Genomic DNA, 57,671 nt, shown 5'->3' with positions numbered 1-57,671 from the left:
ATTTCAAACTAGAAACAGAATTTTTAGAAAAAATAAGAGCACAAATGGTTAATGCTGAACACGTAAAGATCACCGTCTATAGCCGAGATAGCGCTAAAAAGAATACGGTAAACCTGATGCGTTTTTTAGCATACCTAAAATTACCATCAAAACTAAAGGTTGAAACTTCAATGCAATCAACAACGGATGTGTTATCAAAGATCAGTTGGGAGATGAACTAAATGTATTTATTTGGCTTACTTCTCTATATCGGAATACCTATTTTTGTCTACGTGTTTGAACCAGCAAACACCTTGGTATCTCAGTGTATGGAACTCTCTCCGGAAATCACGGTTCTAATTACTCTGACCTATTTTTATCCTCTTACCATTTTCATGTATAACTTTGTGAGAAAACAGGGTGATGCCGTTCACCTAGCTCACTTTAGAAGCCAGGTGACATTAGCGTCATCGCTTGCCGTTTCATTTGGTCTTATCGGTACCTTCATTGGTTTATCTGACATGATTGCCGGTATTGCCGCAGGGATGGGGGCAGATGGTGATTTCTCTGAAAAAATGGAGGCACTACTCGGTTCCATAGGATTGGCTCTTGATTCGATGTCTTTTGCCTTTTTGACTTCTATTATGGGTGTGAGCTGTTCGGTCAGTGTGTTATTGGCTTCAAACTACCTAAATAACTTTTTCGAGAAAGAGCTTGTTCATGGTGAGAATAGTGGTGCTACTGGTGGGTCGGGTGGTTCAAGCAGTTCCATTGAAGGTATCACCGATGAACAGCAACAGGTTATCAATGAGAATTTCCAAAAAGTACAAAAATCAATCGACGACACGATCAGCCTGATCAATAGCAAAGACAAAGTATGGACCGACTTATACACGTTGCTAGAGAACAACTCGGGTTCAACTGTCGTTCAAAACTTTAGTACTAACCTTGCTGAAAACAATCGTCTTGCTCAGCAGCAATCCGAACAGGTGCAGCAAATCTATACTGAGCAATCAGGTATGTACCAAAAGTTAGAAACTTCTCTAACCGACTACTCGCAATATATGCAGCAGCAAACGGATGCGATGGTTGGTGCTATCTCCAATATGTCTATCGAAATTGAACGCATGGGTCACCTCATTGATCAAACATCGAATAGCACGAATCTAACGATTAAAGAGAATGGTGAGGTGATTGAGCAGGTGAACGCATCGTTTGGTGAAGCTCTAGGTAATACCAACACTCAACTTAAAGGCGTGGCAGAAATATTGCATGACATTAGATTGGCAACAGCTATTCCTTTAGAGGAGTCTCTCGCAACCGCGCTACGAGATAATGCGTTCCATTTAGTCTTTCAGCCTCAGTTTGATCAAGATAAAACGGTTATTGGTGCCGAATCTTATATTCGCTGGATTGAACCGGTTCGCGGTTTGATTTCAAATGGCAAATTGTTCGAGGTGGCGAAGAAAGAAGGGTTGTCAGTCAAGCTTGAGTTTTGGGTCATGAGAAACACCATCCAGCAGGTTTCTTTGTGGCAACAGAAAGGGATGTGGAAGCAGGATTGGACAGTATCAATCAATGCGACTAGTGAGGTACTGCTTGCGCCTAACTTTATTACAGAAGTTGAAAAAATGGTTAAGCAGTTCAATGTATTGCCTGGAACCGTTGCTTTTGAAATAACTGAAGATGTCATTATGCAGCACGATGCGCAGGCAAAAGACAAGATACGTCAGTTGCATAACATGGGTATGAAGCTGTTTATTGATAACTTTGGTACGGGTTACACCAATATTGGTCACTTAAGTGAATTTAACCCAGATAGATTGAAGATAGCGCGAGATATTATTAATAATGTAGCGGATACCAGTCAATCTGGTGTTGCTATCGTTCGCTCGGTAATGTCTCTGGCACAGCAGTTGGGGATTAATGTCTCTGCGGATGGTGTTGAGACTGCAGAGCAGTTTGAGGTTCTTAAGACCGAAGGCTGTAATCTATTCCAAGGCTGGTATTTTGAGAAGCCACTGGAAGTGGAAGATTTCGAAGCAAAGCTCACTAAAGCAGACTGATATTAGCAAGCGATAGTTTGCATTAGACGAGACAGTGCGACCAGAACCAATTGTACAAAGCCAAGAAAGGCATTTATCCAGACTCCTCTTTGATTGAGTTTTGGGGCAGTTTTTAATTAAGTATGGAGTCTTTCTGTTATGGACAAGATTGTAGTTAACTCGGTTTCTGACATTAATATCAAAGGGTTTGATATTGAAGTCACTCTACCGGACGGTAATGTTCAAGTCATAAGTGATGGCGTGATTTCTGTTGCTGACGGTAGCCTGAATGTGGAAACACGTGAAGGCGAGTTTTCCATGAACGACCTCATCAATCAGACTGGTGTTAACCTAGAAATGGCGTCTAGCGTCTTTTTAGAAAATCAACTTTTTGCCACCGGTGATTCGGTTAAAGGTGATTTAGCGGGTGAAGGCTCTGAGATTGATGCTTTAACAGGTGATGGTGATAAATCAGAGACTGGTGAAGATGCTGAACTTGGTGTATTGAATGATGACGGAACCACAAGTGATCTTGAACAAGGGGCTCTAGAACAAGAATATGCGCAATTGGCTGAGATGCGTGCGGAGCTTGAGGCTAAACAAGCTGCTTTAGACGTGGAAGCGAATGAGGCCGCTCTGCTTCGCCAAGAAGCGCTTGATCAACAAGCCGCTGAGTTGGCTGAAATGCAGGTTGCGCTTGAGAGTCAACTTGCTGCTTTGAATGCAACCGTTGATGATTCTGCGGAAGATAGACAAGAGATATTAGATCAGCAGTTTTCTGATCTTGCAAAACTACAAGCGGAATTGATTGCTCAACAAGCTGAACTGGAAGCCGAAGAAGAAGGCTTGTTGGAACTGGCTGAAGCGATTCTCAGCAATAGTAATATAGATGGAGACTCCGATGTTGAAGATTACATCGTCGAGTTGGCTGGTGATGGTGTAGATGTTGATACCGGAACAGAACTTACTGACACCGGATCCGCGACTTCTAACTCTTCACTTGCTGAAGCTATCGAAGATCTCATTCAGTCCCAAGAAAACGCTATTGAAGCTGCAGTGGCCACTTCCAGTACAGAGAATTCAGAAAGTGTTATAACGGATTCTGCCACCACCACCGCCTCTACACCAACTAGTACCTCTGACTCGACAGTAGCCAGTAGTGCATCTAGTTCAAGCAGCTCGTCTTCAAGTAGTTCTGCAACAGTAGATGACGAGACTACTGCAGTAGATGACGAGACTACTGCAGTAGAAGAAGAGTCGGGAGACAGTGGAGAATCTGATGTCGACTCTTATCTAACGCTACTACTGGATAGCAAAGATGATTCGGGTACTCTTGGCGATTTTGTAACTAACGTCAATACTGACCTATCGTTTTATGGTCAGACGGACCCCGACACAGAGGTGCATTTTGAGTTTATAGATGCAGAGGGTAACACGGCTTTTGAACAGTTCGTTACATCTGACTCGTCAGGTGAGTATCTAGTCGAATTATCAAGTGAATACACCGATGGTTTGTATACGGTAAGCGTTACTACGACATCGGCTTCAGGCGAGGAGCTTTCGGTTACAGAAACACTGATTATCGAGACCCAAGCACCAGACTCGCCAACCGTTATGCTTAGCCTCGAATCAGATACCGCCGCTTCATTTAACCAAGACGACGAAACCAGTGGTTATAACAGTGACACCATCACTAGTGATAGCACTCCAACGTTTGAGGGTACCTCGGAAGCAGGTTCTACGGTAACACTATATATACCAGATCTTTCTATTGATTCTGATGAAGTTATCTACTCTGAATACACCACGACTGCATCTGATGACGGGACTTGGTCTATAAGCCTAACTTCTCCACTCACCATAGATGGTAGCTATAATTATTATGTAACATCGACCGATACAGCCGGCAATATTTCAGCCGAGGCTACAGCAAGTTTTACGCTTGATACCGACGTCTTGCAGGAGTCCGGTCTACTTGCTGAGTCCTCTGATACATCGGGAGATCACAATGAAAGCAGTGGTGGAACTTCCGATGGCATCACGAGCAGTACAACGCCAAGTTTTACCGGAACTGTAGAAGATGAAGCTCAAGTGACGCTTGTTATCAGCGTTGATGGCATCGACTATTTTATTACCCCTACAACCAGTCAATACGCTGATGCAGTTTCGGGTGATGGCAGCTCTATTCAATCGTGGGCAATCAATACGCTATCCGATGGGTATTCAGAGGTATTTACCGACATAGCTGATGGTGATTATAGTTACTATTTTAAGTATGAAGACCAAGCCGGAAATGTTGTTGTTTCGGATGATCAGATCATTACTATTGATACATCCGCACCCAGCGTTACCAGTAGCCTTACTTCCGATACGGACTCATCAGCAGAAGGGTCAAGTTTAACGGGTTTAGATTCAGATAATATTACCAACGACACACAGCCAAGCCTTGGTGGTGAAACAGATGCGAATGCTTGTGTAGAGGTTACGGTTACCTCCAGTGATGGAACTGATTCTTATAGCTATGTGACGTACGCCGATACAGATGGAAATTGGGTGGTTGACCTAAGTGTTGATGAAGATGGAGATAGCGTTAATTTATCGGATGATGATTATACTATACAGGTTGTTGCTACGGACGAAGCTGGCAATTCACAGGACATTAATCACGAAATTATCATCGACACTCAATCTGAATTGAGTGTAACGACAGATATAGCAACAACTACGACAGAGACTACACCAACCCTTGAAGGAACATCAGAAGCCAATTCTATCATTACTATCACGATATATAGTACCAATGACGATGGCTCCGAATTTAGCTATACCCAAAGTACTGAGGCCGATGAGAATGGCGATTGGGAATTGGTGGTTGATGATTCAGCAGAGTTATCGGATGGTACTTATTCGTACTCGTTAACTGCAGTAGATATTGCTGGAAACGAATCTGAAGCAACAGAGGCGATAACCTTTACGATAGATAGTACTGTTGAGCCATTTACGGTCGGGTTAGCCGAAGGTTCTGATACTGGCAGTGATACAACCGACGCTATTACAAAGGATAAAATGCCGACCTTCAGTGGCACAGTAGAGGCAGGCAGCTCTATTGAATTCACTATAGATGGTGTTACTTACGTTCTCGATTCAGACGGTGTTGCATACAAAGATTCAGGTGCCGACGCATCATCGGTGGTGAGTGGTTCTATATCTGGTGAAGACTGGTCTATTACTCTTAATTACAGCCTGTCCGATTCGGATTACTCTTACACTGCTGTTGCGACAGATGAGTTGGGCAATATCTCGTCTACATTGGGTGGCAGTATCACTGTTGACTCAACTATTAGTGCCACGGGTGGATTAGATACCGGTGATATTGAGAACAGCGATAGCGGGTCAGACAACAGTGATGGTATTACACAAGACAGTACTCCAACATTCACAGGAACTGGAACGACTGGAGACACCATCACTGTCACTGTTACCAGTGAAAACAGCAGCATAGAAGACGTAGTAAAAACGGTCACGGTTGATAGTGAAGGTAACTGGACCATCACGTTTGACGAGATGAATGATGGGAATTATGAATATAGCATTGTCGCCAGTGATGTAGCAGGAAATAGTGACACAGTGGTGACTGACGCCACGTTAGTCATCGATAATCAAGGACCATCACCACTAACAGGCGGATTGGATGAATCTAGCGATCACCTGACCACTGATCAACTTACCAATGTACAAAGCATCGATAGCGATTATGTGGATCAATTAGACGACATTACCACGGATGCGAGACCAGTATTAAGCGGTACAGTAGATGCCACTAATATTGATACCCTAGTAATTTATCTTGATGGAGATACCTCCAATCCGATAGTAGCAACACTATCAGCAGATGATGATGGCGATGGTATTGTTGACTGGGACGTTGATCTGGAGGATTACCTTTCCGGTGATCTGAGTGAAGGAGAACACTATTTTACGGTTGAGGCTACGGACTTAGCAGGCAACGTTACTACATCTGATCAGATTGAGTTTTCTGTTGATACCGAGATTAATGGACTGTTTACGGTTAACGGTTCAACAGGGCTTATAACACCAAATATTCTTGATGATAGCTCGGATACAGGCACAGAAGGTGACTTGCTCACATCTGACGCTACACCTACCTTTAGCGGGGACGCAAGTAGCGCGGAAGCTGGGGCAACCATCATTCTTGAGATCGATGGGAATAAATACCAAACGACCGCCAACGAAGATGGATCATGGAGCCTCTCTGTTGACAATGCGTTGCTCACCGATGAAGAGATTGAGAACAATACTGAAGACTCGTTTAGCTTTACACTCACTCAAATAGATAACGCAGGTAATTTTGCGTCGGTAAGCGATATTCTCTATATCGATTCAGGGACTGAGATTACGGTAGGCTCCATCACTGAGGATAATCAGGATTCAGAACAAGATTTTACCACCAATGTCACTTCTCCTACTGTTACTGGAACGGCAGAAGAAGGCGCAACGATTACCTTCACTATAAATGGCACCTCTTATTCCGTTGCAGTCGAAGACGATGATGCTGATGGTAGTGACGACGGGATAGTGAGCTGGTCGGCTGATGACCTCAATTTGTCGGGTTTAACGCCTACCGATGTAGATGAACAGTCGGGTACTGTAACCTACGAATATACCGCTAGCAGTACCGATGAAGCGGGTAATACCGATTCAGAAACCGGTACGATCACGATAGATACAGAAGTGGTGTGGAATGGCAGCATAGACCCGAGTTTATCGCTTGTTGTCGATAACGATGGCACAACATTCTTGGGATCTGAATCAGTGAGCTTTAGTGGAGACATTGAAACAGACGGAAGTATAACGGTCACCGTTACCAAAGATGGTGATTCCACTGGTACCGAAGTTGACATAACCATCAATGAGGACGGTTCATGGTATTCAGATTCGATGACCCTGGAAGAGGATGCGGTATACAGCTATACCATAGTGGCCACCGATTCTGCCGGTAATGAAGAGGTGACGACAGACAGTTTTACTGTTGATACAACGTTACCTAATATCCTAGATTTTGAGATAACACCCGATACTGGATTATCCGATACAAATGCAGGGTATGTCAGTGTTGATACTGATGAGGATATGGTTACCTCAAGTTTGACACCCACGGTTTCTGGTTATACGCAAAGTGGTAACACTGTCGCACTTGTTATCACGGATTCAGAGGGCAATGAATATCGCGTAGATGCGGCTGATATTGATTTCGATACTGGTAATACTCAGTCAGTAGGAGGGGAAACCTTTGTATATTGGAGTTATGACCTAACTCACTTAATCGATTCCGACGGTGATGCTGTAACGTTAACTAACGGGACCTACACAATATCTGCGACAGCAAGCTCATCGACATTTACAACCGAAAGCAGTGTCGAAATAGAGATAGATACAACGGCTCCTGTTATAGATACAAGCGGTGACTTCTCTACCAATGAAATGCCGACGTTTAATGGTTCTGCTGACGATTCTGGGCAGGTAGTAACGGTGATTATCACCAGTACTGACGGTGTGACTGAATATTATAGTGAAACCATTACAGTTGTAGCAGACGAAAGTTGGTCTATTACTTTAGCCGAAGATACGCTTGATGATGGAGCCTACAGCTATACCATTAGCTCAGAAGATTATGCAGGAAATATTAACACTGAAACAGGTACTGTAACCATAGACAGCACCGGACCTGTGTTAACTGCATCGCTTGATAGCGCGACCGATTCAGGTGAATCCTCTGACGATGACATCACTAACTACAATTCAAGTTCAGAAACTAATCAAATGGTCATCAGTGGCATAATTGATGATCCTAATGCAGCGATAAGCCTAGAAATTGACGGCACAATTTATACAGATGCCACCATCTCTGGTAATGAAACAGACGGATATTCATGGTCTGTTGCAGTTACTTCAGTACTTAATGACGATACCTACAGCTATACCGTAACTGCAACCGATGAACTTGGGAATGCGAGCCAAGTAGAGGGCAGTGTTACCGTTGACTCAAGTATCAGTGTGACTACCCAATTTGATTCTCAAACCAATGATGAATCGGATGACGATGTTCAAACGAATGATTCTACACCAGTTTTCAGTGGTACAGGAGATGCTGAGGGTGATGAGATCACGATTAACGTCTATACCGCCGAAGACAGTAGTACACCGGCTTATACGTATTCAACGTCGGTAAATGAAGTTGGTGAATGGTCTTATCTGGTTGACGCTAGTGAAGCGATTACCGATGGAGATTATACCTATTCAGTTACCGCTACGGATACAGCTGGTAATAGTGAAACCATCGATGGTGAAGATTTTACCGTAGATCTATCTGTGAGTACTTTTACCGCCGCTTTGGTATCGGAAGACTCAACACTGACAACCCTCACTGGGGGCGAAGATTCAGATACGTCCGATTCTACACCTAATTTTTCAGGTACTGTGGAGGTGGGCAGTAGTGTCGTGCTGACGATTGGTGGTATCTCTCTGATCGCCAGTGTTGATGCGAGTGGTAACTGGTCGATTACAGATGAAGAGTGGGATGGCATCTCACTTACTGATAATGATTATAGCTATGTAATAGCAGCAATGGATGAGGCTGGAAATAGCGAAACTATATCGGGAAGCCTAAGCATAGACACCGAATTGAACTTCAGCGGAGGGCTATCGGATGATTCTGATACGACTAATGACGCTGATGACGACTATGCTAATGACAACTATACCAGTGTTCAATCCCCAGCGTTTAATGGGATGGGGGATGAGGGCGATACGGTTACCCTAATTATCGCAGTTGTCGATGCGAAAGCTGGAACGGACGATGAAGAGACTACCGAACTTGCTACCTACACAACAACAGTAGGTTCAGATAATTCGTGGAGTATTGATCTCAGTGCTGTGGCGGCTGAAGATGGCATCACGTATACATTAGCAGAAGGTGAATATCGTTATACGCTAACCGCGACAGATGACGCAGAGAATAGTGAAGTTATTTCTGAGTTAATGACCATAGATACGACGACGGTTGTTTCTGGGCAGTTGACTCAAAATGCATTAATAGATACGGGTGAGAGTAGTAGCGATAGTAATACAACCAATACTTCACCAACGTTCACTGGTACCGCAGAAGAAGGTTCAATTGTTGTCGTAACGCTAGTGAATGATAGCGACGCAGCAGATGAACATAGTGAGACAATCACGTTAGGCGATGACGCCACTAGTTGGACGTTAGCTTTTAGTGGGCTAAATTCAGATGCTACTTACTCTTATACCATTACTTCAGAAGATATTGCAGGCAATACGGATACCGAAAACGGTACGCTCATAATCGATAATACTGCCCCAGATATTACTATTAACGCCTATCTAGACACACTAAGTGATACTTCACCTGATGATGAATCATTAGTGAATAACGCAGATAGTGCTGATCTGAGTGCTGATTCTATTACTTCAGATACAACCCCAACCATTACAGGTACAGCTGAAGCTTATATGGCAGTAACTGTACAGGAAGTGGGTTCTGATGAAGTGCTAACCACGACGGCCGATGAGAGTGGTAACTGGTCGGTCACAACATCTGCGTATTCTAGCGATGGTTCTGATGATGGTACGCATACATTCGCCGTGACCTATACAGATACAGCTGGCAATACAATAACAGAAACGATCTCCATAGAGCTGGACACGCAAATTAGCGTTACTGGTGATCTAGAAGATGATAGTGATACTGGACGAGATGTTGGTGGAGCAAGCGATACGTTAGAAACCGCGTCAGATACCATCACAAATGCAAACATCAATGCAACGGAAAATGCTAATACACTCTCATTTGAAGGTACTGGAGAGATTGATCAGAAAGTCACCCTGTACATAGATAATGATGGTGACAATATTGACGAAGAATATACGGCTATTGTGGACGTTGATGGTAATTGGAGTATTGATAATATTGATGTCAGCGCATTGGCTGATGGTACTTACTCCTACTATATTGCTTCAACTGATATTGCAGGTAATCAGGATGCAACCGAAACTCAGTACGTTACCCTTGATCGTTCTGCTCCAACAATAACCGCTGGATTGGACTCAGGTTCCGACTCTGGTGTATCAGATAGCGACGCACTAACTACGGTCGAAATGCCAACCTTTAGCGGAACCACAGATGACGAAAATGCCATTATACAGGTCACTATTGAAGGCGACACAGTAACCGCAACCGTTGACCCAGAGAGCTATGACTCGTCCACTGGGCTTTATTCTTGGAGTGTCACTTGGGAAACTGAGTTAACTGAAGAGAAAGAGTATACCTATACAGTCACAGCGACAGATGTGGCGGGCAACGAGACAAGCTTTGACCAAACGTACGTATATGACAACAGTGTATCTACCGCGACGGTAGAGATTACTAGTACTACGGCTATAGGCTCTGAAAATGGCGATACCCTGGTTAACATCGATGATGACGGATTAATCTTTGGCGGTGAGGTAGAAGCGGACTCCACGGTGACGTTAGTTATCGAAGATAGTGACGGCAATGAAACATCCTATGAAGCGTCCGTTAGTACTGATAGTGATAACGATGGTCTTAGTTCATGGAGTTACACATTAACTGAAGCTGAGGAAAACGCACTAAATGACGGTACATACAGTTACTATATAGAGGTGACGGACTCTGCGGGGAATGAAGATAGCTCAGAGACAGACAACTTTACTGTAGATACACAGGTTGATGATTTTACCGCTCAATTAGATTCAGATTCGGGGCGTACCAGTGAATACGAAAGCGATCTCATCACCAACGAATTTCCGCTGGAATTTAGTGGCACGGCAGAAGCAGGATCGACAGTAATCCTAACCATTGATGGTTACTATTATGAGGCAGTGTTTACTGACTCAACAAGTTGGAGTGTTACCGTTTCAGAAAGCTATCTCTATAGCGGCACTGATAGCGATCTTGGTATCGATGGTTCAGCGAATGTTTGGGCAACAGGATATGATGCTACGACTTCTCTGAGTAGTGGCGATGGTGAGTATGATTATAGCTATATCGTTAAAGATGAAAGTGGCACGATAATCGACAGAACCGACGATGATACCTATACGGATCTTTCTGGAACCATCACTACCGACACTGCCGTTACACAAACGGTTGAAGCTGATCTCAGCAATCTAAGTAGTGTCGATACTGGGACCTATAATTCTGATGGAATTACTCAGATAAGAACTCCCACATTCTCTGGTACAACAGAATTAAACTCAGAAATTACCATTACTATCTATGATGATGACGATAACGAGTTATATTCTTACACGCTTGAAAATAGCGATAGCGAAGATTGGTCGTTTACCATTACAGATGAATTAGCTGACGACGACTATAACTATACAATCGATATTACAGATAAATCAGGGAATGAAACCGCAAGTGCTTCCGAAACAGTGCGCGGATCTTTCACCGTTGATAACCTTTCAGAGTTATCGATTTCAGGTATTGATTCTGATACTGATTCTGCACGTACCATTGGTGACAATACCGACGGATTAGATAGCGATCAGCTTACTAATATTACCCCAACGATTGAAGGTACCTCGGAATCTTATTCTGTCATTACACTTACGCTTACTGAAATTGATGGTTCAGCGATTACTGACTCTAATGGTGATGCCATCACCATTACGGTTACGGCAGAAGAGAATGGCAACTGGTCTATTGATTTAATCAACAACAGCGTACTCTCGGATGCGGGGCTACTAGATACAGATGGAAACCTACTCAACGATGGTACCTATAGCTATACCGTTTCGGCCGTTGATTTGGCAGGAAATACCAGCGCAACCAAAACTAGTAGCTTCCAATATGACACTACTGCCCAAACTGATATTACCTTTAGCGGTGGATTAAGCGATGAAAGTGATACAGGTGCATATAACGACGACGGTTATACCACCGAACAATCGCCAACGTTTAATGGTTTTGGTGAAGTAGGAGCGACGGTTACTTTAGCAATAGATGATGGGACCGTCTCTACGGTCATTACCAGTGAGGATGGTTCTTGGTCTATCGATCTGTCCGATGAGGATATCGATATCTCTTTAGCTGAGGGTGAGTACGAGTACGGATTAACCATTACAGACGATGCTGGAAACTCTAAGGTATTGAATGATCAAACGCTAAACGTTGATCTATCTGACCCTACCGTCTCCTCATTTGAATTAAGTGATGCTTCAGATAGTGGTGATCTTGACTCGGATAATATCACTAATGATACGGTACCAACCTTTGAAGGCTCGATAAGCGAGCAAGGCTTTGTCACGCTGACTGTCTATGGTAGCGATGGCGACGAAGTGGTGGTCATAGAAGATATAGCCACAGATGCAAACGGAAATTGGAGTTATGACCTTTCCGAATATGATGGAAATGATTTTAGCTCTTTGGATTCTGACGACACCTATTCTTATACAATTATCGCGACCGATCTGGCTGGTAATAGTTCAGAAGAGACCACTGCGCTTACATTCGAACTCGACACTACGAATGAAATGACGGCTGAAATGGATTCTGGTTACCAACAGGATGAAAATTCCGTCGCATCTGAGGATCTTGATTCTACCGATACGGACGAGCAGTGGACAAACCCGGCAAGAACAACAAACGATTCTACACCTTCATTCTCAGGAACCATTGAGTCAGATGATGATGAAGTGGTGTTGACGATTTATGACGATGCCGATCCAGCTAATATCGTATTTACAACCACGATAGAAGCCGCGACAGATGGGACTTGGAGCTATGAGCTTGACGCTGCTGATGCTTTGGATGAGGGGGATTACAGCTATAGTATCTCATCAACTGACGTAGCAGGAAATAGCAAAACCGTGTCGAGCGAGTTTACCGTTAATATTGACTCTGATGTCACCATCGTTTCGCAAGGCCTAACGGATGATTCAGATTCCGAGCCGAACAGTGATGCAACGACGTATAGCGATGAAAACGCCGATAATATAACCAACCTAGATCCTGAAATCGAAGGTACTGCGGTTGGAGCGGATTTTATCTCTGTCGTGTTAGAGAGTTATACCGATAATGATGGCACTACGATCGCACTATCAGAAAGTAGTTATACCTATACCACCGAGGTAAATGACGATGGTAGCTGGTCTATAGAACTGGATGGGTTAGTCAATGATGATGGCAGCACCGACGGTTCGTATAGCTATAAAATCATCGCCTATGAGGGCGATACTATTGAAACAGCGGCCGTTACAGAGTTAACAGCCGACAATAGTACCGATGGTTCGAATGTATTTACATTTGGTATTGATACCCAATTTGAAGATGAGAGTGAAAGTGCTTCTATTGATGGTTTGTTAACCGTTACGTCAGGGGAAGGAAGTAGCTATGATGCCACTGCAAACGGTGATATTACCTTTACAGGTACAGCAGAAGAGAACTCAGTAGTAGAGATCAGTATCTATGAGGTATCTGATGATGGCTTGACGCGCACTTTGGTTGAAACCATCACGACCAGAGCCGACATTGAGGGAGTTGATGACAGCTACCATTGGGAAGTGGATTACGAAGGTCTTGCTGACGGCACCTACCAATATGATGTCACGCTTATAGATATTGCCAACAATACAGAGACGGTTGATAGCCAAGAGTTTGTGGTAGACAGCAGTGCTGCCACGCTCAGCGTTACTGGATTAGCACAACAGAGCGACACTGGAGATTATCTAGATGACAGCTATACCAATGATATAACACCGACCATTGAAGGTACGGTCGATGAGGCTGGAACGATTACTCTGACGTTAACCAATGGGTCCGAAACGGTGACGGTGACGGAAGAGGTGAGTGAACCTGGTGACTGGGCTGTTACTGTTCCATCTGGCGACGAACTTTCGGAAGGTGATTGGGATTACTTTGTCGTAATGACGGATGAGGTTGGCAATCAAACGACCTCCGAAACCTACACATTTACTATCGATCTAAACAACGAATTAACAGGCGAGATAGACGCAACACAACTTAATTCTGCTGAGATCTCTTCAACCTCAGAAACGGATGGCGTCGTCACGGTGACTCAGCCTGCAACCACCACCAATAATGGTGAGTTTAGTTTTACTGGTGAAGCGGAAGATGGTGATGTTATTACGCTTACTCTTGTCAGCTCAGACACTGGCTATTCCTATGAGACGACGATATTTGTAACGACGGATTCAGATGCAGACACGCTCGAAGATTGGTCACTAACTCTTAGTGGTGAGAATGTTGTTAGTGTTGAAGGAACTTACACCTATGTTATCTCTTCTACTGATCTGGCGGGCAACGAAAAAATAATCACAGGTGAAGTGACGTATGATGTGACCGAAAGTGTTGTTACAGCAACGGGTGTTAGTGATAATACAGATTCGACGACAGGTTTATCTAGTGAAAGCGACTATTACGAATCGTCAGAAAATGACGATAATATCACCAATGTAGTACCAACCCTTGAAGGGACAGTAAGTGCCGATGCCGTAACGGTTTATGTGCAGCTGGTTAGTGCCGATAGCAACACATTAACTGATACGTCTTTGATTATCGATCAAGATACCAGCTCATCTGAGATTACATCTCTTCTCTCTACAGAAGATTCTTATATCTATATTGCAACGATTTCCGATACAACCAATGATGCGGGCACCTATGATTGGAGTGCCTCAGTTAACGATATTCTCTCCGATGCGGATTTAGGGGAGGGGGCGTACACCTATCAAGTTATCGCTATCGATTCATCAGGAAATATTACTGTCTTAACAACAGATAACGCTGATAGCGAAAGTTTAGAAAACCTTTCGTTTGAGATCGACCTTACTGTTGAAACCTCGACGAGTGAAGGCTACGAACATTCGGATGAAAATGATACCTATGACGATACCGTTGAATCCGAGGTTAATGATTATGATCACCTAAGTAGCAATACTACACCAATATTTAGCGGTTATGGCGAGTCTGATGCCATTGTTACCGTCACTATCTATGATGAAAATGAAGATTCGGTGGTTGAGTTTACTACAAGGGTCTCTTCTACCGATGCCGATGGTGATGGAAACTTTTCGTGGCAAATCGATACATCAGATAGTGAATATGAGTCTATCTTCACCGATGAAGGTTTATCAGACGGTCTGTTAGATGGAACCTATAGCTACACTATTGAAACGACAGATATTGCAGGTAATACGACCACAATAACCCCGACAAATAGCAATACCTTTGAGATAGATGTATCTGTTCCAACCGACTTAGTCTTTGATATGGTGTCAGAAACTGGAACAGCAGAAGCAGAAACTGCCGATAGCAGTCCACTATTTGAGGGTAGCTATACGGATGACAGTGCGGCAACCGTATATCTAACCGTGACCGATACTAATAATGCAGAAGTAACCTATACCGTTTCAGTTGATCTTGATGCGGATAGCAGTGATTGGAGTATTGATCTATCTGATGAAAGCATTTCGCTAGACGATGGAGATTATACATACTCTATCGTTGTGGTAGACCAAGCTGGAAATGAAACGGTAAGTAGCACCCAAACATTTACTGTTGATACAGTGAATGAATTAACAGGAGAGTTAAGTTCAGATTCAGATTCAGGGGTCAACGACGATTCTAATTATACCAATCCAGAGCTTTACGATAATGAAGATTCAATTGATAGCACTGAGATTACTTTTACTGGTACAGGTGAAGCCGGCGCTATTGTCACTATCACACTGAGCAGCGATGACCCAGGTGCTGATGATGTCGTCATTACCGATATAGAGATAACAGAAGATGGCAGTTGGTCTTATTCACTGGTTGAGGATGAAAATGAAGAAGGGCAGTTAGTTGATGGTGCAACCTATCAATACACTATCTCATCGACAGACTCAGTAGGTATCACCAAAACGATCGGTAATGATGGTATCGTCCAGACAGTAACGATAGATGAAGCAGAGGTTACTCTCTCTTCAGAAGATGCGACAACGAATTACGATTTTATTGTCGACAAAACCGCGCCAGATGAAGCAACCGTCGATGGGTTAACGTTTGAAACGGATACCGCAGCAGAAACCTATACTGAAGCGACAGATGATCAACGTAATGACAACATTTCTAACGCGACAACAGTAACGGTAGAGGGCAGTTTCTCTTCTGATGAAGAGGATCTAATAGCAAGTGTTCAACTTGTATTGCTTACTCAAGATGGTAGCGAGTTAGATGAATCGTTGTATTCCTTTACTGGTGATATTGACGCTACCAACTGGACAGTAGATATTGATACATCATCATTAGATGACGCTAGTTATACCTACCAGGTTGTTCTTACCGATCTCGCTGGAAATACCAGCGTACAAACCTACGAGACAGATGGAACCACGACGCTCAGCTTCGAGCTAGATACTGCAGATCCAGTTGACCCAACCAATGATGGTTACGGTGACGATGATAGTGATTTCTTAGATCACAGCGGTGATGATACCGATAATATCACCAGCAGCACTACTCCTACGTTTACCGGTTTTGCTGAAGCAGGAGCGCTAGTCACTCTCTTATTTGCAAGCGGTGCGACCTATTCCGCTTATGCGGATTCAGGAGATGGATCTTGGACGATCAACGTTACTGACGACGCTTTTACAGAAGATGGCACTTATACCTATACCGTGACTACAGAAGATACAGCAGGTAATAGCTCAAGTGTGAGTAGTGAGTTTGAGATCGATACTACGGCTCCTAGTCATGTAGTGGTTGAATTACAACCCGACGATTCTGTAGAAGATGATACCTATATCGATGCGGATGAAGATGGCGCCCTCGCCGATCTTTCAACCCTGACGACTATCGTCACAGATGGAAATGACAGCTATACGGTACCTCTACTAGGTGAATCGAGCCCTGTATTTACTGTGCAAGCAGAAGCCGATACTGTTGTAACTTTAACGATAACAGATTTAGACGATGCCAATACTGTTTATATCTATTATGTCACTATCACAGAGGCTAACACGACTAGCGCAACCTACGTGATTACGGATGCTAGTGGTACAGAAATGTACACAGGCTCTAGTAATTTAGATGCAGATGGTATAGCGACAGTAAGTTTTGAGGTCGACGAGTTGTCTGTTGATGCTAGCGGTACTGCTGAGTATAAATACGAAGTAGTTGCGGAAGATTTCTCTGGTAATGAGGCGAGCAATGTTGTTATTGATACGCCTACGGTTGATGGATTGATTGTTGATGCAGGCTATTTTGCATTGGATACGTCGACATCACTTACTGCGAGTCTAAGTGCAGCAAGTGATACTGGATCTGATGATAGCGATAAGGTAACGAAAAACCAGAATCTGGAGTTCACTGGAACCGCTGAAGAAGGGGCAACGATTGTCGTTGAGATCTTCGACTCTAACGGCAGTGTTGATAGCGTTACGACTCTGGTTGACGTTGACGGTGTGTGGTCTGTAACCTCGAACCTATTAGCTGAAGGCGACTATTACGCAGTTGTCACCTCGACAGATACCTCGGGTAACCAAACCACAAGTACTATCGAAGATATAACAGTCGATATTACAGAACCTACCGCAACAGATTTGCTCTCTGCAAGCGTGACTCCTCTGTATGATTATACTTCGGAAACCTCCGATGATGATGGAAACTCTGGTGACTTAGTTACGTCATCAACAACCGTTTCGATTAGTGGGGACGACAGCGGCTCTAGCCTTGAGGAAGGTGATGTTGTTACTGTTTACGTCTACGAGGTCGATGAAGCCGGTGACGCTGTTAGTGGTGGAGTAAGTACCACGGTTTCTGCCACGGTGATTAGTGATGGTTCATGGGTTGCCGATGTCACCTTGAATGTCGATGATGAAACCACATTTGGCTATAGCTTATCGGTGGTTGATGCTGCCGGTAATACAGACGATACGAGCGTCTCAACAAAAGATTATGCGGCGTTAAATACCTTTACCATTGATCCGTTTAATATCGTATTTACGGAATATGAAAATACATCTGGTGATGAGTTAACAGGTGACTATCAAGGCAGTAGTACTGCTGACTTTTATACTCAATCGTCAACATTTAAGGCGGTCGGTACAATAGATGACAATGTATCGAGTTGGAGCATATCGATCGTTGATTCGGATGGTACAGCGCTGAGTACTAGTGCCTATACGTTCGCGATTAATGATTTAGACGATAGCGACGGGCAACAAGAGTGGACCCTATCTTTTGATGGGCTCGATGATGACACGTATACCTACACCATAACGGCTACAGATGATAATGGTTTTTCCAACACACTAACAAATTCAGTTACTGTCGATAATGTGGCAACGTCAGTACCAACCGTAAGTCTAATTAATGGCGATGCTCCTTCATATGATGGGTATGACCTCGGTTCAGTTACATACACGGATACGGATACCGGAGATTATAACCTTAACCAGCTAACATTCTCAGGTACTGCCGAAGCATACGCGACGGTCACGCTCTATTTTACATCGACATCTGGCGAACAAGATTCCTATACGTTAACGACATCTGCCGATGCGAACGGTAATTGGACGTTGATCGTTGATACTGACGATGATTCTGTACCAGAAGGCACCTATTACTATAGCTTTATTGCAACCGACCTTGCCGGAAACGATAGTGATGCGAGTGATGGTTATCTCATTGATTACGATACCACTGCACCTGTTTTTGATTCTGTAGTGTTGACTGCGGATGAAGTGAGTTCAGATGGTGTGGCAGCGGATACTTATACTAGTAGCGATAACTGGTGGGTAGTGAATTCTCAGGAAACGCTATCTATTACTTTTTCTGTATCCGATGAGAATAGCAATCTAGATTTTGCGTCATTTAGTTTGACAATAGGTGGTGTCGATTATTCCAGTTCCATCGTTGATAATAGTGATGGTACTTATACCATCGACTTGAGTAGTTCAGGTTTAGATTTTGGTAAGTATAAAGTTATCTTTACCGCAATCGATACAAACGGCAATGAGACAGCATTTGAAAAAACATTAACCTATGATGAGTCGATTAATGTCACTGTTGAACTGGCGGCAGCTTCTGATACTGGGGATGATTTTGAAGACAGCTTTACTGCTGATACCACACCAACAATTACTGGTGTTACCGACGCTTATGCAACGGTAACTATTTATGAGTCCGATGGGTTGACCCTTGTTGGTACAACTGCTGCTGATGTTAGCGGTGTATGGAACTATACGTTCAGTACACTTACCTCAGCTGAATATACATACGTAGTTGTGGCAAGTGATTCAGACTCTGATGAAGACAATTTATCCGAAGCGCGCAGTGTTACTTTTACGGTAGATGCAGATGCGCCAGTCCTTTCATACGTTAAAGTATCGTCACTTACCGATTCCGATGAAGATGGAGATAGCGATGACTATGTCGATGACTCAGCAGTCACATCTGAGAACGCGACAAGTGCGGATACGGAAGTGCCGGATCTTGACAGTTATTACAACTGGGTACGTATAGAAGGTACCGTTGATGACACCACAGCAACCGTAAGAATTTATGTTGGTGGTCAATGGCACTCTGTTGATTTGACTACATCTGGTTCTTATAGCCTCGATATCAGCCTTGAAGCGGGAGCAAGCTACGATTATTACGTGGAAGTCACGGATATTGTAGGGAATGTAACAACCTCGAATACCGGAACCATCAATGTCCTCGCGACGGCGGTCACTATCGATGCCAACATAGCTAATGATTCGGCTTTACAAGTTACCACCGATGAAAGTGGCCAAGAGCAACTTATTATTAACAGTGATGTAGGCGTCGGTAGCTCAGTAACCCTAACGGGTACTACAGCGGTGAGTACGGAATATATCGTATTCTTAGCGGATGCCAATGGTGATGCTCTTACCGATAGTAATGGCGATGAAGTCTATTACTACTCTGGTATTTCTGATTCGTCTGATGGTAGCTGGTCTATTTCTGACATCGATCTCGATGATTATGATCTTGAAGACGGTTACCAATTTATCCTGACCTCTAATGGACGCACCGACTCGATAGAAGTCGTTATCGATACAGATATTTCTATTTCCAGTTTTAATGTCTTAGGAGATGTAGAAAACAGTACCGAATATTTTTCTGCATCTACGGTCACAGGCGATCTTATTTCAGGGGCTACAGAGGCAGATGCAACGATTACTCTTGTTTTAACCAATGAAACGACGGGTGATACGTTTGATGAGAGCCAAGTGAACGTTTCCGTTGATGCTGATGGTAATTTCACTATCAGTAATGGCGACGCTGTGCTGACGGACGGTTCATACTCTTACGAGATCACTGCAACAGATAGCGCTGGGAACACGACAACTATTTCGTCATCAGATTCATCCTCAGATGAGTACGTAAGTTTTGTTGTGGATACATCAGCACCAGAAGTTGCCGTAGAAAGTTCTATTACTATCAATGCTATTGATGAAGGTGATCTTTCTACCGTTATCTCTTCCGGTTCCATTACGCCAGAGAATACGGTCTCTTTGAGTGGTACTATCGACATAACAAATGATGATTATAATCAGGTTATCTTGGTTGTTACAGATAGCGAAGGAAGCGATATAACCTACATAGTTCGTTCAGATGATGACTCGGAAACCTCGGATGGTGTGAGCTATGATGAAATAACCGGAGAGTGGTCATTAGAGCTCTCCGAACTTGTTGATGGGGACTATAGCTATACACTGATTAGCGAGGACTCCGCCGGTAACCAAACTGAGCAGACCGCAGATGATGGCGCTTTTACCGTTAAACAGGCGATTGCTTCTGATGACTTAACCTACTCTTTAAGCTATACCCAAGACACCGATACCTCTTCATATGAGACCAGTGATTCTACGTTTGATGTGACGGTCTCAACAGCCAGTGATTCCGATATTACCGTTACAGCCTATTTATATGCTAATGGCACTGAAATTGAGACTAAACAGGTCACTATAGTAAATACTGATGGAGAACAAACTATTACCTTTGGGGATGTTGGTGATAGTGATGAACAGTATCAGATCGAACTTGTGGTTTCAGATATCTATGGCAATAGGTCAACAGAAAACATTACCATTGACTATGACGGCTCACTATCGACATTAGCGCTAATCATGCCAGAAGATACAAGTGGTACTGGGGAATCCACCAGTGATACGACCGTCGAGGTTACGGGTATTACTGAAGATAGTAACGGTTGGATGTACTCAGTAGACGGTGGGGATAACTGGTATGTCGGCTCATCGACCTATAGCTATGACTCAGGTTCAGATACATATAGTGCTACTTTTGAGCTAACCGATAGTAACTATGATGTAGGCGATATTCTAGTTAAACAGACAGACTCTAGCGGTAACGAGAGTACGGTAACTGCGTCTACAGCGGCACTTGTTGTGGATACAAGCGCACCAGAAGCGGTAGCGCTGAGCTTGTCTAACGATACTGGTGTATCAGGTGATTACATTACAACAGACGGTACAGTAACCGTTTCCAATATTGAGTCAGGTGCGACCTGGACCTACTCATACACGTTGGATGGTACACCTTTTAGTTCGCCAGATACTTATGCCTCATCGGACAGTAGCTTTATTCTATCGGATACAGGAACGTATACGGATATAACGGTAACAGTGACAGACGGTGCAGGAAACGAAACAACAACGACGCTTTCTACGCTTACAGTAACAGATACCAACTCAAGTATTTCCATCGCACTAAACAGTGATACCGGTGATAGCGCTAGCGATAACCTGAGCTCGGACGGAACGATTAATGTTTCAGACGTGACTTCGGGTAACAATTGGCTCTATTCAATCGATAGTGGAACAACTTGGTATATTGGCTCTGGTTCGAGTTTTGAACTGAGTGATGGTACCTATGCTTCTGATTCGATCATGGTGAAAGAGGTGAGTACAACAGGTGAGACGGTGACAACGGTTTCATTGTCGACATCTTCTGATCTAACGATTGATACAAGCGCACCAGAAGCGGTAGCGCTAAGCTTGTCTAACGATACTGGTGTATCAGGTGATTACATTACAACAGACGGTACAGTAACCGTCTCCAATATAGAGTCAGGTGCAACCTGGACCTACTCATACACGTTGGATGGTACACCTTTTAGTTCGCCAGATACTTATGCCTCATCGGACAGTAGCTTTATTCTATCGGATACAGGAACGTATACGGATATAACGGTAACAGTGACAGACGGTGCAGGAAACGAAACAACAACGACGCTTTCTACGCTTACAGTAACAGATACCAACTCAAGTATTTCCATCGCACTAAACAGTGATACCGGTGATAGCGCTAGCGATAACCTGAGCTCGGACGGAACGATTAATGTTTCAGATGTGACTTCGGGTAACAATTGGCTCTATTCAATCGATAGTGGAACAACTTGGTATATTGGCTCTGGTTCGAGTTTTGAACTGAGTGATGGTACCTATGCTTCTGATTCGATCATGGTGAAAGAGGTGAGTACAACAGGTGAGACGGTGACAACGGTTTCATTGTCGACATCTTCTGATCTAACGATTGATACAAGCGCACCAGAAGCGGTAGCGCTAAGCTTGTCTAACGATACTGGTGTATCAGGTGATTACATTACAACAGACGGTACAGTAACCGTCTCCAATATAGAGTCAGGTGCAACCTGGACCTACTCATACACGTTGGATGGTACACCTTTTAGTTCGCCAGATACTTATGCCTCATCGGACAGTAGCTTTATTCTATCGGATACAGGAACGTATACGGATATAACGGTAACAGTGACAGACGGTGCAGGAAACGAAACAACAACGACGCTTTCTACGCTTACAGTAACAGATACCAACTCAAGTATTTCCATCGCACTAAACAGTGATACCGGTGATAGCGCTAGCGATAACCTGAGCTCGGACGGAACGATTAATGTTTCAGATGTGACTTCGGGTAACAATTGGCTCTATTCAATCGATAGTGGAACAACTTGGTATATTGGCTCTGGTTCGAGTTTTGAACTGAGTGATGGTACCTATGCTTCTGATTCGATCATGGTGAAAGAGGTGAGTACAACAGGTGAAACGGTGACAACGGTTTCCTTGACAATGACAACAAGCTTGATCATTGATACCACATCGCCTTCTGTTTCAGCCGTATCCATAGATAACACGACCATCTCTGGTTATGCGACCGAAGATTTAAGCTTAACTTTTGCAATAGATGAAGATGGTGATACTACAATTGATTCCATTCAAACTATTGATGTTGAGGTGTCGGGTGATGGTTCTTGGAGCTTAGATGTAGAATCCGACCTAGGGTTAACTGATAGCGCTGTAGATCTATATTTAACTGAAGCAAGTGATAGCGCAGGAAATAGTATCGACAACCTCGATATTCTGCTGCTCGTGGACACGCAAGACCCTACTTTAACTGACTTTACTATTTACGACGATGTTTCAGCTGGAACAACGGACGATACCGGTGTGCTTTCGGATGGAGATTGGACCAATGATAATCAACCAACCTTTGAAGGTACAACAGAAGGTGGCGCAACAGTATCGTTGACAATAGGTGGTGATAGCTATGATGTTACGGCGGATCAAGATGGTTTATGGAGTATCACCGTTGGCACATCGCTTTCTGATGGTAGTTACTCATATAGTATCGATATTGCCGATAGCACCGGTAATACGCTGGATGATGCCGCAACAGGTACGTTAAATGTTGATACAGTGGCGCCAAGCTATGAGAGCCTTTCTTATGATGGCTCTACGGTGAGTTTTACGGCGACTGATGGTGACGGTTCATCGGATGATAGTGGTGTTAGCTCAATTAGTGCGTTACTTGGAGGGAATACTGATGTCGACATTACTAGTTTTTCCGGTTTAGGGGATGTGACAATCGATACCACATCAGTCGACACAAGTGCATCCAACCATTTAGTGGTTACCATTACTGACGCCGCAGGCAATGAAAGTCAAGTAGATACAGACATCTAGATGACAGATCAAACTTAGCAATCAACAAAGCCAGTCAAAGCGACTGGCTTTTATTTTGGATAAGTTTTGGATATTAGACTTTAACAATAGCGTTTTTTTCTGAATTACCTGCTGCTCTCTAATTTCAAACAGATTCGGCAGTTGATTTAATACGGCTTTGTCATGAGATACCACTAATAATATCGCGTGAGGAGCTTCTTGCTTAATGTATTGCAGTAAAGCCGTCACGTCGACCATAGCAAGGTTAGAAAGCGCTTCGTCTAGTATGATTAGATTTTTGTTTGGTTCGATACTCATCAAAATAAGCAGTTTACGCTTTTGCCCAGTAGACATAGGTATCTGGCTAATGTCTCGCTGAAAAATGAACTCATAATCAATAGAAACATGAGTAAAAACTAGACTACAGATCTTTGTGATTTTGTTTACATCTGCCACACCACGGATATAAAAATTGGAATAGATACTCCCTCGAATAAATTCAGAGGAAGGGTCGATAAAGACCACTTGTTTACCAAAAACATTCGGGTCAACATCCATTCCATTGTAGAAATTATTATACAAAATGGTACCAGAATATTCACTGTGGGATTGAACAATAGTGGATAGTAGTGTGGATTTCCCGCTGCCGATCTGTCCGAACAGTCCGTATGTATTACCTTTAGTAAATGTGAGGTTTACATTGGATAGTAACGGCGCTTGCTCGGTGGTAATGCTCACATCTTTTAGACTGATACTGTTAATGGACTCGATGTGTAAACCCTTTGATACCATTTTAGGTTCTAGGTTATCAAAGAGATCCGTCACGGCTAGTTTTAGATGGTGAGTTGAAATTAGAACAAAAAAGGACTTGGTTACGAAATTAATTACGTTGGAGGCCGCTCGCCCATTTAAGATCAGTAGAGCAATGAGCACATTAAAAACACTGGTATCAATCTTAGAGGTATAGAACAGTACCAGGAATAATCCAAAACTGGCTAGAAATGAGCTGACACGTACAAATTCATCCCAGTTAAAATTAAAGCTGGCTAAACTATGGTCACTATCAAACGATTTTTTGCAAGAATGTTCAAAGTTGTCCAGTAGAGACTGGGTATTAAAGAAACGTAACTGTTTGTTATTTCGATAATAAGAGATACGTTCATTAAGTAAATCTTGCTGAGCGGCTTCTAAGTCTAAGTAAATCTTGTAGTTTCGATATCGCATATAAGTCGAAATAACAATGATCACAATATAAAAACTAAATAAACCAAACGCATAACTACCAATGAATAGAAATAGCAACGACATAACTAATAAGAAACTCGCTGCATCCATGAGAACTCCGGGTAGGTTGTCCCAGATTATCTTCCGATTGGACTCGACCATACGCATTTTCGTTAAGCTGTCTTTTTGTTTAAACGCGGGCATGATAGATAAGAGGTAGCGCTCAATTTTTAGGGAGTCTTTCTCCACCTTCCTTAAATGAATATGCTTTATCGTATATTTTAACCCGTACTCACATCCCCATAAAATTAAAAACGCAATCGTGACAAAGGCTAGGGTTGATGCTTGTGAGTTAAAGATCAGGCGAGTATTAAACAAGTTACTGTAAAAAGCCGGAATCAAGACGAAAGGTACCGCTAAGAGTAGGAAAAAGTTTGCTTTAGGAAAAAGTTGGTAAATGACTTCTACGAACTCTTTTGTCTTTAGAATTTTTGGATAACTTTCAATAAATACGATTTCATTTCCAATTAGCGATGATGGGTCGACTTCTTCATGTTTATCATTTATTAGCTTTACTCCAACACGCTGGATATAAACGGGATTTAAGCTAGAAACGATAAAGGCTTCGGGTAGATCGTTAAATGACTTAACCTCTCGTTTTTCGATTGAAAAGTTGAATAAGGAGTCAATGAAAAGAGGTTTCAGCTGAGTAATGATCTGTTCGAGTGTATCTCCCTCGATATGCTTGAATGTTTTCCAATCAAACTTGGCATGAGTTTGCTGCACAAGTAGAGTTATTGCTGACTTCATAAAAACCTCAAACACGATAAGTCAGTGTATAATAAGCACTCTTTACCAATAGCACAAATGAATCCTTACTAGTATGTATTGGACTTTGTGTGGCTATTACAATGACAAAATAGAACCCGAACAACAAGTTACCAAGAGTTGTATAAAAAAGGCTGCGTTGAGTCAAAATACTGTAGGGTAAACCGCACAACGAGACTAAATAAAGGCTAGAATTTAGTATTAAAGGAATCGTATCCATTGATGAAGTGAATGAGCGGGGTTTGTATGAAAATTAGAATACCTTTTCTATTGGGATTATTACTCTCTTCTCTTGCTTTGATAACAGCGAATGCCGCGACCCAGAAAGAGCAGATCGCGATAGACCTTGCGATAGTACTTAATGGAGGGATGGAACCCGAGCAACTGGTTGCACTTTTAATAGAGCAAAAACCTGAACTTGCCGAAGATATTTTCTTGAGTGTTACGCAAGCTCATCCAGAGAAGGCAACAACTATTGCTCAAGCTGCAATTTCTGCCGCACCAATAAAGCAACAGGATCAGCTTTTACTCTCCGCTATTAATCTGGGTATTGACCCAACAGGTGTTGCTACCGCGACCGCCGCGGGTGTACCAAATAAAGCACCGAATAAGGATAATGGGTTGGAATAACTGTAAAAACGGTCGTTAGCAAATAATAATCTTACTCTTGGCTTGAAGCGCGGTTTATTTTCTTTTCAAGCAAAGGGTTATGAAGCTCAATCCTATTTGGGGTTTTGTGGGTATTGTCAACTTAGCACTCGAGGACTAGTGAATAAAAAAACATACCTTAATCTAATTTTTGGACGCAGCTAGCCCTATTCCATTCTGCGAAGGATCGGTCGCGAAAATTGCGATAATGTTTAGCTTTCAGTAAAAGACACCCAGATCGAAACAAGTTATTGATCGCATCATGGCAACTCAAATAGTGTTGCGCTTGTTCTTGGAATTTAAATCTCCGCATCTTCCCTTGCCCTTTTATCTTTGCGCTTTTGCACAAAATATCTATTTCATCACCATCTTTATCTTGTAATTGTACGATGATCTTGGAGGCCAATTAAGCCTTATAATCACATGATAAACGAGGCTAAATTATGAAACGAAAATAACGAGTAATCATTTCCAACCGCCACATCAAAAACCCTAGCAGAAATGCTGGGGTTTTGTCGTTTTAGGTCAGGAAGTTAAGGTATTATAAGAGCTTAACGATAACTGATTCACCTTTCTTATATGCGCCTTTACTAATTAGGGTGTACAAAATGGGTCTAATAATGGCATTACCCGTCAGAAATAAGAACGGTGTTTGGAGTACTCGTGTAGTCATACCTAAAGAGCTGCGTCCGATTATTGGTAGAACAGCTTTAGATATCATCAACCGCAGTCCAATCACTTCGGTATCGGAATATTCGCTAGAGGTGGATTTAGAATCGGGATGATGGGGAGGCAGTGTTTTAACAATGGTAATGGTGAATCTGAATTTACGGCTGTTGAGGTTAGTCATTAGAACTCCTTAAGCTAGTCGTTAACCAAGGTTCTAATATTTGTTTTTAGGGTGGGTTGTTTCGGGTGAGGTAAGGTATGACTGGTTTTGTACGTTATAGAGTTTAATATGAGTCTTATACATTTCGATAAAGACATACAACCATTGTCAGAGTTTCGCGCTGGTGTAGCCTCGTTTATAAAACAAATAAACGAAACTCGTCGTCCATTGGTAATTACTCAACGTGGTAAAGGAGTTGCAGTAGTACTTGATGTCGCTGAATATGAAGCTATGCAAGAGGAGATCGAATTATTGGAAGAAATGCGTACCGCTGAAGCTCAATTGGCATCTGGCTTGGGTGTTTCTCAAGAAGATGCGCGAGCTCAAGTATTAGGACGTATTAAAGGGTGGAAGTAGTTTGGTCCCCTTTAGCATTGCATAATTAGGCACTTATGTTCTAAGTCAAAAGTAAAACGGTTTGATCGAAAATGGGAAGTTAATTTCGATAGAAATACTACCTGTAGCAAAGATACTCAGTCGTTACTTGGACGTTGATTTTCTCCTACTAAGCCATCAAACTTTAGAGATGTCACCTCACTAAGGAACTACTATGAGCGTCATATTTATTACAGGATCGAACCGAGGAATAGGTTTGAGCCTAACTCAACTCTACTTGCAGGCTGGGCACACCGTCTACGCCACATACCGAAATGCTAATTCTGCGAAGTCGCTTTTTGAGCTGCAAGCAAAGCACGGCAACCTTTCTTGTATCGAATTTGATGTAACCGATTATTCTTCTGTTCAAGAATTAGCAGAATCTATCGACAGCATTGATTTGTTGATTAACAACGCGGGCTACTACGGCCCAAAAGGTTATGACTTAGGAAGCATAGATGTGGATGAGTGGCGTCGAGTATTTGAAATCAACAGTATCGCACCTTTAAAGTTGGTGGAAGCATTTTTAAAACCTCTCAACCAAGGTCAAACTAAGAAAATTGCATGTCTATCATCTAAGGTCGGTAGCATGACAGAAAACACATCTGGTGGGGGATACATTTATCGCTCCTCAAAAGCGGCGTTAAACTCGGTGGTAAAAAGCTTGAGTAACGACTTAACTTCTCAAGGCTTTACCGTTCTCGCGCTTCACCCAGGCTGGGTAAAAACCGATATGGGCGGGCCGAACGCATTAATTGCTCCATTAACATCAGCTCAGGGCCTTATAGATGTGATCGAAGCTAGCAACCAGTCAATGAGCGGTCATTTCATCAACTTTGACGGTTCTGCTATCGCATGGTAATTCTTAAACAAAAAATAACAAAGCAAAATAACAGGACAGGTACCATTGTAAGCTCTATTATCTCATTGTTAAATAAAAGAAATAACAGGACAGGTACTATTGTAATCTCTATTATCTCATTGTTACATAATGATTTATAAGCAAATGATAAAGAGCCTGTCCTTGTGATCTTTGTACTACATATTGCGGGCCGTTTGGATACGGATACAACAGGGATAGTTCTGATTATTGAACTAGGCGATAAAAACGGCCAGTAAAGACTGACCGTTTTTTTAACGAGTTAAAGTGCGCTTGCTACTTTATCTGCTACTTCCGGAGTTAACCATTTACGCCAAATTTCAGGGTATTCAGAAATGAAGTACTCCATTGCACCTTCACCATCTGCTTGGTTCTCTTCCATCCAAGCGAGTAGGACACTCATTTCTTTATTGGTAAAGCTACGCTTATTCAAATAGTCAGTTATTTGAGGTTCACGAGAAGCAAAAGTTTCGGTAATGATGGTCGCAACCGTCGATGGTGGATACATGGTCACTTTTGGCGACTCGCAATCATCAATAGTGGTACACGTAAGAAACTCTTCTATATCGATACCAGAACCGAAATCAACTTTCACCATTTCATATCGACCAAAAATAGCAGTTGGAGCCCAGTAATAACCAAACCAAGCTTCCTTACGAATATTTGCCTTAGCAAGCGCGCCGGACAACCCGGCACTTGAGCCTGGGTCTATCAAATCAAAACCGGCTTCCTCTAACTTTAGAGCGCGAAAAAGATTGGTTACTGAAATTTGGCAATTCCAACCGGCTGGGCAACCATAAATCGCAGATACATCAGGATTTTCTGGATGCTTAAATAGGTCTGCATGTTTTATTACACCTTCAATAGTGGCCATTTCAGGGTATTGATCTACCAAGTACTTAGGAACCCATAAACCCTCTTCACCACCATCACTAAGTGAAGCGCCGCCATAGCGTATCTTTTTGTCCACTACACCTTGATCTAGTAATTTTTTAGTCGCGTTGGTCCACATTTCTGGCGCAATGTCTGGTTCTCCTTTTTCGAGCATTGAGGTACTTGTTGGTGTTGTATCACCCGGAACCAATGACGCTTTACAGCCAAAACCTTGCTCAAGTATAAATAGGTCAACGTTCGCCATAAGGCTTGCTGAGGTCCAGTTCATGTCTGCGATGGTTACTTCGCCACATCCCTCATCAGCTTGTACTGAATGACTTGCGACAAGTAGCAGAGCCAATAATCTGATTTTCATTTCTTACTCCATTTGATGATTCACATCCTTGTTAGATTCGATAGAGTACACAAAATATACTTAGAGCTCAATCTATTAACTTACTGAAAGGAACAAAAAAGAGGAAAGAGTAACGAAGTGTAATATGCATACCTAAAAACCTGTAAACTCGATGTTTTAGGCAGTTTAACCTCGCCATAAGAGGTTGTGCGCTAATGATTTGTTTGCGTTGTTTAATTAATTAACATGCAAGTTAGTTAGAGTACTAACGATTTGGGATGTTGGGTCAGTTCTGTTGGTAACCGCACATTCGACGTCGTTGCAATTGGTGCAAAGCCGAATGAATACTCTTTTTACAGCTAACCAACAGAGTGCGCTTTCATTCCAGTTGAGTACAAACTGTTAGCTATTCTTTTTGAGTCTGGTCTAAGATGTCTGCCCCTATAGTGTGGTCAAGAAGTCGCGGCAAGTCGGGGGAGCTTGTTGTCGTTCTGGTTTAGGATAGTGTTTGTATAAATTTCGTTAAGGTACGCGCTCTTATAAGAATCTCCCACTGAGTTGCGCTATTATTGGCTTAAGTATCAAAGACAAAGCAACATGATTTTTTAGGCAATCAAGCTGGTGGCCGTATCGTTCTTTTTCTGAACACAAACGGCGATTGGCGTGGCTACAATGATACGAGTTCTGTAGGGATCAGTTTTGTTCGATAGGCGAAAGATCAGGATGACGGCTTAGTTGCTGTATTTGAAAATCTATATGGGAATCGGTGAGACTTGCTTCAGTTAAATTCTGAACATCTCATGGTAAAAATAACGGATTATAAATAAATGGAAGAAGTGACAGTAGACCTAGTCAATGCTTTTACATCCAATGGAAGTGGAGGAAACCCTGCTGGGGTCGTTCTAGGTGCTGACAATTTATCAGACGAACAAAAACTGGCTATTGCTAAAAAGGTTGGTTACTCAGAGACGGCATTTGTTTCTGATGACGATACGGAAGACTTTCAGGTCTCTTTTTATACGATAACGGGTGAAGTGGACTTTTGTGGTCACGCTACATTGGCCACGTTTTCCCTTATGTTTCAGAAGTGTATTTTGTCTCCGGGGCAGTATACACAAAGGACAAAAGCAGGTGTACTTACTGTTGATATTCAGTCAGATGGTAAAGTCATGATGCAGCAAAGGCTACCTGAATGGCTGGGTAACTATTCTTCCGAGGATATCGCTCCATTGGTTGGTATAGATAAAGATGTACTGGAACGTGTGAATTTGCCTTTTCAGGCGGTATCTACTGGACTTGCCGACCTCATATTACCCGTTCCTGCGGGTTACCTGGATGTGCTAAGGCCAAACCATGATGCCATCACAGAGTTTTGTAGAAAGCACAATCTGGTCGGTATTCACGCTTTTGAGTTATGTGGCAGTAAAAGCGACTATGCCGCAAGTTGCAGAAATTTTGCACCTCTATTTGGGATTGAAGAGGAATCTGCAACCGGTAGTTCGTCTGGCGCTTTGGCATGTTATTTAACCAGATACCACAATACACAGAACGTGTATTTGTTTGAGCAGGGCAGAGCCATGAATTGTCGCTCGGAGATATCCGCACGTGTCGACGCCGTTGGTTCACAAATCAAGGTCATACATGTCGGTGGAACAGCACAGTTAGTTGGCATCAAGCAAATCAACTTGGAGTAATAAAAAATGATTCCAGTAAATACCTCTTATGTGTCTGGTGTAGCATTATCGGAAATGGATGGTGAGATGAAGATGCTATTGATGAAACGGGTTAAAGGCGGCTTCTGGTGTCATGTTGCAGGCTCAATTGAGGAAGGTGAACTTGGCTGGCAGGCTATTGTTCGTGAGTTTCAAGAAGAAACTAAGATAGTGGCGTCGAAATTATACAATGCGCAGTTTCTGGAACAGTTCTATGAAGAAAACGTCAATGTGATTGAATTGATCCCTGTGTTTGTTGTTATATGCCCGCCAAATCAGAATGTTGAACTAAACCATGAACACACAGAGTTCAAATGGTGCACGTTAGAAGAAGCTTTAGCGCTCGCTCCTTACCCAAACCAACATGCAGTATTTAAGCATGTTTGGTCTTATTTTGTAGATAAGCCAATAAATGCGCTTTTTAGGGTCAAGGTTTAATTAGATTGTTTAGAAACGGGTTACTCATTCTGTATTGATATAAGCCGCAGAATAATGTGACGAGATAACCCTATGAGCGACGCTTCTTTGCTACAATCCAATCAATAAATATTCAGAATGAAAAAATAATAGGTAAGACATGTCTATTTTAGCGAAAGGAACCTTGAGTAAAATGCGTGCCAATTTAGGTGATGCGGTGTTTTACCGTTTACCTGTTGGAGACGCAGAGATTGATCTCAATCCTTACTTAGGTCAAGCGATTACACTTACTCACACAGGGAATATCTTCTGCAGTTCATGCGGTAAAAAGACGAAAAAAAGCTACTCGCAAGGCCACTGTTTTGTATGTATGAGGAAACTGGCTAGTTGCGACATGTGTATTATGAAACCTGAAACGTGCCATTACGATCAAGGTACATGTCGTGAGCCGCAATGGGGCGAAGAAAACTGCATGATTGACCATTATGTGTATCTTTCTAATACCTCTAGCTTAAAGGTTGGTATCACGCGTCATAACCAAATTCCGACAAGATGGATTGATCAGGGAGCCACCCAAGGCCTTCCTATTTTCAAAGTGAAAACTCGTTATATCTCTGGATTGATAGAGATAGAACTTGCGAAGCATATCTCCGATAAAACCAATTGGCGGACTTTATTAAAGCAAGACGGTGAGGCAATGGATTTATCCGAAAAATTTGCTGAACTTCTTCCTTTGGTCACCGAAAAGGTAGAAGAAATTAAGCAGCAGTTTGGAGCGGACGCGATACAGCTGTTAACCGAACCGACCACCGAGATACATTACCCAGTAACTACCCATCCAACCAAGATTAGTTCACATAATTTTGATAAAACCCCAGAAGTAACAGGCATATTACAGGGTATTAAAGGGCAGTATTTAATTTTTGATACTGGCGTAATTAACATTCGCAAATTTACTTCTTACGAGGTTGAAGTGAGCGTTTAGCTAGGAATATAGAATGCGAACCGTTGACTTGATGTAGGTAATACGGGGCAAAGCATCATAAGAACATCTATTCTTTATAATTCTTTTGTTCCCACGCGCCCGCGTGGGAATACATATGTGATTTAAAAATGAGAATGCCCTCGTAACCAATTGAGCAACAAACAAAATTATAGTTTTGACACATATCACAATCCTTCAGCCTTATTAAATCCCTATTAGTTTTATACAACGAAGCTGTATATTCTTAGAATAATCAGAATTAAGGCTAAAAGTGATGTCCATGCCCTCTACTTTTTATGATGAAAATTCTCGTCAACTTTCTAAGCAATATAATGATTTGGAGTTCGAGACGGTACACAATTCCTGGAGTATGTTTTGGCCAAGCAGAGGTGAACGCGTATTAGATGTGGGCGCGGGTTCTGGTCGTGACGCATTGTGGATGGCAAATCGCGGTGCTGATGTTATCGCGATAGAACCTTCATTATCGATGCTTTCTGAAGGAAGAAAAACAACTGGAAGTAAGGTTACGTGGTTATCTGATGAGCTTCCATCTTTAAAAAAAATCGAAAATTTAGCTATTCGCTTTGATCTAATATTAGTCAGCGCCGTTTGGATGCATTTAGCACCGACACATCGAGCTCGGGCCTTTCGTAAGTTATCCAATTTATTATCACCCAATGGTAAGTTGGTTATTTCTCTGCGGCATGGTGAGTTTTCCGATGGGCGAAAAGGTTACCCAGTTTCGGTCGAAGAAATAGAGGTTTTTGCCAAAGATACCGCTCTACTGGTTAAGCATATCTCTAGCTCAGAAGATAGCCGAGAAAGAAAAGAGGTGACGTGGCAAACCGTCGTAATGTCTTTGCCAGATGATGGTTCGGGCGACTTGAACAAAGTGCGACACATCATTGTTAATGACAGTAAAAGTTCAACTTATAAGTTGGGTTTGCTTCGTGTGCTTTTGCGCATTGCAGACGCACATCCTGGGTGTGTAATGGATCGTTCTGACGCAGAGGTGTCAATACCATTAGGGCTTGTCGCACTATATTGGATTAAAGCCTATAAGCGCTTAATTGATAGAGAAAATCTACAGCAAAATAGTAACAGCAAATTAGGGTTAGCCTTTATTACTGCGGACGGTTGGGAAAAAATACCCCACCTTTTGGCTGATGATTTAGCTGTAGGTAGCCTATTTTATGGTGAAGAGGCGAAAGCGATTCAAAAAACGATTCAAGCTTCTATTCGGACAATGAAAGAAGGCCCAATCAAGTTTATCTACAGTGGATCTCTGGTTGATAAAAACCAAGAATTTACCATGCAACCGCCATTGAAAAGAAGAAGAGAGCAATCAAGTATATGTCTCGATAGTGCGTTCTTTGAGAGTTTTGGTGCCTTCGTGCTTAAAGAGAGCTTGTGGGACTGTTTTCGTTTATATAATTCATGGATTGAACCCTTGGTCGTTAATCAGTGGGTTATGCAGATGCAGCGATTTGAATTAAACAAACAGAACAAAATAATGCTGCAAACTTATCATAATGCCTTGGTGTGGCTAGAAAAAGATCACGACACTAAAGACGTGCGTAAACGAGTAAAAGAATTACAGGAAAATAATGTTGATCTTACTAGTGTGTGGAGTAATACAAAGCTAACTCAAGATTATCACGTGGATCACTGTTTACCTTTTGCTTATTGGCCTAATAACGATAAATGGAATTTGTTGCCGACCACGAAAAAAGAAAACCTTAACAAAAAGGATAGGCTTCCAAATCGGGTTCGCTTAGTTGACTCTAAACATAGGGTATTAGACTGGTGGCAACTAGCTTGGGGAGATGACATAAACCATTCTCAACGGTTTTTTACAGAAGCATCCCTATCGCTGCCGAATATCCCCCCACAATGCAGCGATTTTGAACAAGTATTTGAAGCGATGGGGCTGCAAATCAGCGGGGTGAAGAGTCGACTATTGGTTGGAGAGTGGTGAGTATTCACAAAGTATCATTCAGAACCATGAATCTGACTAAAATGCTCATACAATGTTTTTTCACCATACACAGGTGCAACCATGTCGCGAGCACAAACAGTAAGGAAAAATTCGGAAGGTCCGCCTAAACGTTCGGGTAGAGATGAAGCCACAAACAAAGCGGCTTTTCTAAACCAGTCTGGCAAGTAAGTGATTTTTGGCTTTTTCTTTTGGCTTCTAAAAGCAATGTCAGCAATTTCAGACATGGATAGAATTTCAGGCCCTCCGATACTAAGTTCCGTTTCGCTCACCTCGATGTTTTCTAAACAGAAATTTGCGAGGTCGCTTCCGTGAATAGGATTGAGCTTGATGGCACCTTGTCCAAACACGTACGCACGACCACTTTTCGCCATGTCATAGAATGCTTCTAAATCTGAAAAAAACCATTGGGTCGTATTACGCAGGGCTCTAGTGTTGGAGATTTGAGCAGTTTGGCGGCAAAAGTCTCTTTGGCCTTTAGTAATCGGACATCGAGGTAATGTGGTGCGTTGAAAGCAGAGATATAAATAAATTTTTTTACCCCAGCATTTTGCGCTTCTTCGAGTAGATTGCAGTTTGCCTGATAATCCACGTCCATATAACTTAAACCATCTTTTTGCTTGGTAATACCCACGCAAGAAATCACAACATCAATATTCTGACAGCAACCATACAAGCTTTCCGGGTCGGTCACCTCAGCGATTCGAATTTGCGACTTATCTAACCCAAGTTGTGTAAGTTTGTTGGTGTTTCTTGCAAGGGCTGTAAATTCTGTATTCGATGCCTTTAAAGCGTTGACAATGTAACTACCAAGATATCCCGTAGCACCGGCAACTAAGACCCGTTTTGTTGTTCTTTTCACTGAATGCTCCAATTTATTGCAATGGTTATAAGAACTATAAACGAAATCGTATGAACGAAAATCACCACATGTGGTGATTTAACAAATTTCCATGATTGATAAAGTAATTGTAAATTAATATGGATGAGAACGATGGCCATGAATGTAATGAGAAAAGCTCAGATATCGCTAGCTGTTAATGTTTGTTGTTTTGCATACGGGCTGGTGATTTTGGTTGCTGACTTCGGCTATCTAACGGACTCAAGCTCAACTAGCCAACAGACTTTAACCATGCTGCTCCAAGATGTCCGTCTTTATGTCAGTTGGAATGTGGTTGTCTACTTGATTTACGGTGTGTCTTTATTTTTCCTAAGTCTTTCCCTTTTTTCACTGACGAACAAACATTCCGTGGAGAGAGCCTATGGGTTACTACTGGCAGGCGGTATTTGGTCTGGATTTATGCTGCTTAGTGGTGGAATATCAATTGAAACGATAAATAGAGTTTCCGAACTTTATCCACTAAATAGTGAAGCTGCTACAAATCTTTGGATGACGGCTAGAGTTATTCAGGAAAGTGCAGGTGGAGGGAACGAAATCATTGGCGCATTATGGGTTTATATGGTGTCACTTACACTACCAAATCAAAAAGGTTTGCTGCGAACAAGTCGGTTAATAGGGTTTTTGGTAGCTATATTGGGGTTAGGTACGATAGTTGAGCCTGGCGAGATCTTTGCTAGTCTATTCGGTATATTACTAATAGTGTGGTTTCTTCTTTTGTTTAAGGTTCTTCCTGCCGCTTTTGGTGACGTTTAATCATGAAATTAAAACTCCTTTTTACGATAATGATAGTCATGTTGGAGCGCTTTACTTAGCCAATGCTCTTACTCTTACAGGAAACAGCTTAACGGCTATCGCAATTCCTTGGTTTATTCATGATGTTACTGGCAGCGCTATGGCTACCGCCGGTGTGGTTTTGGCTGGGCAACTGCCTCATATTCTGGCTAGTTTGTTTAGTGGGCCGTTTATTGACCGGTTCTCACCACTAAAAGTAAGCATAGGTTGTGACGTTATTAACTTTTTGGCTGTCGTCGCTATTCCCTTGTTTTATAGCGTTGGTATTACCGATATTTTATTTTTGACCGTTATGGTGTTTCTCAGTCAGGTTTTCGATATTCCGGGGAATACGTCGAAGCAGGTCATGCTCGCAGATATGATAGACAGATATGGTTTACCTAGAGAAAGAGCCAATGGTGTTAATTCTCTTATAGAAACTGGATGCGACGTTATTGGGCCGGTGATTGCAACTGGATTACTTAGTCTTGTTGGGGTTCTATCACTATTGTATTTGGACGCTATCACTTTTTTGATAAGCGCTTTTTTAGTTGCTCGGTTTATCAGATTGCCGAAAAAAATACATGCCGATTTAAAGCATTCCGGGTATGTTCAGTTGGTTCAAAGTTGCAAATGGGTATTGAAAAAACCAGCCTTGATAAGGCTGGCTGTATACGGCTCATTGTTAAACCTTATTGCCGTAGCTTTGTTGGCGTTGGTCATTCCGGTTATAGGTAAAGAGGTGTTTCAAAAACCAATGTGGCTAGGTATTTGGATGAGTTCGTTTGCAATAGGCACCGTTGTATCCGCTAGCCTGTATACACTGTTAGGCACAAGGGCTAATACCGTAAAACTGCTGCAACTGGCACCAGTGCTCCAGTGTTTAGGCTTAACTCTGATGGCATTTTGCTTGCTGTTCTTTACATCATCAATAACAGGAGGTGTGTTAATCGCAACAGCACTGTTTGTTTATGGTAGCGGGCTAGGTGTGGGCGGTGTTCTAGATGCCATTGTTCTGCAGACGAATGTGACATCAGTGCACCGTGGTACGGTGTTTTCATTATTTGGCACGGCGCGCTATGCCGGTGTTCCATTTGGTCTGTTATTGGCAGGCTATTTTCTGGAGCACCTCTTATATGTGGAGTTGATATTTCTGCTATCTGGCATATCTTTAATAGCTAGCGCGTTGTGGTTAGGGGCTCGCCACACTATGGATGAAACCACTTCAACGACGGATTTAACACGGACAACTGATGAACATTAAGGCTGATTAGTGATCATAAAAACAAAGCTTTACTGCGCGCCACCCAAATCAGGTTATGTTACAAGACAGGCTCTGCTTGATAGGCTTGAACGAGTAACTGAAATGAAGCTTACTCTTGTCTCTGCTCCCGCAGGGTTTGGTAAATCGCATCTTCTGGCAAGTTGGAATGCCCGAAGAAATAGACGTGGTTGCTGGCTATCTTTAGACCGGAATGATAAGAACACTGACACCTTTCTTACCTATTTAGTCGCAGCCATAAGAGAAATGGACAGTGCGCTTGCCGATGAAGCCTGGAATTTGGTTCAAGCACATGCAGAAACCAATTATGAGAATGTAGTAGCAGCCCTAGTCAATGAACTCACTTACTATCCGGGTGACGTTGTTTTGATTTTGGATGATTATCATCTTGCAGAATCGGTTACGATCAACAAGATAGTCAATACCTTATTAGATCGTCTACCCCGTAATGTTCATTTGGTGTTAATCACTAGATCAGATCCTGCATTGTCATTAGCGAAGTTAAGAGCACACGGTGAACTGCTGGAAATTCGCTCGGCTGATTTGAGATTCACCGATACTGAAGCCTGCGATCTTTTCAGATTGAATAACGATGTTGATATAAACAAACATAACGCTGGGGTAGTAAATCAAAAGACAGAGGGCTGGGTTGTCGGGTTGCATTTGTCTTCACTGGCCCTTAGCAACAATAAAAATGTAAATGAAATCATCACAAGGTTTTCGGGCTCTCATACCTATGTTTTAGATTATCTTACCGAAGAAGTATTAACCCGATTGCCAGATGGTATTCGTGATTTTCTACTTGAAACATCAATCTTAAAAGAGTTTTCAGCAGAGCTTTGCAATTATGTATTTGAAATAGAAAACAGTGCGGAGCAACTGGCGTATCTTGAGTTAAATAATATATTTCTTATATCGCTGGACAATGAACGCCACTGGTATCGATATCACCACCTGTTTGCCGATGTTCTTAGTATCCACGCGGGAATATCAGACAAGCGACAACAAGAACTGAACTGGCGTATTGCTACTTGGTATGCCCAAGTTGGTCGATTGGCGGATGCGGTTTTGTACGGGTTTGCTTCAGGTAGAGAACTAAAAACGATTCAAATGCTTGAAAGCTACTGGCCAAGTCAGCGTGCTGAAGGGCATGACTCTCAGCTGATTGAATGGTTATCAAATACAGAGCTCGAAGTGATCCAGCAATCCCCTGTATTAGCCGGATATTATGGTCTTGCCCTTTTATCCCATGATCCGGAAAAAGGGATGTACTTGCTGGATACAACCAGAAATTATTTTGAACAGACCTCGCCTCCCTTCACCATTCAAGAAAGCACCAGTTTTGGCATCGTGAATATTGGTGAAGCTTATATTCATGCGGCTCAAGGTAATACTCAAGAGGTGCTGTCTAGGGTAAGGCAAGCACTACAAGTCTTCCCCATTGAAGAGCAAGTGTGGCGAGGCTCATCCCGAGCATTAGAAGGTATTGCTTTGTGGAGAGAAGGAAAAATAAATGAAGCTGAAATTTGCCTGAACGCCGCTGTAGCAAACATGGACAGGTCTAAAGACAAAAGCGCTCAGATAACCAGTCGTTTTTTGCTTGGCGACTTTTATTATCAGTTTGGTTGGCTTACTAAAGCAAAAAGTGTCGTAGAGTTTGCTATCGGCATCAATGAGCAAAATACAGGATACACGATTGAAGGCTGTGCGGATGTGTACCTTTTGCTAGCAGAAGTTGAGTTTGAGCAGGGCAATACTGATATAGCCGTAAGCTTACTTGACGCTGCAGAGCAGTTTGGTTCTTTAGGTTCTATGCCAGAGGCCAAATATCGATATCCGCTTATTGAAGCCAGAATTGCCTTGGCAGATAAACGCGAAAATGATGCTAAGCGTTTATTCTATGAAGCCGAGTCTTTGTATTTAGAAACGCCCAATCCATGTCATCGCCCACCATCGTATTGGATAGGTGTGTATCAGCTGAATAACGGGAACTTAGAAAGCGTAAATATACCTGCTCCTTTCGACAAAAATGTCCAAAGTAATAGTTTCTCGTATCTATTGTATTTATTGGCCGAGCCGACTTCGCAAGAGAAAGTTGAGCAGGCATTATTTTCAATAGAAGTAAGTGAATTTTCTCCGAATATACGGCTTGTTCAGAAAATAGCATTAACCATTGGAGCCAGTGCATCTGGGGATACAACGCTAGCCAAAAAAACACTGGAACAGTTGGTATCGATACAAAATGAGAATCGAAATTCAGTTTGGCCACATGAAATTAAGGCGATCAATAGACTCTTTGAAATATATGGTTTAAAGACAATTGATTCCCTCTTGTCTCAAGCTGCGCCAGCTCTATTAGAGCCGCTAAGCGCGAAAGAAAAAGAAGTCCTAAAATGGTTAGATACCGAACTTACTGGACCTCAAATTACTTCTAAGCTTTTTGTGAGCCTCAATACGCTGCGAACTCATACTAAAAACATTTACTCTAAGTTAGGAGTAACCAATCGCCGCGCGGCTATCAACAAAGCGCGTTCTTACAATATCCTTTCTTAAGGTGATGAAGTATAAATCACATCATGTGGTGATGTGGTGAAGGCGATGAATAAGTAACCTTGTTGTTAAGCAATCAGGCTTAACAACAAGGTTTACTCATGATGACTATTAAAATAAAAAAGCGCGCAATTGTCGGTTTAATGCTTCTACCAATGGGGCTTGCGAATGCATCAGAAAGCGATATGTCTTTTAAAATGTTGCTAGGGGTGAAAACGCTCGAATCTGATTGGGGTAAAGATGACTCAATGGATACTATTGGCTTTCAAATAACTTACCAGCCTACTTCAATTCCAGTTGGGGTCGCTCTGGATTTGTATGGCAGCGGAAATGAAGAAAAAAACAAGGGTGTTAAAACGGAAACCACAGTAGGTGAGGTCAATCTAGGTTTTAGATGGCAACCTAAACTGCTAGCTAATTCATTAGCGCCATATTTAGGTGCGGGTGTTAGCTTTGCTGCTGCTGAACTCCAAGAACTCAACTCGGGTACAAAGAACACGTATGAAGATAATGGTACGGGTTTTTGGGTAGGTGGTGGCGTTGACTATCTTTTTGCCAAACATTGGTCAATTGGTATTGATGCCCGTTATTCCACAGTTGATGTAAAGCTTACTGGAAAGACTCGTGATGCGGGAGGAGTAGGTTGGGGCGCGACGGTTGGGTATCATTTTTAATAATCAGATAGGCGGATACGTATGAACGGTTCAGAAAAGGATGAGCTCAGAATATACAAAATCTATGTGGCAGAACATCTTTCACCAGACTGGCAACAAACATTTTCCAGCCTAGTTATCAGACATATAAAGAGTGGTACATGTATTACCGGCATTTTTCGAGACCAATCAGAACTTCATGGTGTTATTCGTATGGTGTTTAATATGGGGTTGACACTGGAGGCTGTAGTAGAAGAAAAGTCGGGGGAATAAAATTTCTGCACAGGTACGCATTGTTCATCGCGAGTGCGCTTGGTTAAGTAGGTGCCTGTGCGGTATTTAAACGAAGCTTTGTGAGTAAAAAATATGACATTTTTAATGGAGAAACGTGAATTATGGAACAGAGTAGTCAGTCCTTTTTAGATAAATACTTAGGAACATTACCCGCGGAAGTGGCGAAAAATCACACTTCTGTAAGCGCTGATTATTTTTGTGCTGACGAATACAACGCGAACGTGTGTGCTGATTTGATCTTACATGGCGAGAAGCGCGCATCATGCAGTATGGCATATTGGTATAGCCACGAAGGTGAGGCGATGCCTAAAGTAGGGCATCTTCAAGTGGTGACTAATTGGGACGGTGAACCGGTTTGCATCATAGAAATAACGTCAGTGAATGAATGTAAATACAGTGAGGTGACGGCTGAATTTGCGGCCGAAGAAGGCGAAGGTGATAAGTCGTTAACGTGGTGGCGTGAAGCTCATTGGCGCTTTTTTAGCCTAGAATGTGAAGAGTTAGGTATTGAGCCAAATGAAGATATGCTGTTAGTTTTAGAGCGATTTAAGGTTGTCTATAAGTAAGAATAACACTCGCTATAATAGAAAATGTTATCTGTTAGATGCGTTTCTAGGTTCTATCTAGTGGATACAGCCATTCTATACTGTGTTTTTCAAATACATTTCAAATTCTGCGATAGGTACGGGCTTGCTGTATAAATACCCCTGATAAACCAGACAGCCTTCTTTTTCCAAAATGGTTCTTTGTGCTACTGTTTCGACGCCTTCGGCGATGGCCTGTAGCCCAAGTGCTTCAGACATTGAAATTATGGTTCTCACGATGGATCGGTCGCTAGGATCTGACTCCATGTCTTTAACAAAAGACTGGTCAATTTTTAATTGACTCAGTGGGAGCTTTTGGAGGTATTTGAGAGACGAGTATCCTGTACCGAAATCATCAAGAGAGAACGCCACTCCAAGCTTCTTTAGTTCGTTCATTTGAGCAATCGTCTGTGCCATGTCATTTACGAGCATACTTTCGGTTAACTCTAACTTTAGCGTGCCATTTATTAGGTCATACTTTTTCAATAATTCGCGGGTTTTAGTGACAAAATCAACTTGACGAAACTGGTTGTAGCTTACGTTGACCGAGAGTGATAGATGTTGGGTTTCTTTACGCTTCTGCCAATGACTCAATTGTTCGCAAGCGGTTTTTAAGACCCAATCACCGATAGGAATAATTAACCCCGTTTTTTCTGCAAGGGGAATAAAAAGATTCGGTCCGATTAGCCCTTTTTCAGGATGTATCCAACGAATTAGCGCTTCTGTACCAATGCATTGACTAGACTGATTTACTTGAGGTTGATAGAAAAGCTCAAACTGTTTTTCAGTGATGGCAGTACGCAGTTCGTTTTCAAGACTAAATTGATTGGTCACTTCTTCTTGCATTTCAGGGTCAAAAAAACAAGCGGTATTTTTACCGGACCGTTTCGCTCGATACATGGCTATGTCAGCCTGTTTTATTAGCTCTGATTCAGACTGCGAATCATTATTAAATAACACCACGCCGATGCTGACACTACTGCGGTATTGATGTTGGTGAAGTGAGTAAGAACAAGCAAGAGTTGTGAGCAATTCATTCACAATATACTCTGCCTGACCCTTAGCTTTAGTATTTGACTCATCTAATTGAGGTAATAAAACGACAAATTCATCGCCACCAAAACGCGCCAGAATATCGTCGACACGAAGACACTGTCGGATACGAGAAGCCGCTTCTTGAAGAAGCGTGTCGCCATATTCATGCCCATGGATGTCGTTTATTGTTTTAAAGTTGTCAATGTCTAAGAAAAACAACGCATGATAGTGACTAATGTGCTTACTGGAAGTAATCGTTTTGCGAAGTTGGTCGAGCAAGAAAAAACGGTTTGGTAAACCGGTCAAAGTGTCATGATTTGCTTGTTTAAGTAATTTTTTCCTATTTTGCTGTTCAGATTTGGATATTGAACGAATGAGCATAAATAACGCGGTGTTATATAGCGCAAATATAAAAAAACTGATGAAAAATCGGGTAATGAAAATATTGAATATATACTGTTTGTCCATCTTAGACACAAACCAAAACTCAAGGTATGGGTCATAATGAGCGACAATTTGAAATGTTTTATTCGTCTTTTTCAGTTCATAATCGAAAACACTGAAATAGTGTTTGTCATTGGTATGTTGCTCTAAAGAGGCGAAGTATCGGTCATCGACCGGTGAGGTGTAATTTACGCTTTCACCTTCCGTGCTAAATTGAATGAACTTATCACTGCGTACTATTTCTACCTGATGATAAGGTTTTAAATCGGTATGCCCTCCAAAGATAGGGGTATTGTCTAATTTAATACCAGCAGTCATCACCGCAATAGCTGGTGATTCGTCACGTGGTATGAAAATAGCTTTACGGATAGGCATAGCGAAAGTCTGGCTTCCCAGTGCTTTTATCGTATATGTCGGTCCAGTATGAATCTTCCGGCTGTCTCTTGCTTCGATAAATGACTCTCTGGTCTGCTCGAGTTTCATAAGATTTGGCACTTTACTCAAGTCGAAGTTAGAACTCGTTATCAAAGGGCGTCCGTTATAGGCGGCAAGACCGAGCCCCAAAAAAGCGGGGTAGGTATTCATTGTATTATCAAGAACGGAGTCGTGAATGGGATGCTGTGGCAATTGATGTTGAGTGATAAGGTGAACCCCAAGAATATCAAGTAGTGATTCCTGTGACTCGAAAAATGATAGGACTGAATTGCTAAAAAGCTCAACATGTGTTTGTTGTTTGCTTAGTACAATCGCCTTGCTTGAAGTCCAGTTGTAATATGTCACACCAAAAAACATAGTGCATGACGTGATAAAGATGATGACAAATATCATCCAGATATTCTTTAAGCGTCGCGGTTGATTCATACCGTTAAGTTACCCTAATCACTATTCCGTTTATTGTCTTGCCCGTTAATTTGGCGCTGATTAAACGCCCTCGAACTAACTTTTACCGCTTGCTAAACTGTTTTACTAAACGTTGAAGGCTCTCTAAGTCGGCAACGAGCTTTTGTGTTCTTTCGACGGATTCTTCGGAGAGTGATTTTGTAGAACGTGTCGCCTTTTTCATTCTGTGGGTGTGATCGGTAATGGTTCTCGCGACATTAACTTGTTCGGATAGCGCTTGCGAAACGTGCGTACTCTGCTCCCCTATATGAGTAATATCATCGACAATAGCTTGAAAAGCAGATTTGCTTTCATTGGAAAGTTCGACACTACGTTCTGATGAAGTAATGCCTTCTCTCATTATATTTCCGGCTTGGAGAGCGGTTTTTTGGAGAATGTCTATCCGTGAGCGGATCTCTTCAACAGACTCATTCGTTTTGACAGAAAGCGAACGAACTTCATCAGCAACGACAGCAAATCCTCTTCCGTATTCACCTGCTCTAGCGGCTTCGATAGCGGCATTAAGTGCGAGCAAATTAGTTTGCTCGGAAATACCTTGAATCATGGCTAAAATGTCTTCAATACTTTCAACATTGGTGTTGAGCTTATCAAGTGTCACTGACGAGTCAGCTAATTGTGCCCCCAATGTTTGAACAGCATTAACGGCATTATCTACTTTGGATTCACCTTCTTTCGCTTTTTCTCCTGCGCTACGTGCAAATTCGGTTCTCTTTTCGGCCTGCTGGGACACGTCGTTAACAGAAGCAAGCATCTGTTCTGCAGATTGCGCGATAGCATCCGTTGCAATGTCTTGTTCCTGAAGCTCACTATCTATTTTCTGGCTGTTTGCTGATTCAGTTTCAACAGTGGTTAATATATCTTCTGAGGTTTCATCAGCACGAGAGGTAGCCGCTCTAAGTTCCGCTTTTTTCATCATCATTGCCAGCTCGACGCGTGATAAGTCGTCGCAATGGCCTGTATAGGGCTGTTCCATTAGAGGGTTGTCATATTGATCGGTGGCGTGTTTATTTACCGAAGAAAGACGCGTTCGAAAGCGCATGGCACACATCAATTGTAAAAGACAGATAAGAACAGATAAGGTCAAAGCAACATTCCCACTGTATAGCTCAACGTGATGAAGTAAAACCGCGATTAAATGGACAGGAATGAGCGCAATGACAAGCGTTAGCCAATGGATTCTTCTTGGTGTTACTGAACCTGATTTTAGTTTTTTGTATAAGGCTTCTGCTCGTGATATCTGTTCATCTGTTGGTTGTGTCCGTACGGATTGATATTCATAAACGTTACCGTTTTTATCCATAATAGGTGTCACGAATGCCGAGACCCAATAGTGTCCAGAGCCCTTGCATTTATTTTTAACCAACCCCATCCAACTTTTTCCTGATTGGATGTAAGCCCATAACTGACCAAAAGCTGCTTTTGGCATGTCTTCATGACGTATGACGTTATGTGGTTGGCCTTTTAGTTCTTCTGCCGAGTACCCAGCAACCTGGCAAAAATCTTCATTGCAATATGTGATGTGGCTATCTTTGGTCGTGGTAGATATCAAACTGTCCATTTCTGAATACTTAACTCTTTCATCTGACATATAAAGCCTTTGATTTTTAGTGTGTTAATGTTGTTGGATTGGGATTGAAGAGATTAGAGTTTAACTTTGTCTTGGCGGTTAAGAAAGTATTTTTATTTACCAGCTCAATAACTCCAGCATCCGCATAGGTGGGTCGAATGGCTGGTGAGCTTTGTTTGTCATTTAACGTATCTCTTCAACACGGGTTTAAGGTGTGTGTCCTTGTTCGATTTCCTTGTTCGATTTATGTGTCCTTGTTCGATTAAAATGACAATATTGTCATAGTTGTTGCGAGAACAGCGTATCAGGTGACATACTTTCATTCGTCGCCTAAGGACCCAACTCAATGAATATATTGCTTGTCGAAGATGAACAAAAAATAGCGGATTTTATCTGTGACGGTTTGCGTGCAAAAAATTTTGATGTCACACACTGTTCCGATGGCAATCAAGGTTATGAGGTAGCAAGTAAAAATACTCACCATGTTATCATTCTCGACATTATGCTCCCGGGCCGTGATGGGTTGGATATTCTTCGCTCTCTTCGTCAAGCAGGTATAGATACGCCAATTATTCTCCTTACAGCGCGTAATGAATTGGGTGATAGGGTTCAGGGTTTAGAGATGGGTGCAGACGACTATTTAGCAAAACCTTTCTATGTGGAAGAATTAAATGCTCGTATCCATGCATTACTCAGACGCCACGAAGGTACGCAACAACACGTGGTTGAAGTAGGCTCCTTAAGACTTGATTGCATTAATCGAAGTATCAACTGTCACGATCAATCTATCGAATTGACTAGCCGAGAATTTAGTTTATTAGAACATCTGATGCGTTCACCGAATCAAGTATTAACCCGGGGGCAATTGTTGGAGCATGTTTGGGGGTACGATTTTGACCCTTGTACCAATGTGGTGGACGTGTGCATTAAACGGATCCGTCGCAAACTTGCTTCGCTAGAGAGTGCAGGAAAAATGGTGGGTGCAATTGAATCGGTACGCGGTACTGGTTACCGTTTAACCCCTCGTTAAGGTTATTGAATGTATTTTCGCACTCGCATTTTTACCATCTCTATTCTCACCGTGAGCGCAGTGCTTGCAGTGGTGGTTACTCTAAGTTGGTCGCGTATTATGAAGGTGGAACTTGATCATCTCGATTCTCGCCTTTGTATGGAAGCAAAACGTATTATGCCAAAGCATGGTATAAATAGTCCCCCGCCAAATTTGTTGATGTCAAAAGACAGAGAGTTGTCAGGTAGCAAACTGATTGACGACTTAGTGGACAAGCTACGTGTCAGTTCTTCTGAGCAATTAATGATATTGGTTGAATCTAATAAGGATGGCATCTTAACAAAGTCGAAAGGTGATGATGTGCAGCACATCATCAGCAATCTAAATTGGATTGATGCAGACATATCAGAACCACCCAGTAGCAAAAGAAGCGAGCCGCTTTGTCAGTATGCGTTTTTTGAACACCAGAACAACCAGTGGCGCGCCAGTTTTTATCAAACCCCAACGACGCAGAGCTTTATGGCTGTTGACGTTGCTGCCACGAACCGTGAATTAGAAAGTACCTTACAATCGACAATAATTGTTGTTATTCCTTTCTCACTATTACTTAGTATTCTTGGAGCATGGTTTATCGCTAGCAATACCATTCGGCCGATAAATCGCTTGCACAAGTCGATGGCGTTGGTGACCCAGAAAGATCTCAGCCACCGCTTGCCTGAGCACAAAGAAGATAAAGAATTTAAATTACTCATCAATACTTACAATACTATGCTGAATCGATTGGAAGAAAGCTTTCAGCAAACGTCACGCTTTACCGCCGATGCTGCCCATGAGCTTAAAACACCTCTAACAGTGTTAAGAGGCAAGCTTGAACAAGCGGTTAATTGTGAAAATCCTTCCCAATTAGATCTTAATGCTATTCTTGACGAAGTGGGGCACTTGTCGGCGATCACTCGTAAATTGTTACTACTTTCGCAGGCCGATTCTGGATCTATGGCGCTTCATCTAGAACCGATAAACATGACCGAGTTATTAGATGAACTGACAGCCGATATGGAGTTGCTTTCAGATGATCTGATACTGCACTGTTCTATTGAAAAAAATCTTATTTTAAAAGGTGATATCGTTCTGCTAAGGCAACTTTTTAATAATTTGCTAGTCAATGTCATGCGCTACAGTATTTTTGATAAAGGAGTATCCATTCAAACCAATTTGACAGGAACCACTTTAGAAATTCGTATTAGTAACGCTTGCCAGCCAATTTCAAACGAAGTTAGGAACCAGCTTTTTGAGCGCTTTTATCGAGGAGAACCAGACTATACGCAAGGTATATCTGGTAGTGGTTTAGGGCTAAGTTTAGCGAAAGAAATTGCCCGTGCGCATGGTGGTGATCTTATTCTTGAACCAAGTGAAAACGATGTTTTTTCTATGAGGTTGTTGTTACCAATCGTTAAATGACAGTATTGTCATCCATCTCCGAATCCTAATCGATAGACTTAGGGTAACTCATAAAATAGTTACTTTAATCGATATGGAATTTAGGTTATGCATGCAAAAATCATTGTCCCGATTGTAACCCTGACACTGTTTATTTCTGCGGCCACTAAGGCCAATGAATCCCTCGAACTGACCAGCCCCGCTTTTTCCGATGGAGCGTTATTACCCGTTCAATTTACCTGTGAAGGTGAAGGTATTTCGCCACCGTTAAATTGGAGCGGTGTACCGGATGAAACTCAGAGTTTGGTTGTGATTATGGATCATATGCCTGACACGAGGGTTGATTCGAAATCAAAGTTAGATCTAGAACCAGAGTTAGATCTAGAACTAGAGTCAAAACCAGAATCCCAATTATCTAGTAAGGAAGAAAATAGGCCACCGCCCCCACCAAAATCAGCTAAGGCTGAAGGGTTACGCTGGTATTGGACAATGTACAACATCCCTGTGGACACTTCTGGTGTCACTACCGGAAACTCGGTTGGAACCCTTGGTGGCAATGTCGTTAACAGTAACAATGAATATTCACCACCTTGCTCCAAAGGCCCAGGAAAAAAGAACTACTCTTTCCATCTTTATGCCCTTTCCAGTCTCTTAGATATTTCTGAAATAGAGCCGGTTTCAGAATCAACGCTCAGAAAACATATGAGTGGTTTAATTTTGGATTCAGATTCTCTAACCGTTAGCTTTACGCGAAGCTGCCAATCGCCACCAAAACCTCGATTAAAGCCAAACTCAGAACCGAGCGATCACACAGAAGAAAAAGAACCTAAGGAGCCACCATCTGGAATGCCACCGTGCGCGCCCGTTATCGATTCGCTCGTTACATCGAACATTGAAAAAAAATAACTTAAGAAAACTCAAGAGATTCAAATGAAAAACAGTATTAAAAAGACATTGGTGTTGCTTGTTCTCGTCGGAGGCATCGTTGCAGGTGTTGGGTATAAATACACAATGGAGGGACAGGTTCAGCGTGTGTTTACTACCGATGTAGTCAAACGTGGAGATATTGAAAGCGTGGTGCTAACTAACGGTGTGCTATATCCGTCCAAATTGGTTAGCGTCGGTGCTCAGGTTTCAGGTTTGATCGAAAAAATAGATGTTCAGTTAGGCGATGAGATAAAGCAGGGGAGTTTGATTGCCCAAATCGACAACCTAACGCAACAGAATGCACTTAAAGAAGCAGAAGCCTCGCTCAAAAGTATTGAAGCACAGTACCGAGCAAAGCAAGCTCAGATAAAAGGCGCATTGTCGGAGTTCAATCGCAAGAAAAAGATGCTTAAAGATGGTGCTACGTCTCAATCGGATTATGACACTGCGGAATCGACGTTGGCCGTTTATCGAGCGGATCTGGATCAGTTAAGTGCTGAAAAAGAGAAATCGATTATTAGTGTCGATAATGCCTTGCTGGATCTTGGTTACACGACAATTAGCTCCCCAATTGATGGCACGGTGATTTATGTATCAGTGGAGGAGGGACAAACCGTCAACAATAATCAAGGTACGCCGAGCATTATTGAGTTGGCGCAATTAGATGTGATGACCATTAAGGCGCAAGTTTCTGAAGCCGACATCATCAATGTGAGGGCTGGCCAGGAAGTTTATTTCACAATTTTGGGTGCAACTGGCAAGAAATTTCACGGAACGTTAAGAGCGATTGAGCCGGGTCCGACACTGTTAAATGGTGATGATAGCGACCTTATGATCGGCGATGATGAAGCGATTTACTATAACGCGCTCTTTGATGTAGAGAACCCAGAAAATATGTTGCGTATCGGGATGACCGCTCAAGTATCGGTTGTTTTGCAAAGCGCTGAAGACGCCTTGCTTGTCCCATCACAAATATTGGTTGAGAAGCCGGGGCCAACGCCGTCTTATCAGGTTCAAGTTAAACGTGGAGAATCTGTTGAGTATCGAGATGTTAAAGTAGGTATCAACAATAAAGTGTACGCTCAAATACTGTCTGGCCTTAACGAAGGTGAAGAGGTGGTTGTCGGTGAGTCGACTGGTTCTAGTGTGACGGTTTCTGGACTATCGTTAGGCGCTTCTCAACAGGGCGGAATGCCTGGACAAGGTGGTCCCGGACCAGGCATGGGGCGATAAGATATGGCTGAAGCACTTTTAAATATTGTCGGTGTCGGCCGTTCTTTCTACGCTGGTGAGCAGGAGCTGACGGTTCTAAAAGATATTAACCTGCAGATTCATCGTGGTGAGATGATCGCTATTATTGGGACGTCTGGTTCAGGTAAATCGACCCTAATGAATATCCTTGGTTGCTTAGATAAGCCGAGTAAAGGGAGTTACTTCATCAACGGACAAGACACGTCTGTTATGGGTGAAGACGAGCTTGCGAAACTTAGACGTGAACACTTCGGATTTATCTTTCAGCGATATCATCTTTTAGGTGATTTAACCGCTTTAGGAAATGTGGAAGTTCCAGCGTTATACGCCAATGAAGACAAACAGTTACGACAAGAAAAAGCAACAAATCTTCTTACCCGTCTTGGTTTAAGTGATCGGCTCGATCATAGACCAAGCCAGCTTAGTGGTGGCCAGCAGCAACGAGTCAGTGTTGCCAGAGCATTAGTCAATGGTGGTGACGTAATTCTTGCGGATGAGCCGACTGGTGCGTTAGACAGCAGTAGTGGCGAGGAGATGATGAAGCTTCTTCAAGAGCTACACAAAGATGGTCATACCATTATTTTGGTTACTCATGACCCTCATGTGGCCGGGTTTGCAGATAGAGTCATTGAAATAAAAGACGGCGAGGTGATTGGTGACCAGCAACATCGCCCGATGGTCGATCTTAGTCAGTCTGTTGTAAGCCGTGAAGCTTCAAAAGAAAAAAGAAAAAAGCAAAGTTCACCATAAATTGGACAGGATATTTTGAGGCACTGAAAATGGCGATGCTTGCCATGTCCAACCACCGTTTACGCACCTTTCTTACTATGCTGGGTATTATTATCGGTATTGCATCTGTTGTATCGGTTGTCGCATTAGGCACAGGGTCGCAGCAGGCAATCTTAGACAATATAGCCTCAATGGGAACCAATACCATTGAAATCAAGCCCGGAACAGGGCGAGGAGACCGTCGTTCTGGCCGAGTTCGTTCGCTGACCGCGGAAGATGCGGTGGCACTTAAAACATTACCATTTATCGACAGCGTTACACCAACGGTGCGAGCGAATGTGGCTATTCGCTATTCTAGTGAAACCGTCAGTGGCTCGGTTCAAGGAGTGGGTACGGAGTTTTTCCGTGTGCGGGGTTATGATTTAGCGCAAGGGCAATACTTTGGTGAAGATAGCGTCGAAACATTGGAACAAGTTGCCATTATTGACGCAAACACAGAAGAAGAGCTTTTTTCTGATGGTGAGGCGCTTGGCAGCGTCATTTTTCTTGGGCGTCTTCCTGTTCGGGTGATTGGCGTAACAGAACCGATTGAAAGTGTGTCTGACAACAGCGATGAACTGAATATCTGGCTACCTTATACAACGGTCTCAGGGCGAATCTTTCGACAAAATTATGTCAGTGATATCACCGTAAGAGTTAAAGATGATGTCTCTAGCGATGCAGCAGAACAAGGCATTATTAGCCTACTGACCATGCGTCATGGGTTGGTGGACTTCTTCACTATTAACACCGACACGGTGCGCAAAAGTATTGAGCAGACCTCACAAACCATGACCATGCTTATTTCGGCTATTGCGTTTATATCTCTGGTCGTTGGTGGTATTGGCGTGATGAATATCATGTTGGTATCTGTAACAGAGCGGACGCGAGAAATAGGCATACGTATGGCGGTGGGCGCTAGACAGACTGACATTATGCGTCAGTTCCTGATTGAAGCGGTATTGGTCTGCTTTTGTGGTGGGGCATTGGGTATTGGACTTGCTTATATGGTCGGGGTCATCTTTGCCTACACTGGCAGCGACTTCCAGATGATTTATACCAGTTCGTCCGTCATTGCGGCCTTTGCCTGTTCGACGCTAATAGGTATTTTATTTGGCTATCTTCCTGCCCGTAATGCCGCAAAACTTAACCCTGTTGATGCGCTCTCAAGAGATTAGGGCGAGGAATAATAAAATGAAAACAAGATTACATAGTTCTATTGCGTTGATGTTATGCGCAACCACGCTGTTTGGGTGCAGCGCCATGCGCAGTGATTATCAATCGCCAGAATTAGACGTCCCGGGAATTTGGCCCGAGAAGTTAGAGCTGGACATGAATGTTGAGCCACAAAATCAAAAAGAAGCGGCGGTGATTCAAGTTGATGAGTGGTGGACGTTATTCGAAGACCCGCAGTTAAATAGTTTAATCGATCAGGTGTTGGCGTTTAATAGCGACATGGCAAAAGCGACACTTACGCTAAGAAAAGCACGTTTGGTCGCTGGCGTGAGTGAAAACAACAAAGTACCGAACGTGAGTTTTTCACAGGATTCATCTTCGGAGTATGATATTGACAGCGATAGCACAGAGAACAGCTCTAGTACGAGTTTATCCTTGAGCTATGAGTTGGACCTTTGGGGTCGTGTAGATGCTGCTGCCGATGCCGATGAATGGACAGCAAGAGCAAGTTATGAAGACAGAGAAAGCACGGCGCAAAGTTTGGTTGTGACGACAGCGACGTTGTATTGGAAAGTGGCTTACCTAAATCAGATGCTAGCGCTGACAGAGCAGAACATCATAGGTACAGAGCGCGTTGCGACCTTGACTAAAAATAAGTATGACACGGGTTCTGCCACCTATTTAGAAGTGCTTGAGTCGACTCAAACCTTGTTTACTCAAAAGGTTCAATTAAATCAATTGCAACAAGAGCTATCAGAAACTCAAAACGCCATATCTATATTGCTTAATCAACCTTTACAGGATACGGGTGTGACTATCGACCAATTATCGGCAAGGCCTGTACCTGATGTGGAGGCTGGAATACCCGCTGATTTGTTGCTTCGCAGACCGGATGTAAAAGCCAGTTTGTATGCACTAAAATCATCGCTCGCGAGCAAAGATGCGATAGCAGCAAGCTATATGCCCACATTGACGCTAACCGGTTCACTAAGTACCTCGTCTTCAAATTTGGTGGAGTTATTACAAAACCCGGTCGCCAAATTAGGCAGTGGAATTGTCTTACCTTTTTTAGAGTGGAATCAAATGGAGCTGAACAAAAGTATCTCCCAAGTCGACTATGAGATGGCCGTTGTCGACTATAGAGACACGATCTATCAAGCATTTGAAGAGGTGGCCAATTTATTGACTACAAAAGAGAGCTACCGCTATCAAGGTAACGTTATTAAAGAGCAGTATGTAAACGCTAAGGAGATAGAGCGTATCTATGCCAGCCGATATCAAAATGGAGCGAGTGACATGATTGATTGGATTAATGCCATGGAGTCGAGACGCAGTATTGAATCATCGGTGTTGGTAAATCGATATAATCAGTTTTTAACTCAGGTTAAGCTTTATCAATCTTTAGGTGGTGGTGATATAGCCCCCAAGAGTTAAGTGAAATAGATATTTTTATAAATACAAACAGCGCCCGATAAAGTGGCTAATGCTGTTCGGTTAAGGTCATTTAAACCAGTAATCCCGACGAAAACCGACGTCATCCCCATGAAAATGGGGAACTAGCACAGCCAAGATTCCCGTTTTCACGAGAATGAGGAAGTATTTAGCACTAACCGAACGGCATTACTATAAAGTGGTGCTGTTTGTATTTATGTCACTTTGATAGGCTAAACCCTGCATTTTATAATTCTATATGTCTGCATATTATATACTGGTAAATAGCCCTATTTTTAGTTGGTTTTTGTCCTGCCTGCGCTTGGTTATACTTCCCGCGATTTAATCACCCGTATCAAAAAAGTAATCAATCATCATTTTACTTAGTTTGGTATAAGAAAATGAACAGATGCTCTGGATTTACGTTCCAGTTCGCAGAAGGAAAAACTATGTCTCAATACGTTGTTTGTGCGCTTTACAAGTTTGTCACGTTAAATGATTATCAAGAAATTCGCCAGCCGTTAACCGAATTCTTAAAACAAAACAAAATACGCGGTACTTTGTTACTTGCCAGTGAGGGGATTAATGGCACTGTCGCAGGTAAACGAGAATCAATAGATAATTTGCTGCAATGGTTTAAACACGATGCTCGTCTAGCCAATGTGGTTTACAAAGAGTCATTCAGTGAAGAACAGCCTTTTAATCGCACTAAGGTCAAACTGAAAAAAGAGATCGTGACGATGGGAATAGAAGGGATCGACCCTCTTAACGTAGTCGGAACTTATGTTAAGCCTAGCGAATGGAACGATCTAATTTCGGACCCAGAAGTACTATTGGTTGATACTCGTAATGACTATGAAGTCGATATCGGAACATTTAAAAATGCGCTGAATCCTAATACTGAAACGTTCCGCGAGTTTCCACAATACGTTGCGGATAATTTAGACCCTGCCAAGCATAAGAAAGTTGCCATGTTCTGTACTGGTGGTATTCGTTGTGAAAAATCAACCGCCTACATGAAAGAGCAAGGCTTTGATGAAGTGTACCATCTTGAAGGTGGCATTCTTAAGTACCTAGAAGAAGTACCGGAAGATGAAAGTCTGTGGCAAGGCGATTGCTATGTTTTTGACGGGCGTGTTGCCGTTAATCATCAACTAGAAAAAGTAGCTACGATGTGTGTAATGCGTGCCGACTACCCATCACAAGTGAAGAGCAAGCGTCGGAACATTTTGAAAAAGGGGTTAGCTGCCCTAAGTGCATTGATAAGCACAGCGACGAGCAAAAAGCACGCTTTCGCGAACGTGAAAAACAAGTACAGCTGGCCAAAGCGCGCGGTGAAACCCACGTAGGTGGCGAAGCGGCGTATCTAATTGAACAACGTAAAAAGGAAAAACGAGCGTTGAAAGAGCAGCAGCGTTCAGGACATAAATGAAGTGATTGAAAATAAACCCACATGATCTCCACGAAAGTGGAGGTCTACAATTACCCAGATTCCCGTATTCACGAGAATGACGATAGCGCCTATGGGAATGATGGGTCCGCTACAAGAATCATGATCCTACCTCCTAGTTTAGTTGCAAGGCTTTGTTCGTCACTATCTTTACGTTTCAGATTGCTTTTGACTATTCAACTGGTTAACTTATCACTCATAGTTATCTTTTTTTAGACGCTTTAAGCGTACTAATACAGTTCATTTTACTTTAGGGGTGTTTTTGATGAAGTTGTCTGAAAAGGTAAAGGTTACTTTCCTGAGCTCCAAAGTAATGAGAATGGTATTTCGAGTTATCATTGCTCTTGTCATTTCTATATTCCTCACGATTTTGTGTGCGGTGTATATTCCTCCTATTTTTAAAAGTGTACTAAATACTGGTTTAGAAATTTTACCCAAATATAAGTTTACCGATCATAAGGTACTGACCAAGAGTGAACTGATAGCTGAATGGGAAATAGATAAACAAGCGATAGACGATGAAAGTATCTTTGAGCAGTTAGAGAGCCAGTTACCTGAAAGTAGAAATAAAAGCACCTTTTTCGCTCGGATATTGGTTGTTCATGATTACCCCGAGCGCTGCCAGTACACGATCATCGCTAAGCATAGAACAATAGACGTATCTTGGCAGGTTTCAGGGTTACGCTGTCATAGTAAAAAAAGTTGTGAAGCAGCACGATTACATCAAACTTGCCCAGATAAAAAGGGAGGAGGTAAGCGATGACTTCGCATTTAAAGCTTCTTATATGGCTTGGTATCGTCGTCACGGCTATTTTGGGTATGAACTGGCTAAATAACACCTATAGCATTGATGAAATGCAAGAAGGAATAGAAACGTATCAATGGTACTTTTTAACGGTCTATGCGCTTATCATTTCTTTAAGAGGGTTACTTTTTATCCCAACAATGCCCATTATTTTGATGATGGCAAGTGCCATAGAACCGTGGCTGCTCTTTTTGGTTACGCTGACAATGTCTTGTGTCTCTTCTTATTTGGTTTGCCTAGCTATCGATTATTTGGATATGCAGAAACGTATAAATGCACTACCGGGTAAAGCCATTAAACGTGCTCAACACTGGATTAATACCATGGGTATTCCGGCTATTGCTGGTTGGGCGTTTTTCCCATTAGTTTTTACTGAGTTGATTGTTTATTTAGCAAGGTTAGCGGGGCTGGCTCGAAAGCAAATTATCTTAGCGGTCGCTGTTGGAGAAGGGTTACTGATTAGTGTACTGATATTTGTTACCGACTGGGTGACTAATTTAATTCAATAATATCATTTGGTTAAAGCTATTCTCACCCTCATTTTTGAGGGCGAGAATATAGCTGATATCGCTTATCCGCTAGGTATTTAGTACCCTACTTCTTTAACAAAATAGGGTCAAAATCAATACGTGAATAAGGCCCGTCTACTTTTCCTGACAATTCAAAACCTTCCTCTGGAAATGTACCTGCTTTTTGAGGCTTATACGTGGTGACGAGGTCCTCTCGAACCCCGAAGACAGTGTCTTGGTCCAAATATGGGTCATCATCAGGGAATACTTCAGTAACCAAAGAACGATAGCCTTCAGCGTTCACAATGTAGTGAAGATGGGAGGGTCTCCAAGGGTGACGACCAGTGGCATCTAAAAGTTTACCTACGGGGCCGTCACTTGGTACGGTATAACTTACAGGACGAACGGTTGTGAAGGCGTAGCGTCCATTTTCGTCTGTGGTAAAAATACCGTGGAAGCTATTGATGTCTTGCTCTTCATCTTGAGATGAATACATGCCGTTTGGCGCTGTTTGCCAAATATCGATAGTGGCACCTGCTATAGGGTTACCAGAGGTATCCTTTACAACACCTTCAACAAGAATGATTTCACCTTCATAATGACGTTTGAAATCAGCGCCTAGGTCCATCGGTGGCGCATCGGAT

General features: G+C 42.5%; 29 protein-coding genes and 4 pseudogenes (2 of these 33 only partly in view). 26 read left to right on the top strand and 7 right to left on the bottom strand.

The features are described 5' to 3' along the window. The 3 genes from PGX00_RS11520 to PGX00_RS11510 all read left to right on the top strand — a co-directional run. Positions 1-221 carry the final stretch of a hypothetical protein gene (locus PGX00_RS11520; protein ID WP_272136381.1) on the top strand. The gene continues 223 nt to the left of window position 1, outside the view, so the window shows 221 of its 444 coding nt (coding positions 224-444); the start codon falls outside the window, past its left edge; the stop codon is at positions 219-221. Beyond that, on the top strand, positions 222-2,045 hold the full coding sequence (locus PGX00_RS11515) for an EAL domain-containing protein (protein WP_272136379.1): 1,824 nt from the start codon (positions 222-224) through the stop codon (positions 2,043-2,045). 138 nt (positions 2,046-2,183) lie between these two features. Then, on the top strand, positions 2,184-24,122 hold the full coding sequence (locus tag PGX00_RS11510; protein ID WP_272136377.1) for an Ig-like domain-containing protein: 21,939 nt from the start codon (positions 2,184-2,186) through the stop codon (positions 24,120-24,122). A gap of 21 nt (positions 24,123-24,143) precedes the next feature. Here the strand turns inward: PGX00_RS11510 and PGX00_RS11505 are convergent, their stop codons facing one another. After that, a complete protein-coding gene (locus tag PGX00_RS11505) occupies positions 24,144-26,135 on the bottom strand; it encodes an ATP-binding cassette domain-containing protein (protein ID WP_272136374.1) in 1,992 nt (663 codons plus the stop codon). A 264-nt stretch (positions 26,136-26,399) separates the two neighbouring features. Here PGX00_RS11505 and PGX00_RS11500 point away from each other — a divergent pair, with 264 nt between their 5' ends. Further along, positions 26,400-26,783: a hypothetical protein gene (locus PGX00_RS11500; RefSeq protein ID WP_272136372.1), complete on the top strand. Its 384-nt coding sequence runs from the start codon at positions 26,400-26,402 to the stop codon at positions 26,781-26,783. Positions 26,784-27,342: 559 nt separating this feature from the next. Here PGX00_RS11500 and PGX00_RS11495 read toward each other — a convergent pair. Further along, complete coding sequence (locus tag PGX00_RS11495) at positions 27,343-27,651, bottom strand: hypothetical protein (protein ID WP_272136370.1); 309 nt, start codon at positions 27,649-27,651, stop codon at positions 27,343-27,345. Positions 27,652-27,759: 108 nt separating this feature from the next. On the opposite strand from PGX00_RS11495, the gene PGX00_RS11490 reads away from it, so the two are divergent. Further along, positions 27,760-28,047, top strand: a complete 288-nt coding sequence (locus PGX00_RS11490) for a type II toxin-antitoxin system Phd/YefM family antitoxin (RefSeq protein ID WP_272136368.1) — start codon at positions 27,760-27,762, stop codon at positions 28,045-28,047. A gap of 193 nt (positions 28,048-28,240) precedes the next feature. Further along, positions 28,241-28,927: an SDR family oxidoreductase gene (locus PGX00_RS11485; protein WP_272136366.1), complete on the top strand. Its 687-nt coding sequence runs from the start codon at positions 28,241-28,243 to the stop codon at positions 28,925-28,927. A gap of 280 nt (positions 28,928-29,207) precedes the next feature. Here the strand turns inward: PGX00_RS11485 and PGX00_RS11480 are convergent, their stop codons facing one another. Next, positions 29,208-30,194, bottom strand: coding sequence for an ABC transporter substrate-binding protein (locus PGX00_RS11480; RefSeq protein ID WP_272136364.1), 987 nt, complete (start codon positions 30,192-30,194; stop codon positions 29,208-29,210). A 560-nt stretch (positions 30,195-30,754) separates the two neighbouring features. Between PGX00_RS11480 and PGX00_RS11475 the strand changes: the two are divergent. The 5 genes and pseudogenes from PGX00_RS11475 to PGX00_RS11455 all read left to right on the top strand — a co-directional run. Beyond that, positions 30,755-30,943, top strand: a pseudogene (locus PGX00_RS11475) (VOC family protein); the annotation flags it as partial. 57 nt (positions 30,944-31,000) lie between these two features. Beyond that, positions 31,001-31,867 carry a PhzF family phenazine biosynthesis protein gene (locus PGX00_RS11470; RefSeq protein WP_272136362.1) on the top strand — a complete coding sequence of 289 codons (867 nt, stop codon included), beginning with the start codon at positions 31,001-31,003 and terminating at the stop codon, positions 31,865-31,867. A 6-nt stretch (positions 31,868-31,873) separates the two neighbouring features. Beyond that, the gene (locus tag PGX00_RS11465) at positions 31,874-32,323 is read left to right on the top strand and encodes an NUDIX hydrolase (RefSeq protein WP_272136359.1); all 450 of its coding nucleotides are present in this window, start codon (positions 31,874-31,876) and stop codon (positions 32,321-32,323) included. Between the two features lie 139 nt (positions 32,324-32,462). Further along, complete coding sequence (locus PGX00_RS11460; RefSeq protein ID WP_272136357.1) at positions 32,463-33,287, top strand: DUF2797 domain-containing protein; 825 nt, start codon at positions 32,463-32,465, stop codon at positions 33,285-33,287. A gap of 274 nt (positions 33,288-33,561) precedes the next feature. Continuing rightward, positions 33,562-35,265 (top strand): class I SAM-dependent methyltransferase, encoded by a 1,704-nt coding sequence (locus PGX00_RS11455; protein WP_272136355.1) that lies wholly within the window; start codon positions 33,562-33,564, stop codon positions 35,263-35,265. 14 nt (positions 35,266-35,279) lie between these two features. Here the strand turns inward: PGX00_RS11455 and PGX00_RS11450 are convergent. Next, positions 35,280-36,145, bottom strand: a pseudogene (locus PGX00_RS11450) (SDR family oxidoreductase). Positions 36,146-36,277: 132 nt separating this feature from the next. Here PGX00_RS11450 and PGX00_RS11445 point away from each other — a divergent pair. The 6 genes from PGX00_RS11445 (at position 36,278) to PGX00_RS11420 (ending at position 42,300) form a co-directional block, all read left to right on the top strand. Continuing rightward, entirely contained in the window at positions 36,278-36,937 is a 660-nt protein-coding gene (locus PGX00_RS11445; protein ID WP_272136353.1) for a hypothetical protein, read from the top strand. After that, on the top strand, positions 36,927-38,219 hold the full coding sequence (locus tag PGX00_RS11440; protein WP_272136350.1) for an MFS transporter: 1,293 nt from the start codon (positions 36,927-36,929) through the stop codon (positions 38,217-38,219). Before PGX00_RS11445 ends, PGX00_RS11440 begins: the two co-directional genes overlap by 11 nt. A gap of 9 nt (positions 38,220-38,228) precedes the next feature. Then, complete coding sequence (locus tag PGX00_RS11435; protein WP_272136348.1) at positions 38,229-40,790, top strand: LuxR C-terminal-related transcriptional regulator; 2,562 nt, start codon at positions 38,229-38,231, stop codon at positions 40,788-40,790. Positions 40,791-40,888: 98 nt separating this feature from the next. Further along, positions 40,889-41,461 (top strand): outer membrane protein, encoded by a 573-nt coding sequence (locus tag PGX00_RS11430; RefSeq protein ID WP_272136346.1) that lies wholly within the window; start codon positions 40,889-40,891, stop codon positions 41,459-41,461. A gap of 21 nt (positions 41,462-41,482) precedes the next feature. Then, entirely contained in the window at positions 41,483-41,713 is a 231-nt protein-coding gene (locus tag PGX00_RS11425) for a hypothetical protein (RefSeq protein WP_272136345.1), read from the top strand. Between the two features lie 122 nt (positions 41,714-41,835). Then, positions 41,836-42,300: an ASCH domain-containing protein gene (locus tag PGX00_RS11420; RefSeq protein ID WP_272136343.1), complete on the top strand. Its 465-nt coding sequence runs from the start codon at positions 41,836-41,838 to the stop codon at positions 42,298-42,300. 75 nt (positions 42,301-42,375) lie between these two features. On the opposite strand, the gene PGX00_RS11415 is transcribed toward PGX00_RS11420, so the two are convergent. Both PGX00_RS11415 and PGX00_RS11410 read right to left on the bottom strand, forming a co-directional pair. Continuing rightward, entirely contained in the window at positions 42,376-44,658 is a 2,283-nt protein-coding gene (locus PGX00_RS11415) for a putative bifunctional diguanylate cyclase/phosphodiesterase (RefSeq protein ID WP_272136338.1), read from the bottom strand. An 82-nt stretch (positions 44,659-44,740) separates the two neighbouring features. Next, complete coding sequence (locus tag PGX00_RS11410) at positions 44,741-46,285, bottom strand: methyl-accepting chemotaxis protein (protein WP_272136336.1); 1,545 nt, start codon at positions 46,283-46,285, stop codon at positions 44,741-44,743. Positions 46,286-46,610: 325 nt separating this feature from the next. Between PGX00_RS11410 and PGX00_RS11405 the strand changes: the two genes are divergently transcribed. From PGX00_RS11405 to PGX00_RS11365, 9 genes and pseudogenes are all read left to right on the top strand, one after another. Continuing rightward, positions 46,611-47,294 (top strand): response regulator transcription factor, encoded by a 684-nt coding sequence (locus tag PGX00_RS11405; protein WP_272136333.1) that lies wholly within the window; start codon positions 46,611-46,613, stop codon positions 47,292-47,294. A gap of 9 nt (positions 47,295-47,303) precedes the next feature. Continuing rightward, positions 47,304-48,731, top strand: coding sequence for a sensor histidine kinase (locus tag PGX00_RS11400; RefSeq protein ID WP_272136331.1), 1,428 nt, complete (start codon positions 47,304-47,306; stop codon positions 48,729-48,731). 87 nt (positions 48,732-48,818) lie between these two features. Then, the gene (locus PGX00_RS11395; RefSeq protein WP_272136329.1) at positions 48,819-49,616 is read left to right on the top strand and encodes a YbhB/YbcL family Raf kinase inhibitor-like protein; all 798 of its coding nucleotides are present in this window, start codon (positions 48,819-48,821) and stop codon (positions 49,614-49,616) included. 24 nt (positions 49,617-49,640) lie between these two features. Continuing rightward, positions 49,641-50,870, top strand: coding sequence for an efflux RND transporter periplasmic adaptor subunit (locus tag PGX00_RS11390; RefSeq protein WP_272136327.1), 1,230 nt, complete (start codon positions 49,641-49,643; stop codon positions 50,868-50,870). Positions 50,871-50,873: 3 nt separating this feature from the next. After that, positions 50,874-52,834: pseudogene (locus tag PGX00_RS11385) on the top strand (MacB family efflux pump subunit). Between the two features lie 16 nt (positions 52,835-52,850). Beyond that, the gene (locus PGX00_RS11380) at positions 52,851-54,266 is read left to right on the top strand and encodes a TolC family protein (protein ID WP_272136325.1); all 1,416 of its coding nucleotides are present in this window, start codon (positions 52,851-52,853) and stop codon (positions 54,264-54,266) included. Positions 54,267-54,712: 446 nt separating this feature from the next. After that, positions 54,713-55,695: pseudogene (trhO, locus tag PGX00_RS11375) on the top strand (oxygen-dependent tRNA uridine(34) hydroxylase TrhO). 283 nt (positions 55,696-55,978) lie between these two features. After that, positions 55,979-56,476: a hypothetical protein gene (locus tag PGX00_RS11370; RefSeq protein ID WP_272136320.1), complete on the top strand. Its 498-nt coding sequence runs from the start codon at positions 55,979-55,981 to the stop codon at positions 56,474-56,476. After that, positions 56,473-57,027 (top strand): hypothetical protein, encoded by a 555-nt coding sequence (locus PGX00_RS11365; protein ID WP_272136317.1) that lies wholly within the window; start codon positions 56,473-56,475, stop codon positions 57,025-57,027. Before PGX00_RS11370 ends, PGX00_RS11365 begins: the two co-directional genes overlap by 4 nt. Positions 57,028-57,112: 85 nt before the next feature. Here the strand turns inward: PGX00_RS11365 and PGX00_RS11360 are convergent, their stop codons facing one another. Then, on the bottom strand, positions 57,113-57,671 hold the 3' portion of the coding sequence (locus tag PGX00_RS11360; protein WP_272136315.1) for a dioxygenase family protein. It continues 311 nt past the right edge of the window; only the last 559 of its 870 coding nucleotides appear in the window; the start codon falls outside the window, past its right edge; the stop codon is at positions 57,113-57,115.

Origin of the sequence: Vibrio algarum (assembly GCF_028204155.1) — a bacterium.
GTDB lineage: Bacteria > Pseudomonadota > Gammaproteobacteria > Enterobacterales > Vibrionaceae > Vibrio > Vibrio algarum.
The sequence above is the reverse complement of the archived record's forward strand: the minus strand, read 5'-3'. Positions and strand labels throughout refer to the sequence as shown.

Bases quoted from the DNA above. Each gene is read 5' to 3' on its own strand.
- PGX00_RS11490 (WP_272136368.1), top strand. From the start codon at position 27,760: ATGAGTCTTATACATTTCGATAAAGACATACAACCATTGTCAGAGTTT.
- PGX00_RS11495 (WP_272136370.1), bottom strand. From the start codon at position 27,651: ATGACTAACCTCAACAGCCGTAAATTCAGATTCACCATTACCATTGTT.
- PGX00_RS11410 (WP_272136336.1), bottom strand. From the start codon at position 46,285: ATGTCAGATGAAAGAGTTAAGTATTCAGAAATGGACAGTTTGATATCT.
- PGX00_RS11405 (WP_272136333.1), top strand. From the start codon at position 46,611: ATGAATATATTGCTTGTCGAAGATGAACAAAAAATAGCGGATTTTATC.
- PGX00_RS11455 (WP_272136355.1), top strand. From the start codon at position 33,562: ATGTCCATGCCCTCTACTTTTTATGATGAAAATTCTCGTCAACTTTCT.
- PGX00_RS11415 (WP_272136338.1), bottom strand. From the start codon at position 44,658: ATGAATCAACCGCGACGCTTAAAGAATATCTGGATGATATTTGTCATC.
- PGX00_RS11515 (WP_272136379.1), top strand. From the start codon at position 222: ATGTATTTATTTGGCTTACTTCTCTATATCGGAATACCTATTTTTGTC.
- PGX00_RS11365 (WP_272136317.1), top strand. From the start codon at position 56,473: ATGACTTCGCATTTAAAGCTTCTTATATGGCTTGGTATCGTCGTCACG.
- PGX00_RS11480 (WP_272136364.1), bottom strand. From the start codon at position 30,194: ATGAAAATCAGATTATTGGCTCTGCTACTTGTCGCAAGTCATTCAGTA.
- PGX00_RS11430 (WP_272136346.1), top strand. From the start codon at position 40,889: ATGATGACTATTAAAATAAAAAAGCGCGCAATTGTCGGTTTAATGCTT.
- PGX00_RS11370 (WP_272136320.1), top strand. From the start codon at position 55,979: ATGAAGTTGTCTGAAAAGGTAAAGGTTACTTTCCTGAGCTCCAAAGTA.
- PGX00_RS11420 (WP_272136343.1), top strand. From the start codon at position 41,836: ATGGAACAGAGTAGTCAGTCCTTTTTAGATAAATACTTAGGAACATTA.
- PGX00_RS11485 (WP_272136366.1), top strand. From the start codon at position 28,241: ATGAGCGTCATATTTATTACAGGATCGAACCGAGGAATAGGTTTGAGC.
- PGX00_RS11470 (WP_272136362.1), top strand. From the start codon at position 31,001: ATGGAAGAAGTGACAGTAGACCTAGTCAATGCTTTTACATCCAATGGA.
- PGX00_RS11500 (WP_272136372.1), top strand. From the start codon at position 26,400: ATGAAAATTAGAATACCTTTTCTATTGGGATTATTACTCTCTTCTCTT.
- PGX00_RS11425 (WP_272136345.1), top strand. From the start codon at position 41,483: ATGAACGGTTCAGAAAAGGATGAGCTCAGAATATACAAAATCTATGTG.
- PGX00_RS11505 (WP_272136374.1), bottom strand. From the start codon at position 26,135: ATGAAGTCAGCAATAACTCTACTTGTGCAGCAAACTCATGCCAAGTTT.
- PGX00_RS11400 (WP_272136331.1), top strand. From the start codon at position 47,304: ATGTATTTTCGCACTCGCATTTTTACCATCTCTATTCTCACCGTGAGC.
- PGX00_RS11380 (WP_272136325.1), top strand. From the start codon at position 52,851: ATGAAAACAAGATTACATAGTTCTATTGCGTTGATGTTATGCGCAACC.
- PGX00_RS11510 (WP_272136377.1), top strand. From the start codon at position 2,184: ATGGACAAGATTGTAGTTAACTCGGTTTCTGACATTAATATCAAAGGG.
- PGX00_RS11445 (WP_272136353.1), top strand. From the start codon at position 36,278: ATGGCCATGAATGTAATGAGAAAAGCTCAGATATCGCTAGCTGTTAAT.
- PGX00_RS11465 (WP_272136359.1), top strand. From the start codon at position 31,874: ATGATTCCAGTAAATACCTCTTATGTGTCTGGTGTAGCATTATCGGAA.
- PGX00_RS11460 (WP_272136357.1), top strand. From the start codon at position 32,463: ATGTCTATTTTAGCGAAAGGAACCTTGAGTAAAATGCGTGCCAATTTA.
- PGX00_RS11390 (WP_272136327.1), top strand. From the start codon at position 49,641: ATGAAAAACAGTATTAAAAAGACATTGGTGTTGCTTGTTCTCGTCGGA.
- PGX00_RS11395 (WP_272136329.1), top strand. From the start codon at position 48,819: ATGCATGCAAAAATCATTGTCCCGATTGTAACCCTGACACTGTTTATT.